The following is a 57,671-nucleotide window of genomic DNA, read 5'->3' as shown; positions in this document are numbered from 1 at the left end:
AGATACAAAGCCCTCGATTCGTCGAGGGCTTTTTCTATTGCTGGCCAGAACACTTATTTGTTTTTTATACCAATCACTGCACAACCTATAATTACTGGTGCACAAAGCTTTTCTTCCTATCGCCCCCCATACCTAATCGACATTGCTCGTGCTTGTTCTTACACCGATTGACCCACTCCCCAAAATGCATTGGCTCCAAAGCAGCACGGTCCCTGTTCAATTTATCGACATTATTTACGTTTTAGCTAAACTTTTTTGCTAGGAAATACGTAAAAGCTACTGCAATGCACAAACTCATTGACTGCTAAGGAATATATATGAAGGATTTCATCAATACATCACTGATAAAGTTTGGTTTAGCTGCGTTTCTGATTAGTTTTTCTTCATTCAGCTTTTCCGCCCCGAGTATTAAAGGCGTCGATCAAGATATGTCCGGAGGAACGGTGACCGCTGAAATGGCTCATGCTGATGACAATGGGTGGATGGTTGTCCACCGAACAGACGAATCAATGAAGCCTGGTCCTGTTATCGGCTACGCTCCGTTAAAAATGGGAAAGAATGAAAACGTAAATGCAATTTTGATGGAACCAGTAGAATCAGGCGATATGCTGATGTTAATGGTCCACGGAGAGAAAGGTGGCATGAAGACTGGTGTGTTTGAGTATACGCTCGGCGCTAAAGAGGACGGTCCTGTAAAAGTGGACGGAAAGCTAGTGATGGACATCGTACGCGCTAAGTAAGGTGGCGATGAATGAAAAAGTAAACTTCCTACTCCCGGTATTTAGATGACACAAAAGTACTTAACGGCATTGCTAACCGTTAAGTACTTTTTCATTTGCGATGGAAGCAGCAAACTAGCCAATCCTTTCTCTTCCATGAGGAGTATTTAGGTCTAAATCAGGCCCTTTTGGTACAACTTGCGTCGGATTAATCCCAGTGTGGCTGAAGTAGTAGTGGCGTTTAATGTGATAGAAATCCGTCGTTTCTTCGACGCCTTCGACTTGATATAACTCTTTTAAATAGCCTTGTATATTTTCGTAGTCTGCGATGCGCTGCTTGTTACACTTGAAATGCCCCACATACACCGCATCAAAACGAATAAGAGTCGTAAACAAACGCCAATCAGCCTCAGTAATTGTGTTCCCTGCTAAGTAACGATGCGTCGCTAAGTGAGCATCGATTTTATCTAACGCATTAAACAAAGAATCAAACGCTTCTTCATACGCCTCTTGTGTAGTCGCGAAGCCACAACGATACACTCCGTTGTTGACATTTGGATAAACAAAATCGTTCCACTCATCAATAACATGTTTTAGATGATCTGGATAGTAGTCGTCGTGATTCCCTGTTAACGCATTGAATTCCGAATTGAACATGCGAATGATCTCTGACGACTCGTTTGACACAATAGTATTGGTCTTTTTATCCCAAAGTACAGGCACGGTTACGCGGCCCGTGTAATCGGGTTTGGCCTGCGTGTAAATTTGATACATGCGCGTGTGACCAAACAATGGCTCAGGAAGCCCCATTTGCCAACCTTGGCTGAGCATATCAGGGCAAACGACCGTGACATCAATATGTGGTTCTAAACCTTTCAGCTTGCGGAAAATGAGGGTTCGATGTGCCCACGGACAAGCAAGAGAGACATACAAATGGTATCGACCGGACTCTGGTGTAAACTCCGCATCAGGGTCGTTTTTAACCCAGTTACGGAATCCGGCATCTTCGCGCACAAATTTGCCACCATTTGATTTTGTGTCATACCAGACATCTTGCCAAACACCTTCAACCAACTTACCCATGATTGCTCTCCTCTCGTTCTGTTTGTGTCTATATTAGCGTTTCCTATCAAACAGAGAATCATCGAACTTAGGACATCATGTTCAAGAAATTCGAATGTATAAATCAGACACATAAAAAAAGCGCGACCCGATGAAGGTGTCGCGCTTAAGCCCGTCACAGGCTGAATTTATACACTAACGTGTAAACAAGATACCGCGTGAACGTCATTACCTAAAATGGTTGGCTTTGTCTTCGCACACTCTTCGGTTGCTTGTGGGCAACGAGTGCGGAATACACAACCCGACGGTGGGTTGATAGGTGAAGGAAGATCACCCTCTAGCATTTGGATTTTCTTATTGCGCTCAATATCCGGGTCCGGGATCGGAACCGCAGACATCAGCGCACGCGTATATGGGTGCTTAGGCTCAGCAAACAGAGCCTCGGCCTCGCCAAGTTCCACGGCATTACCTAAATACATAACTAAAACGCGATCTGAAATGTGTTTAACGACAGACAAGTCATGCGCAATGAATACCAGAGAAAGCCCTAACTCTTTTTGAATCTCTTTAAGTAGGTTAACCACCTGAGCTTGAATAGATACATCAAGCGCCGATACTGGCTCGTCACAAATGATCATCTTAGGCTTAAGGATAAGCGCACGCGCTATCCCGATACGCTGACACTGACCACCCGAGAACTCGTGTGGGTAACGGTTAATCACGTTAGGTAATAGGCCAACTTTCGCCATCATCTCTTTAACGCGATCTTTCACTTCCTGCTTAGACAGTTCTGGATAGAATGTCTCAAGAGGTTCAGCAATGATATCACCAACAGTCATACGCGGATTCAGCGATGCCAATGGGTCTTGGAAAATCATCTGAATTTCTTTACGCGTCTCACGGCGCTGAACGCTTTTCATTTTAGTAAGGTCTTGACCCAACCAAACTACTTGGCCGTCAGTAGCTTCAACCAGACCAATGATGGCACGAGCAAACGTCGATTTACCACAACCTGATTCACCTACTACACCAAGCGTTTCCCCTTCGTATAGTCGAACGTTCACGCCATCTACCGCTTTCAGGCTCGAAGGCTTTGACCACGGCCATGCCGACTTTGAGGCAATGCTGAAGTGAACTTTCAGCTCAGAAATGTCCAGAATTAGTTTTTTGTCTACTGCGTTCATTTGTTCCAAGCCTCCCATTCAGAAAAACATGCACGCTGACGACCATCACCAAATGGTGTCAGAATTGGCGCCTCGCGCTTACAACGATCCATCACACGGTGACAGCGCTCTTGATAAGGGCAGCCCGGCGGTAGACGAAGCAAGTTTGGTGGATTACCAGGAATGGTCGGCAGAATTTCACCCTCAGTATCGAGGCGAGGAATCGCCTTCAGCAGCCCCTCCGCATAAGGATGGCTTGGATTGTAGAAAATTTCGTTTACGTTGCCGTACTCCATAGTACGGCCTGCATACATCACCAGCACCTTGTCACACGAACCTGCAACCACACCAAGGTCGTGCGTGATCATGATGATCGCTGTGTTGAACTCAGATTTCAGCTCATTCAACAAGTCCATGATCTGTGCTTGTACCGTCACATCAAGTGCTGTTGTTGGCTCATCGGCAATAAGCAGTTTAGGACGACATAACAACGCCATCGCGATCATTACACGCTGACGCATACCGCCTGAAAACTCATGCGGGTACATCGTGATACGCTTACGCGCTTCAGGGATTTTTACCGCTTCCAGCATGCGTACTGATTCTTCAAATGCTTCCGCTTTGCCCATGCCTTTGTGCAGCATAAGCACTTCCATCAACTGATCACTCACTTTCATGTAAGGGTTCAGTGATGTCATTGGGTCTTGGAAGATCATTGCGATCTGTTCCGCACGCACTTTGTTCAGTTCTTTTTCTGGTAAGTTTAGGATTTCTTTGCCTTCAAACTTTGCGCTACCAGAAATAATACCGTTCTTAGCCAAAAGGCCCATGATTGCGAATACGGTTTGAGATTTACCTGATCCCGACTCTCCAACGATACCTAAGGTTTCGCCTTGGTTGAGAGAGAAGTTCAAATCGTTTACTGCGGTTACGATACCATCTTGCGTGGTGAATTCGACGCGCAGATCTTTGACATCTAATAAGCTCATCATTGCTTCCTTAATCTTATCTTTTAATTATCTGTCTTTTGGATCCAGCGCATCGCGCAGGCCGTCACCAACGTAGTTGAAGCAGAATAGCGTCACAACCATGAACACTGCTGGGAATGCCAGCTGCCAGATTGCTACTTCCATTGTCTGTGCACCTTCTTGTAGAAGAGCGCCCCAACTTGTCATTGGTTCCTGAACACCAAGACCAAGGAATGATAGGAATGATTCCGTTAGAATCATACTTGGGATAAGCAGCGTAGAGTATACCGCTACAATACCCAGTACGTTCGGTACGATATGACGAGTAATGATTTTCCAGTTGCTTACACCACACACATGTGCCGCTTCGATAAACTCCTTGCTACGTAGACTAAGAGTCTGGCCACGTACGATACGCGCCATATCTAGCCATGCGATAGCACCAATCGCAACGAAGATCAGCATGATGTTACGACCGAAGAATGTTACCAGTACAATCACCAGGAACATAAACGGTACCGCGTATAAAATTTCTAGAATACGCATCATTACGCGGTCAACTTTACCGCCGATGAAACCAGATGCTGCGCCGTAGAGCGTACCAATCAGTACCGCTACAAATGCACCCATAACACCTACCATCAACGAAATACGACCTCCAATTAGCGTACGCACGTATAAATCACGGCCTAAGCTGTCAGTACCAAACCAATGGTCAGCATTCGGTGCAACGTGCATCGCGTACCAGTCAGTATCATCAAATGTGTACGGTGCGATCATTGGCAGGATAATAACCGCCAACGTCATTAGAACAAGAAGGAATAAGCTCACCATCGCCGCTTTGTTGCGCATGAAACGGATACGAGCATCTTGCCAAAGACTGCGACCTTCAATCTCCAAGTTTTCGGAGAATTTCTCAATCGCTTCTAGGTTTTCTTTTTTCGTTAACATAACCAAACGTCCCTGTTAGTAGCGAATTTTCGGGTCAATCATTGCAAGTAAAATATCTACAATCGCGTTGAATAGAATGAATAGGAAACCAATCAGAATGGTTACCCCCATTACTAGCGAGTAGTCACGGTTAAACGCAGCGTTAACGAATAGTTTACCAATACCAGGCAGACCAAAAATGGTTTCGATAACAACGGAACCGGTGATGATACCTACGAAAGCTGGGCCCATGTAAGAAACAACAGGGAGAAGTGCCGGCTTAAGAGCGTGTTTGATAATGATATAACGGTAACTTAGACCTTTAGCACGTGCCGTACGAATAAAGTTACTGTTTAGGGTTTCGATCATCGAACCACGTGTGATACGAGCAAAGGTAGCAACATACAGTAGCGACATACCAATAACAGGAAGCACTAAATACTGCCAGCTACCATCTTGCCAACCGCCCGCAGGGAAGATATTCCAATGAAGCGAGAATATGTAGATAAGCGCAGGCGCTAATACAAAGGATGGCATTACGACACCAAGCATCGCAGTCGACATAATGGTGTAATCAATCCAAGTATTTTGCTTGAGCGCAGCAATGGTACCGACGGTAACCCCCATTATCAAAGTAAAGATAAAGGCGATGAAGCCCACTTTAGCCGAAACAGGTAAGGCAACCGCGATCAGCTCGTTTACTGAGTAATCAAGGTATTTAAATGACGGTCCGAAATCACCTTGGATAACATTGGTCAAATACGTGGTGTATTGTTCAAATACAGGTTTATCCAAGCCATATTTAGCTTCGATATTTGCCATTACTTCGGGTGGCAATGGACGCTCTGTCGAGAAAGGGTTTCCCGGTGCAAAGCGCATAAGAAAGAAAGATACGGTGATCAAAACCAACATTGTTGGGATCGCCTCAAATATCCTTTTTGCGATGAATTTAAGCATAAACTCACTCTTTCAGTCTGTGACAGTTAAATTAAAGAAGTCGTCCAATTCTTTTGGACTAAAGATAGGCGCTACATGCAATTTCTCACATGTAGGGCCTCATTTTTATAGTTCTATCGAGTTACGAATTACTCTGTGATGTAGAGATCTTTAGAGTAAATCTTGTCTTCCGCGTTATTTACTGGGAAGCCACCAACTTTCGGTGATAGTAGACGTGATTTCACGTACTGGTAGATAGGTGCGATTGGCATATCTTTTGCCATCAACTTCTCTGCTTCTAGGTAAAGTGCTTGGCGCTCTTCGTCAGAAGTTGAAGCAAATGCTTTGTTCATGATCGCATCGTACTCTTTGCTGTCGTAGTGAATACCACCAGTAGTGTTATTACTCATCATCAGCGTTAGGAAAGATGAAGCTTCGTTGTAGTCGCCACACCAACCTGCACGAGCAACCTCAAAGTTGCCAGAATCTTTGGTAGATAGGTAAGTTTTCCACTCTTGGTTTTCTAGCGTAACGTCTAGACCAAGTGTCTTCTTCCACATTGAACCCAGTGCAACCGCAAGTTTCTTGTGGTTCTCTGATGTATTGTATAGAAGGTTAAATTCAAGAGGGTTGTCTGCGCCGTAACCCGCTTCTTCCAATAGACGCGCAGCTTCTGCGTTACGCTCTTCTTGCGTCATTTTGCCGTATGCAGGAATTTCTGGGTTGAAACCTGCCGTAATTTCAGGTGTTAGGAAGTAAGCTGGCTTTTGACCTTGACCTAAAATCGCATCGGTCACAATGTTACGGTCAATCGCATAAGAAATCGCTTTACGCACACGAACATCATCAAACGGCTTTTTCTTCGTATTGAAGATGTAGTAGTAAGTACATAAGTTACCGGTTACAGACACTTCTTGTGGGTGCTCTTTCTTCAGACGCTTGAAGTGCTCTGTAGGCAGCTCATTCGTGAAGTCGATTTCACCCGCTAGGAAGCGGTTCATTTCCGCTACTTGGTTCTCGATTGGTAAGAAAGTAACTTGGTCAAGCGTCGTGTTTTCGTTGTCCCAGTACTGTTCGTTACGTTTTAGAACCAAACGCTCGTTTACAACCCAGTTGTCAACAACATAAGCACCGTTACCTACAAAGTTCTCTGGCTTCGTCCATTGATCGCCGAACTTTTCAACAGTTGCTTGATGAACAGGTTTCACTGTCGTGTGGCCCATCATCATTACAAAATATGGTACTGCAGTATCTAACTCAACCACTAACGTGTGATCGTCAACCGCTTTAACACCTAACTCGCTCTTATCTTTTTTACCCGCAACAATGTCTTTTGCGTTCTTCATCTTGGTGTATTCCATGTACCAAGCATATGGAGAGGCGGTTGCTGGATCGACTGCGCGTTGGAAGCTGTAAACGAAATCACCTGCAGTGACAGGATCACCGTTTGACCATTTTGCGTCTTCACGTAAGTGGAAAGTGTATGTTTTGTTGTCTTCAGTTTCCCAAGATTCTGCAACACCAGGGATAGTGTTACCGTCCGCATCTTGGTTTACAAGGCCTTCAAGAAGATCGCGAATCACGTGGGATTCTGGAACACCTTGAGATTTATGAGGGTCTATTGTCGCAACTTCTGTACCGTTACCACGCACCAATTCTTGAACAGCAGCAAGTTTTGGCTCTTTAGAATCAGATTTAGCTTCAGGGGCTGGAGCCGGAGCAGGCTCAGCAGCTTGTTTCTCCGCAGGCTTTTCACCACAACCAGCTAGAGCGAGAGAAAGACCAGCACCAATAAATAAAGCGCGCGTGATTTTATTCTTATACATGCGTAAAACTCCAAATTTTTTCGTTAGCATCCATGACTTCTTTGTAAGGGCCTGGAACGGTCAGAGTTTTAGATTTTTTTAGTGCACTTTCTGAGCACAAAAGTCTAAAACCTTACAAAGACTGCGGCACACATTAGCAATCATTGAAGTAATTTGCCATAAAAATGTAGCAAAAAAACCAATAATGCTGACTAAACCACACATATCTAGCAGTAAACTCTAACCCCAAAGCATTCACCAGCCAAATAAAGACCAGAAGCGACATTTAACAGGCGAAACTTTCGATTAATCTGAGTTTAAACCATTTACTAGCATCTTATGCTAGATATTTACACATCATTTAACATTTATGACAAATCAAGTCTAACAAATAATTGTTTATATATTGGGCAAAAAACTTTTATTGTGAAGAATATCACCAGACAAAAGATAGGAAATATTGAAACAAAGTGAGCAATACAATGAAGATAAATACAAAAAAAGCTAAGTACCATTAGCACTTAGCTTTTTTCACTAGAATGCGGGTTAGTTCTATTTTTCCCAACGCTGTGCAGCTTGATGATCGGTGTCGCGCGACTCAACCCAACGATCTTCATTCGTCGTACGCTCTTTTTTCCAAAATGGAGCTTGGGTTTTCAGATAATCCATGATGAACTCGCACGCATCAAATGCCGCGCCGCGGTGCGCACTGGAAACGCCCACAAATACAATTTGATCACCGCTATCCATGTCTCCGACGCGATGAATCACGCGTACACCTAATAGTGGCCAGCGAGACTCAGCTTGATCGCAAATGTCGCTCAAGCTCTTCTCTGTCATCCCCGGATAGTGCTCTAGATGTAAACCAATCACATTATCCCCAAGGTTCATATCTCGAACTTTACCAACGAATGTAACGACAGCGCCGGCAGCCGTCCCTTCAGATAGACGTTGATATTCTTGCTCAACCGAAAAGTCTTCAATTTGTACAGAAACACGAGAATCCATCTTAACCCCCAGTTACCGGCGGGAAAAACGCAACTTCATCACCTGCTTTTACTTGTGTATCCAGAGGGACGATAGATTGGTTCACTGCAGCAAGTAGCTTTCCTGACTCGAGTGCTAAATCCCACTTGCCATCTTTCTCAGTGCCTTCTTCCACTAGATGTGCACGAATTGATTCAACCGTTTCAAACGGCCCGTCTAACTCAACACTGTCGATGCCAATCAGCTCGCGAGTTTGAGCAAAGAAAAGTACTTTAATCATGATTCCACCTTAAAGTGACCAGATTTACCACCCGTTTTCTCTAATAGACGAACTTGACCAATGACCATGTCTTTTTGTACTGCTTTACACATATCGTAAATCGTTAGAGCAGCAACGGAAGCTGCCGTGAGCGCTTCCATTTCCACACCAGTTTTACCCGCAAGTTTACATACTGATTCGATGCGAACTTTGTTTTCTGCTTCGATAGCTTCCAGTTGAACTTCAACTTTAGAGAGTAGTAGCGGATGACAAAGTGGAATCAAATCCCAGGTTTTCTTCGCAGCTTGAATACCAGCAATACGAGCCGTCGCAAATACATCACCTTTGTGGTGCTGGCCAGAGACAATCAGTTGAAGTGTTTCTGGGGCCATGTGAACAAATGCTTCAGCACGAGCTTCACGAACCGTCTCCGTTTTTGCTGACACGTCAACCATGTTTGCTTCGCCAGAAGCATTGATATGTGTAAATTGGGTCATTGTTTTTCCTTCGCTTTTAGGAAAGGTTATACAGATAGGTGTGGCATGAAGTTACAAGGGCGATGACTTGCATCCAACTGCTGTTTAATAATTTTTGTCCAGCCTGTACGACACGCACCCGTTGAACCTGGCATTGCGAAGATCACGGTGTGGTTAGCAAAACCTGCAATCGCACGAGACTGAATGGTAGACGTACCGATCTCTTCGTACGACACCATACGGAACAACTCACCAAAACCTTCAACTTCTTTATCAAATAGAGGCTTAAGTGCTTCTGGCGTGCTATCACGTGAGGTGAAACCTGTACCGCCAGTAATCATGATCGCTTGTACGCTTTCATCAGCAATCCATTGAGAAACAATCGCGCGGATCTTGTACATGTCATCAATAACAATTTGCTTGTCTACTACGTTGTGACCCGCTTCTTGAGCATGCTCAGCTAGGTAACGACCAGAGGTATCGTTTTCTTCAGTACGAGTGTCAGATACCGTTAGAACGGCAATATTTGCAGGTTGGAATTTGCTTTCAGCGTGACCCATTTGTTCACCTATTCTCTTAATTAGCTTTGATACGCTTGGTATCGATTCGGAAAAAGTTAGAGCCAGCTTATCAGTGAGCTCGCTCTAAAAATTGAATGAAGTTAGCCGCCGATAGACGCGAGGTGTGGCGTCATACCAGTATTGCCATCATGCAAGAAATGGCTTACCGACTTGGTTTGTAACTGCGCCTGGATACGTTCAATAAGCTCACTCTCTTGCTCATCACGTTCCAAAAGATCACGCAATTCTACACCATGGTCTCCAAACAGACATAGGTGCAGCTTACCCATCGCAGAAACGCGCAGTCGGTTGCAGCTTTCACAAAAGTCTTTTTCATAAGGCATGATAAGACCTATTTCACCCTTGTAATCAGGATGAACAAATACTTGCGCAGGACCATCATTATGCGAGCGCACTTTCAGCAACCAACCATTTGCAATTAGCTGGTTACGAATTGCCACTCCGGATACATGGTGCTTATTAAATAGCTCATCCATCTCACCCGTTTGCATCAACTCAATGAAACGCAGTTGGATTGGACGATCTTTTATCCAGTTAAGAAACGCTGGTAGCTCGTGATGGTTCAGATCTTTCATCAACACCACATTAACTTTTACTTGCTCATAACCGACCTCGAACGCACGTTCGATACCATTCATGACTTCAGTAAACTTATTTTCACCTGTGATTTGATGAAACATACGCGGGTCAAGGCTATCCACACTGACATTAATGTGGGTTAAACCCGCTTCACGCCAATCTGCGACTTGTTTTGCCATGCGATAGCCGTTGGTCGTCGTTGCAACTTTTTGAATGCCAGGCGTCGCCGCTACTGAATGGATAATGTCGGTAAAATCTTTGCGTAAGCTAGGCTCACCACCAGTGATGCGCACTTTTGATGTGCCACAATCAGCGAATGCTTTTACGACCCGTTTGATTTCAGGGAGAGATAAAAAAGACGAGTTTTTATTGCCCGAAGGCTTATAGCCATCAGGAAGGCAATAGGTACATTTGAAATTACATACGTCGGTCACAGACAGACGCAAGTAATAAAACTTACGATGAAATTTGTCTTCGAATTGTTGCGCCACGGAACACCTTTCCAAACACGGGAGGCATGGCCATTTCCAATCATGCCCTTGTGACAGTATGCCACTGGCTCAAAACGCCTATCCAAGGACTTAGCAATAGTGAGCTCGGAGTTATGGCAACCAGAGATATGAAATCTCTGATAGCTTTGCGGTGTAAAATACTTAATATTTGTAATGGAATCCAGACTTGAGTGATAAAAAACTCTCTAGAGACACAATTTACCGCTAAGTGAGTACCTTTAAGACACTCCTTAAGATAAATTGTAGCCGTTTTTTATTAGATTATTAGAAGAACATAATGAATATCTACACAGATAAAAAAGTGGTCGCTGTTGGCGGTGGTCATGGCTTAGGTCGAATGCTGGCCGCATTACGAGATTTTGGCAGCAATGCAACTGGGATTGTTGCCACGACTGACAATGGTGGTTCAACAGGAAGAATTCGTCACTGCCAAGGAGGAATCGCTTGGGGAGACACACGTAACTGTATTAATCAGCTCATTACAGAGCCTTCAATCAGTTCGATGATGTTTGAATATCGCTTCAAAGGCACTAGCGAACTTGATGGTCATAATCTTGGTAATTTGATGCTTACTGCACTCGATAACTTATCGGTCAGGCCTTTAGATGCCATTAATCTGATTCGCAATATGTTAAAAGTCGACGTTAACATCCTTCCTATGTCCGAACACCCTTCGGATCTTTCCGCGTTATCCGTAGATGGGAAGTGGGTTACGGGAGAAACAAATGTCGACGAAATGAAAGCAGACCTGCGACGTTTGGATCTTTCACCAGAAGTGCCTGCCACCAAAGAAGCCATCACAGCTTTGGCGGAAGCGGACGCGATTATTCTTGGCCCTGGCAGTTTTTTAACTAGTATCATGCCTCCTTTATTGCTGCCTGAACTCGGCAAAGCGATTGCAGCAAACACAAAAGCAAAAGTCATTTTTGTTGCTAACCTGAGTCCAGAATACGGCCCAGCAGGACGAATGACGATGGCTCAAAAATTAGAATGGTGTGAACGTGCCTGCCAAGGAAGAAAAATAGACGTGGTTCTAGCAGAGAAAACCGAGCAAGACGTCTTAAGTCAATGGAATGTAGTGACGGAGTCACTCGCCTCCTCTAACCGAGACTGGCGTCACGATAGAAACAAGCTCAAACTAGCGATTGAAAATCAGCTACAACTTTCTATTTAAGAGCACGTTACCTGGCTAGCGCCCTCTTTTAAGTTGTTTATTGATAATGAAAACCCTTCTGTCATCGAAGGGTTTTAGTTCAGGCATCCAGTAAAAACAGATGTTTACTAAGAAAAAATGGTTAATAGAAATAAATAGCTACTGTCGCCAAGAGCGATAAGCATCTCGAGTTTCGTGCAAAAGATCGAACATAACCTCTAACACCTCAGACTCAGCAGTTAACTCACCGGCTTTCGCTTTTTTGTCTATGGACATCGCCAGTTCACAAAGGCGATCTGCCCCAAAGCTCGCAGCACTACTTTTCAACGCGTGGCTGATTTCTTTTGAGTAAGCTAATCGCTCTGCCCCCTGCAATTGGGATAAGTTCTCGATATAGGTATCCATTTCTCCTAGGAAGATATCGAACAGTACAGGTACGTTGTCGCTGCCAATTTCCATCGACAGTTCATCTATTTTTTGCTGATTTAATACATTTACACTCATACTTTTTGCCGCTCTTCCTTGCCGTTCCATGCCTGTAACTTGCGGTAAATCGTCGACGGACTGACATCAAGGTATCCCGCCGCTCGAGGAATATTGCCATCACATGCTTCAATCGCTTGCTCGATTGCCATTTTTTCCGTCATCCATAATGGCATAATCTCAGATGCGGTCATCGCTTTCGGCTCAATTAATTTAGCCACAGACGACGGACGGTCAAGCGGTTGATTCAACGGTGGCGGTAACATGTCCAACGTAATCTCTTTACCGTTGTTTAGAACAACGATATTGCGTAGCACGTTTTGTAACTGACGAACGTTACCCGGCCACTCATAGCTGTTGAATCGCTCGATGACATCAGGCGCAAAACGTATGAAGCTTTTTCCTTCTTCGTGTGACATGTAACCTAGCAGTGAGTATGCAATTTCAATAACATCTTCGCCTCGTTCGCGTAAAGGCGGTAAATGCAAAGGAATGACATACAAACGATAGTACAAATCTTCACGGAATCGACCTTCTTGTACCTCTTTCCAGGGATCACGGTTAGTGGCACAAACAAAGCGCACATCCACGCTCTTCATTTTTGAGGAACCCACTTTTTGGAATGTGCCCGTTTGAATAAATCGTAGCAACTTGGTTTGTAAATCCAAGTCCATCTCACAAAGCTCATCTAGAAAAAGTGTGCCGCCATCCGCTAACTCAGCTGCCCCTTGACGATCATTCGCAGCGCCAGTAAAGGCCCCTTTTACGTGACCAAACAGTTCACTCTCAATCAAATCTTTTGGAATTGCAGCACAGTTAATTGCAATAAAAGGTTTGTCACCACGTTTACTTGCTGCGTGAATAGCCTCGGCACATACCTCTTTACCAGTTCCACTTTCACCTGTGATAAAAATACTCGCTTTACTGCTCGCCGCTGAATCTATCGTACGGTAAACCTGCTGCATGGTTTGGCTACTGCCGATAAACCCCTGATAGCTCTGATTACCTGGATTATCGGCTTCATTTTTTAGCTTGGTCGCTTTACGAATGGCATTGTTAACCGTGACACGTAAACGGTCTGCTTCACACGGTTTGATTAAAAAGTCTTGTGAGCCATGACGCATGGCCTCGACAGCGGTATCGATAGAACCGTGAGCGGTCATAAAGATTATAGGTACGTCGGGATGACTCTTTTTAACGGCATGTAAAACGTCCATCCCCGTCATATCTGGCAGACGGAGATCGAGTAAAATAAGATCTGGAATTCGATGATTTAGGCTCTCAATGGCATCCCTACCTGTGCCGACAATATTGATATCTATGCCAAGCGGTGTCAGGTATGAGCGGTACAGAGCCGCAACAGATGCGGTGTCCTCGACCATTAAAAGGTAACGAGACTTTGGGCCTTCGGGTTTTTGTTGCATAACCTAGCTATTATTTTGTTGTGTTTTAAACAATAATCGCATTACGCTTTGCATTTTGCAAATAACATTAACTAAATTATGGGCAAAGGAAAAAATTCAAAAATAATATCAATTATTTAAAAAATGGCACAAACCATGCTGTAACGATAATGACCCCTCGGGTCACCTAGCCAACTGACGTTGTTAGTGAACGATATGTTCACAAAACAAGCCAATAGACCCGACTGCCTATTGGCTTCTTTTTTTTACAAGCGACCTAAAATGCTTGGATAGCTAAATCGGTAAGTTTGTTCAACTATTTGCGATGAACTGCGCTCGTAGTTTTTCAATCTCGTCACGCTTTTGTGCCGCTAACTCAAATTCTAAATCTTGCGCATGCTGATACATAGCAGCCTCCAGTCGACTGATTTCTTTTTCTAGCTGCTGAGGGGACAGTGCCTCGTAAGTTTGCGAAGGCTCCGCCACTTTCGATAATGGTACCTGTTTAGTGTTACGCTGGCGTTTAGACTTAGTGATATCGCCAAGTTCCATGATGTCTTTGATATTTCGTTTGAGCGCTTGTGGCGAAATACCCATTTCTTCGTTGTACGCTTCCTGCTTCTCGCGACGACGGTTAGTTTCATCCATCGCCTTTTTCATTGAGTTGGTGATTCGGTCAGCGTATAAAATCGCCTTACCTTCGATGTTTCGTGCAGCACGACCAATGGTCTGAATGAGTGAGCGTTCAGACCGCAAGAAGCCCTCTTTATCCGCATCCAAAATTGCAACTAACGAGACCTCTGGCATATCCAGGCCCTCTCTCAATAAGTTGATTCCCACCAGCACGTCAAATTCTCCAAGGCGAAGGTCACGGATAATTTCCACACGCTCAACAGTATCAATGTCTGAGTGTAAATAACGTACCTTAACATCATGTTCGTGAAGGTATTCGGTGAGATCTTCAGCCATTCGTTTGGTCAGTGTTGTAACCAGAACTCGCTCATCTTTAGCAGCGCGAATACGGATCTCAGACAATAGGTCGTCGACTTGGGTCGCTACTGGGCGAACTTCCAACTCAGGGTCAAGCAAGCCTGTAGGACGAACGACTTGATCCGCTACATCACCCGCCGATTTTTCTAGTTCGTAATTTCCAGGCGTAGCAGAGACGAAAATCGTTTGTGGCGCTAGTGCTTCAAACTCCTCAAACTTCAGTGGACGATTATCCAAAGCTGAAGGTAACCGGAAACCAAACTCCACCAGCGTTTCTTTACGCGAACGGTCGCCTTTATACATGGCACCTATCTGCGGTACTGTCACGTGAGATTCATCGATGATCAACAAGCCATCATGAGGTAAGTAGTCAAACAGGGTTGGTGGCGGCTCACCTTCCGAGCGTCCACTGAGATAACGAGAATAGTTTTCGATACCGGAGCAAAAGCCCAACTCATTCATCATTTCGATATCGAATTGAGTGCGCTGGCTAATTCGCTGCTCTTCCAGTAGCTTGTTGTTATCTAGAAGCTGCTTTTTGCGCACTTCTAGTTCGACTTTAATATTTTCAATCGCTTCAAGAATGCGATCTCTTGGCGTCACATAGTGCGTCTTGGGATAGATGGTATAGCGCGGCAAGTCTCGTTGTTTGACCACGCCTGTCAATGGGTCGAACACACTGATGCAATCCACCTCATCGTCAAACATCTCAACGCGTACAGCGTCTTGGTCTGATTCAGCAGGGAATATATCAATCACCTCGCCACGGACACGGAACTGCCCTCGCTCAAAAGCAACATCATTGCGCGAGTATTGGAGCTCCGCTAGGCGACGAAGCATATCACGCTGATCAATCACATCTCCACGTCGCAAATGAAGCATCATTTGTAAGTAGGATTCCGGATCACCCAAACCATAGATAGCTGAAACCGAAGCAACGATAATAGCGTCTTTCCGTTCCAATAAAGCTTTAGTGGCAGACAGTCGCATTTGCTCAATGTGGGCGTTAACCGAAGCGTCCTTTTCAATGAAAGTATCTGTTGTGGGAACGTATGCTTCAGGTTGGTAGTAATCATAGTAAGAAACAAAATACTCAACCGCATTATTAGGAAAGAATGACTTCATCTCACCATATAACTGAGCAGCAAGCGTTTTGTTTGGCGCAAGTAATATTGCAGGTCGTTGGGCTTGAGCAATCACATTCGCTAGTGTGAAGGTTTTACCTGAGCCTGTGACCCCCAACAATGTTTGATGTGCTAGCCCAGCATCGAGCCCCTCAAGCAACTGATTGATCGCTCCTGGTTGATCGCCCGACGGCTGATAATCGGAGACCAATTCATAGACTTTACTCATACCCTTCCTCAATTTTACTGCGCTAAGGCTGTATATATATACACCTTAGCTAATGAAATCTACGTCTATCGAGAATTTAACCATCATTGTTAATAAATTTTCTTGTTTGTCTAGAATGCTATAGCCATACAAAAGTGACTCTGATATAGTACTTCGCCCTAGTTGAAGAGCCACACACATTCTTCACATTATAGTTTCCACAACTTTTCCCCAAAAATTAGCTTAAAACTTTCTTATCCCCAAAAGATTGATTTTTATCCACTTTGAATACCTTTTGATTAACATCGATAAATCTCTGTTTTATTTGCTTATTTTACGCATAACTCCGACTAAAAATTCATTAAATAAGAACTTAGTTGCATATCAATTTTCTTTACCCAGATCTCATCAACATACTTATCCACAAATTTAGTGGATAACTAACCTCGAGCCTTTACTGGCAAGCCATACAGAAAAGTAAAGCCCTTAAATCAATATTTTTTGCTAAAAATGTATTTTTTTACTGTTGACAGTAGTTTGAGTGCTCGGTAAGATTCTTCCCGCTTTCAAGCAAAGCAATTCCTCCTTAGCTCAGTTGGTAGAGCGACGGACTGTTAATCCGCAGGTCGCTGGTTCGAGCCCAGCAGGAGGAGCCAGATTATAGAAAAGCCGTGTCGCAAGACACGGCTTTTTTTGTATCTTAATCGCCATGAAATCTAAGCCAATCTAGGCGTCATAAAATCACACCGAAATAAGTTCAAATTACAGAACTCATAACATTGTCATAGATAGTGTTCTCACAGCACCACACATTTAATTCTGTCTCTTTTCTAGCAAAAAACAATCATAACCAATTGAATCTATTATTAATGCAATTTAATCATTGAAAAAATGAAAAGCATTCATTTTACTCATACCAAATAAATCCATACGATTAAAAGGGTTAAGAATGGTTCCGTCCTACTCGTCGCCTCCATTCTAATTATCAATAACTTAGGGATTTACTTATGACTATTCCGACAACTGACATGCTAGATGCATGGGCTGGATTTACTGCTGGTGAATGGCAAAACTCTGTCAACACTCGTGACTTCATCCAAAAAAACTATACACCCTATGAGGGAGACGAGTCTTTCTTAGCCGAGGTTAGCAAATCCACTTCAGCATTATGGAACCAAGTGCTTGAAGGCATAAAACAAGAAAGCCGCACACACGCCCCTATTGATTTTGACACAGACTTGCCCTCAACAATCACTTCCCACGATGCAGGCTACATCAACAAAGATCTGGAAAAGATCGTTGGCTTACAAACTGATCAACCGCTAAAACGTGCAATCATCGCCAATGGCGGGATTCGCATGGTCAAAAACTCTTGCGAAGTTTATGGCCGCGAGCTGGATCCAACGGTTGAAAAAATCTTCACTGAATACCGTAAAACTCACAACAAAGCGTGTTTCGACCTTTACACCAAAGAAATCCTAGCGTGTCGTAAATCCGGCATCATTACGGGTCTTCCTGATGCCTATGGCCGTGGTCGTATCATTGGTGACTATCGCCGTCTCGCCCTATACGGTATCGACTTCTTAAAAGCAGACAAAAAAGAACAATACAATTCAACACAAACGTTCTTAGAACAAGGCAACGATCTTGAGAAAACACTTCGTCTTCGCGAAGAAATAGCCGATCAAGTTCAAGCACTTGAAGACATTCGTCAAATGGGTCTGAAATACGGCATTGATATGTCGCTACCTGCAAAAACAGCACAAGAAGCGATCCAATTTACCTACTTTGGCTACCTAGCGGCGGTTAAATCGCAAAACGGCGCAGCAATGTCACTGGGCCGTACTTCGACTTTCCTAGACGTCTATCTAGAACGCGATATCGCAAACGGTTTGATTGATGAGTCACAAGCGCAAGAAATGATTGACCACTTCATCATGAAGCTACGCATGGTTCGCTTCCTACGCACACCAGAATACGATTCATTGTTCTCTGGCGACCCAATCTGGGCAACCGAAGCCATGGCTGGTATGGGCGTTGATGGCCGTACGCTAGTATCTAAAACGACATTCCGGTACTTACATACACTACATACTATGGGCCCTGCTCCTGAGCCAAACATGACGATTCTTTGGTCAGAGCAATTACCTGAAGCGTTCAAGCAATACGCTGCAAAAGTGTCGATTGATACCTCTTCGGTTCAATACGAAAACGACGATCTAATGCGCCCTGATTTCAACAATGACGACTACGCGATTGCCTGTTGTGTGAGCCCGCAGGTTGTTGGTCAGCACATGCAATTCTTTGGTGCACGTGCCAACCTTGCAAAAGCACTGCTTTACACCATCAATGGTGGTATCGATGAAAAATCGAAAGCGCAAGTGGGTCCGGTAGTGGACAAAGTTCAAGATGAAATTCTCGACTTTGACGCTTTGATGCCTCGTTTCGACAATACGTTGGAGTGGCTAGCAACGCAATACGTCACAGCGTTGAACATCATCCATTACTCACATGACCGTTACAGCTACGAAGCGTCACTGATGGCATTGATGGATCGCGACGTGCACCGCACCATGGCGTGTGGTATTGCAGGTCTGTCTGTTGTCGCTGACTCTTTGGCGGCAATTAAATACGCGACCGTGAAACCTGTTCGTGATGAAGATGGCATCGCCGTTGATTTTGAAATCGAAGGTGATTATCCAAAATTTGGTAACAATGATGCCCGTGTTGATGACATCGCTTGTGATCTGGTTGAGCGCTTCATGAAGAAAATTCAGAAGATGCACACCTACCGCGAAGCAGTGCCAACTCAATCGATCCTAACGATCACATCTAACGTGGTTTACGGCAAAAAAACGGGTAATACACCAGATGGCCGTCGCGCAGGTATGCCTTTTGGCCCGGGTGCAAACCCAATGCACGGTCGTGATGAAAAAGGGGCGGTTGCGTCTTTGGCATCGGTATCTAAACTGCCGTTTGCTTACGCGAAAGATGGTATTTCTTACACCTTCTCAATTGTGCCTAACGCACTGGGTAAAGATGAATTAAGTCAGAAGAAAAACCTAGCCGCGCTAATGGATGGTTACTTCCATCACGAAGCAAGCAACGAGGGCATTGCGATTGAAGGTGGTCAACACCTTAACGTCAACGTTCTAGACCGAGAGATGTTATTGGATGCGGTTGAACATCCAGAGAAATACCCTCAGTTGACGATTCGAGTATCTGGTTATGCGGTACGTTTTAACTCTCTAACGACAGAGCAACAGCAAGACGTCATCACTCGTACCTTCACGAGTAAGATATAAACACAGTCCATCAAGCACTCAGAAAGTTTAAATAATTAGCTTGTAAATATGCATTGCCCGCCTCTCTTTTCTACCTGGGAGAGGCGGGCTTTTTTTAAAATCACACATTAGATGAAAATTAATAGGTAGTATCCTCTCGCTAACAATACATTCAGCAAACGATTCAATTTCTTATTGATTCATCAAAATAGATCAAATAGACGACTATTTTTCCATCGTGTATGTAAAACCACATCGTTCACTGGTTGTTATTGGTGTCACAAAACACGATAATCTCAAGATCGGATTTTAAGAACGTAATAACTATGACCGAATATGTTTTGTTGTTGGTCGGCACTGTGCTGGTGAACAACTTTGTACTGGTGAAGTTTTTGGGCCTATGTCCTTTTATGGGTGTGTCCAAAAAACTGGAAACAGCAATAGGTATGGGCTTAGCGACAACTTTTGTGCTAACGCTCGCGTCAGTGTGTGCGTATTTAGTGGAAAGCTACATCCTTCGTCCACTGGGTATTGAGTACCTTCGAACCATGAGTTTTATTTTGGTGATAGCCGTTGTGGTGCAGTTCACTGAAATGGTTGTGCACAAAACCAGCCCGACGCTTTATCGCTTGCTTGGCATTTTCTTACCGCTGATCACAACAAACTGCGCAGTATTGGGCGTGGCACTTCTTAACATTAATGAAAACCATAACTTTATTGAATCGATCATCTACGGCTTCGGCGCCGCTGTTGGTTTCTCATTGGTGTTGATACTTTTTGCATCCATGCGAGAGCGCATAGCCGCCGCCGACGTTCCTGTGCCTTTTAAAGGTGCATCAATAGCAATGATTACAGCTGGTTTAATGTCACTCGCCTTTATGGGCTTTACAGGTTTGGTGAAGTAAGCGATGAGTACGATTTTAATTGCGATTATCGCGTTAGCGGTTCTGGCTGCGATTTTCGGCGCGATACTTGGTTTTGCTTCTATTCGCTTTAAAGTTGAAGCGGACCCTATTGTGGATCAAATCGACGCCATTTTACCGCAAACTCAATGCGGTCAATGTGGCTACCCTGGTTGTCGCCCTTATGCTGAAGCAATTGCAAATGGCGACCACATCAACAAATGTCCCCCTGGTGGTCAGGCAACAATCGAAAAGCTCGCCGACTTAATGGGTGTTGAGCCAGAAGAATCTGCGCACGATCTCGACAGCAAAATTCCAACCGTTGCGTTTATTCATGAAGACATGTGTATTGGCTGCACTAAGTGTATTCAGGCGTGTCCGGTGGATGCAATTGTAGGCGGAACAAAGGCGGTCCATACCGTAATCAAAGACGAATGTACGGGCTGTGACTTGTGTGTTGCCCCATGTCCGACTGATTGTATTGAAATGATTCCTGTGGCAACGACCACAGAAAGCTGGAAGTGGCAACTTCACTCCATTCCGGTACTTAACATTACGGATGCTGCCGACAATGCAGCGAACGTGAAAGATTCAATTAAGTAAGGTTTCACATGTTGTCTTTGATTGAACAAATTCGTACAGGCGCGCTTTGGGATTTCCCAGGTGGTGTGCATCCGGCAGAAAATAAAAAGCAGTCCAACAAAACTGAGCTCGCTCATGCGGCTATCCCATCAGAAATTGTATTGCCGCTAAAACAGCACATTGGTAAACCAGGTAACCTACTGGTTGCCGAAGGTGACTATGTATTAAAAGGTCAGCCATTAACGCAATCGGAGACCGGCTTTACGGTTCCGGTGCATGCTCCAACATCAGGTACGCTCACCGCGATTGAGCCACGAACTGTCGCGCACCCTTCTGGGTTAAGTGAGTTGTGCGCAATCATCACGCCTGATGGGAAAGATGCATGGTGTGAAAGAAACCCCGTCGCAGATTACCAACAAGAAACCCCTGACGCACTGATTGATATTATTCGTCTCGCTGGTATTTCTGGTATGGGTGGCGCAGGCTTCCCTACTGCAAAAAAAATCCAATCAGGTTTTGCTCGTACCGAGATTCTTATCGTTAATGCAGCAGAGTGCGAGCCATACATCACGTCTGATGACAAGCTCATGCAAGAACATGCCGAAGAGCTTATTCAAGGTATCGAAATTGTCGAACATATCCTGACACCAAAGCTCACGATTATTGGCATTGAAGACAACAAGCCAGAAGCAATCAAAGCGCTAGAAGCTGCGGCTATAAACAAAGATATCGTTATTCGCGTTATCCCGACTAAATACCCTTCTGGCGGTGAAAAACAGCTGATCAAAATTTTAACCAATAAAGAAGTACCAAGTGGCGCGATTCCAGCCGATATTGGTATTTTGGTTCAGAATGTTGGTTCTCTTTACGCTATAAAACGCGCAGTCATCGACGGTGAACCGATGATAAAGCGCATCGTGACTCTCACTGGTAAAACCTTCAAACAACCACGCAACGTTTGGGCATTGTTAGGGACACCAGTACAAGCACTGTTGGATGAGTTTGGCTATAAAGCAGATAAGAAGTTACAGCGTTTAATTATGGGTGGGCCAATGATGGGCTTTACCCTTCCTCACTCCCAAGTGCCGATTACCAAGACAGCAAACTGTATCCTTGCTCCGACTCGTCGTGAGATCTCTCCGCACCAGTATGAGATGGAATGTATTCGCTGTAGCCAATGTGCAGAAGCGTGCCCTGCTTCGCTGCTGCCTCAACAACTGCAATGGCATGCAAAAGCTGAAGAGTATGACAAACTCGAAGAGTTAAACTTAAAGGATTGTATCGAGTGCGGCGCTTGTGCGTTTGTGTGTCCAAGTGAAATTCCGCTCGTACAGTACTACCGCCAAGCGAAAGCAGAAATTCGAACTAGAACACAAGAAGCGGAAGCTGCAGAGCGAGCAAAACTGCGTTTCGAAGAGAAAAAAGCGCGTATGGAACGCGAAAAAGCAGAACGTGAAAATCGCTTCAAGAAAGCTGCCGATCAACGCCGAAAAGAGATGAAGTCTTCTGGCGGCGATGATGCGATAGCAGCAGCGATCGCACGAGTGAAAGCTCAAAAGACAGAAACTACAGAAAAAGCAGAGCCAGCAGTAAAACCCGCCGTAGCGGCAGCCATTGCCAAAGCGAAGGCGAAACAAGCTGCAGCAGCTAAAGCAGGCTCTAGTGAACCTGATAACTCAGAAATGGCAAAACTGCGCGAAGAACGCAAACGTCTTGCTCGCGAACGTAAAGCGCAAAAAGAACAAGGCGAAACGCCAGACAATAACGCTGATGATAAAAAATCGGCAGTTGCGGCCGCCATCGCCCGAGCTAAAGCGAAAAAAGCACAACAAGAAGATTCAACTGAATCTGTAGAATCGGAAACGTCTACACAGCAAGACAGCGATCCGAAGAAAGCCGCGGTTGCTGCTGCCATTGCACGTGCCAAAGCACGCAAAGCGAAGCAAGCAGACTCAACTGAAGCGGAAGAAGCTGAAGCACCTGCTGAGCAAACCGACGATCCGAAAAAAGCCGCCGTGGCTGCTGCGATTGCACGTGCCAAAGCACGTAAAGCGAAGCAAGCAGAGTCAATTGAAGCGGAAGAAGCTGAAGCACCTGCCGAGCAAACCGACGATCCGAAAAAAGCCGCAGTTGCCGCTGCAATTGCTCGAGCCAAAGCGCGCAAAGCGAAGCAAGCAGACTCAACCGAAGCGGAAGAAGCTAAAGCACCTGCTGAGCAAACCGACGATCCGAAGAAAGCCGCAGTGGCTGCTGCCATTGCACGTGCCAAAGCGCGTAAAGCGAAACAAGCAGACTCAACTGAAGCGGAAGAAGCTGACGCACCTGCCGAGCAAACCGAAGATCCGAAGAAAGCCGCCGTGGCAGCTGCCATTGCACGTGCCAAAGCGCGTAAAGCTAAGCAAGAAACGCAAACAGAGCCTGTTGAAGAAGCAACTTCCGAAGAACCAGAAGTGGATCCGAAGAAAGCCGCGGTTGCCGCAGCAATTGCGCGCGCGAAGGCTCGTAAAGCGAAACAAGCAGACTCAACTGAAGCGGAAGAAGCTGAAGCACCTGCCGAGCAAACCGACGATCCGAAAAAAGCCGCCGTGGCAGCTGCCATTGCACGTGCCAAAGCGCGTAAAGCTAAGCAAGAAACGCAAACAGAGCCTGTTGAAGAAGCAGCTTCCGAAGAACCAGAAGAGGATCCGAAGAAAGCCGCGGTTGCCGCAGCAATTGCGCGCGCGAAGGCACGCAAAGCGCAACAAGAAGCTAATAAAAATAATACTGAGGAGAACGAGTAGTGTCGTTTTTTATTGCCAGTTCACCGCATACCCACAGTCGTCGTAGTACGCCAGACTTAATGAAATGGGTGGCACTTTGCGCACTTCCAGGTTTAGTAGCTCAAACCTACTTCTTTGGCTGGGGTACGCTTATTCAGCTGATTTTTGCCATTGCAGTCGCTGTATCCCTTGAAGCCTTAGTCATGATCTGTCGTAAACGCTCACCAATGAGAGCGCTACGTGATAACAGTGCAATAGTTACCGCTTGGTTATTAGCCGTTGCTATACCACCATGGTCTCCGTGGTGGATTATGGTGATCGGGCTTATTTTTGCGATAGTAATCGCTAAACACCTCTATGGTGGCCTTGGACAAAACTTATTCAACCCTGCAATGGTCGCTTATGTGGTCTTGTTGATCTCTTTCCCAGTACAAATGACGAGTTGGAGTGCACCGACATCACTCATACCTGATCATGTAAATTTTGCAGATACACTCTCTTTAATTTTTACGGGCTATGATTACGACGGCTTATCACTTCAGCAAGTTCGCTCAGGTGTTGACGGTGTGACAATGGCGACACCACTTGATGCATTTAAGACTGGCATTCTTACAGGTGCCACTCCAAGCGAAGTAATGTCGCAGCCGATATTTGATGGCTTAGGTGGTATTGGTTGGCAATGGGTAAACCTTGCTTACCTTCTTGGCGGCATAGTCATGATCAAAAAGCGTATCATCCAATGGTATATTCCAGCAGGTTTCCTTGCGAGTCTGACTCTGTTTAGCCTAGTGTTCACGTTGCTGACGCCAGGGGAAACTGCGTCGCCAATTTTACACTTGTTATCTGGTGCAACCATGCTTGGCGCATTCTTTATTGCAACCGATCCCGTTTCGGCGTCTACCACCGTCAAAGGACGTTTAATCTTCGGTGCGCTTATTGGTGCTTTGGTCTTTATCATTCGCAGTTGGGGCGGTTTCCCAGATGGTGTTGCATTTGCAGTGTTGCTTGCAAATATGTGTGTGCCACTGATCGATTACTACACCAAACCTAGAACTTACGGTCACTGAGGTAAACATGTTAACCGCTATTAGAAAAAATGGTCTGACACTCGCGATATTTGCCTGTGCAACAACCGGATTAGTCGCCCTTACTCAGTACCTAACAAAAGACCAAATTAAGGTACAAGAGCAAAAACAATTACTTTCTGTTTTGAATCAAGTCATTCCAGAAAACATGCATGACAACGCACTCACGCAAGCTTGTACAATGGTCACGTCTCCAGATCTGGGGACATTACGTGCGATGCCAGCCTACCTCGCCACGAAGAATGGTGAACCAACAGCAATCGCAATAGAATCTATCGCGCCAGATGGCTACAATGGTGAGATAAAAGTGATTACTGGGATTGATAATCAGGGCAATATTTTGGGGACACGCGTCCTAAACCACCAAGAAACCCCTGGTCTGGGCGATAAAATCGATCTTCGTGTCACCGACTGGATCCTGAGCTTTACGGGCAAACAAGTCACGGAAAGTAACTGGAACTCATGGAAAGTTCGTAAAGATGGTGGTGATTTCGATCAATTTACTGGTGCAACGATCACGCCTAGAGCCGTCGTAAAAGTGGTGCGAAATACCGTTAACTACGTAAACCAATCTCGTGAAGACATTCTTAGCCAGCCTTTGGGCTGTGAAGGAGAGCAGTAATGAGTGAAAATAAATTGCTGATGAAAAACGGTATGTGGAGCAATAACCCTGCTCTCGTACAGCTGCTGGGTCTGTGTCCACTACTAGCGGTTTCTTCCACGATAACCAATGCCTTAGGTCTTGGTATTGCAACCTTATTAGTGCTGGTCGGCTCCAACGTCACGGTTTCTCTTATTCGTAATTACGTACCAAAAGAGATCCGCATTCCTGTGTTCGTGATGATCATTGCCTCTCTCGTTACCTGTGTTCAGTTATTGATGAATGCCTATGCGTATGGTTTATACCTATCTCTTGGTATCTTTATTCCTCTGATTGTAACGAACTGCATTATTATTGGCCGAGCAGAAGCTTACGCGTCAAAAAATGATGTTGCACCCGCTGCGCTAGATGGTTTGTGGATGGGCCTTGGTATGACGAGCGTCTTGGTTGTTTTAGGTGCCATGCGCGAATTAATTGGTAATGGCACACTATTCGACGGAGCAGACCTTCTCCTAGGAGACTGGGCTTCAGCTCTACGGATCCAAGTTTTCCAATTTGACAATAGCTTCCTGTTAGCGCTTCTCCCACCTGGTGCATTTATCGGTGTTGGGCTGTTGATAGCGCTCAAAAATGTCATAGATAATTCAATTCAGGCACGTCAACCAAAAGAAGAAAAACCAACCATAGAACGTGCTCGCGTCACTAACGCATAACAAGATAAGGCTCTGTCATAGGAGCCTTTTTCATAAACCGCAGAGACGGTATTGGAAGTCAGCAATGAACAAAATAAAAAGAATCGAAATTCTTGAGCGATTACGAGAAAACAATCCGAATCCTCAAACTGAGCTTAACTGGAGCTCCCCTTTTGAGCTGCTAATCGCTGTATTACTATCAGCTCAAGCAACCGATGTAAGCGTCAATAAAGCCACCGACAAGCTTTTCCCTGTAGCGAATACACCTCAAAGCATTCTTGATTTGGGAGTCGATGGCTTAAAAGAACACATAAAGACCATCGGTTTGTTTAACTCAAAGGCAGAAAACACAATCAAGACTTGTAAGATCTTGTTGGAAAAACACAATGGTGAAGTTCCTGAAGATCGTGCAGCGTTAGAAGCGCTGCCAGGCGTAGGTCGCAAGACCGCAAACGTCGTGCTCAACACCGCTTTTGGTTGGCCAACTATTGCCGTCGATACGCACATTTATCGCGTGTCGAATCGCACTAAATTTGCGATGGGAAAAACGGTTGATGATGTCGAGCAGAAGCTATTAAAAGTTGTGCCAAAAGAGTTCAAACTCGATGTGCACCACTGGCTCATTCTTCATGGTCGTTATACGTGCGTAGCAAGAAAGCCTCGCTGCGGTAGCTGTATTATCGAAGATTTGTGCGAATATAAAGAGAAAGTATACCCAGATAGCTAATGCTATTTGTAAATCAAAGCTAGGAGCAAAAAATGTCAAACGGTCGAATTCTCCACACTATGCTTCGCGTAGGTGATCTAGACAAATCCATCAAGTTTTACACTGAAGTTATGGGCATGCAGCTGCTTCGTACTAACGAAAATAAAGAGTACGAATACACGCTAGCGTTTCTTGGTTATGGTGACGAATCCCAAGGTGCAGTGATCGAACTGACTTACAACTGGGGTAAAACTGAGTATGACCTAGGTACTGCTTTTGGTCATATCGCCATTGGTGTTGATGATATCTACACAACTTGCGACGCTATCAAAGCGGCGGGCGGTAATGTGACGCGTGAGCCAGGTCCAGTAAAAGGCGGAAGCACGCACATTGCATTCGTAAAAGACCCAGATGGTTATATGATTGAGCTTATTCAAAACAAGCAAGCTTCATCAGGTCTTGAAGGCTAAGCGGCACTTCTAATAATCACTTGTACTGCAAGTTGAACTCCGATTACAGGCAGGTCTGCGATCTGCCTGTCCTTTTATAAACAAAACCCTTTACTTGATAATAGTTATCGTTTAGATTTATCCGCAACTTCGATATGCGGGATTACGATAATGATCAGTGAATGGGAAAAACACACACTTCTAGCCGATACGGCACTTCAACTAGATGACCCTGTTCGCAGCATTCTTCATTACCAGCAAGCCCTAAGCCTGAGTGAAGATATCAGCGAATGTGTGGAAATTGAGGCGGACGAGCGATTATTAATTTCTGTGATTTCTTGTCATAACTTAGCTCAGTTCTGGCGTTGGGCTGGAGATACTGACTATGAACTCAAATACCTTCAACTGGCCTCTGAGAAGGTCTTAACACTTATCCCACAATGCCCAAATAAAGAGTGTGCAAGCTTTATCGACTCGATAGGATGCTGTACTAAGGCGTTGATAGACTTTATGAAGCGTCACCCTAATCCGGCTATTGCCAAACAGGTTGAAAAAATCGATACCGCCACCAATTGCGAAGTCATTGCCAAATTCCGCTTAAACTAACATTCAAATTATACAGCAGGAATCACCGAAACGTGCTTGGCAAAATACCACTAAAATATTATTAACAACGTCAGTAAATCAAAAATGCCGAAGCTTTCAGCTTCGGCGTTTTTATATGCATCACACTTGGGTTCGCCCTAGAGATATCACGACTCGGCGGTTTTTGTCTTTTCCTATTGGCGAACCGTTATCTGCAATAGGACGACGCTTGCCGTACCCTTGCACTTGAATTCGATCTTCCGGTAGCCCTAGAGACTGAAAATAGTCACGAAGTGACTCTGCACGTCGCTCTGATAAACTTTGACTCGCACTTTTACCATCGGTTGAATCTGTGTAAGTCGCCACCAGCACGAGATCGATATCTTGATTATGTCGGATATAATCTGCAATTTGTGATAAACGCTTTTTAGAGGCCTTGGTTAACTGATCACCTTGTCTTTCGTAGTGCAAAATCGTAAAAGCAATGTCCTCAAAACTGTATTTCAATAAGTTGGAAATACAGTCGCTAAACGCGTTGTACTTGTTTTGAAATAGTACTGATGACAATGCGACTTCAATTCTCTGATCTCGGCTCTGCCAATCTTGGTAACTAAAAGTCGGATAACGGCCTTTTTCCAGCTCAGACAAAATGCCCCATGCTGTTTGCCCTCCGACATAACCATCAAACTGTTTAAAAAACTTTAGGTTTGTAATTCGATCGGCGTGTTCACCTGGTCGCCAAGGTGGCGGCATAGAAATGAGACTGACGTTACGTGTTTCTCCCATCGGGCGACGCATTTTTAACTCAAAGTCTAAATTGATTTTTTTGTTCGCACGAGATGAAAATACCGCATCTCCAAAGCTTGGAATGGGGTGTACAAGCTGACATTCTAATGGTGTATTGACCACCATTTCCCATTGAGATTGCTGTGGAGTTGCAGCATAACGTTTGCCCATCAAAGCGAAGCTGCTTGTGCTAAACAACGAAAATACAACACCACTGGTAATCAGCCATTTCTTCATCTAATACTGTCTCTTAAACGGCAGTCTGTTGCCGTCAATTTGCATCAATAAAACCACTTCAACCGGCATGCAAAAATCTCGCCAATATAGGGTTATATGTCACACTGCCATTAATGTGAGCCACCGTGTTCCAATCACCTTAACCGCCACTTAGCGTTTTACTTCCTCATGTTTTATCGGTTTACATGATGCAAAGTATGGCGAATAAACGTCTACATAATATGCAATACAAACTTATTGATTGGATGCAAAATAGAATTCCGGTTTTCTCTTAAATTGCGGTTTTTCTCATCGGTATAATCTGCAATAATGCAGCCTTCGTCACACAAAAATAAGCCAACATGACACTAGAAAATGAAGCTCTAACCTTGAAAAAACGCTTTCGTGGTTATTTCCCTGTGGTAGTAGACGTTGAGACCGCTGGTTTCAATGCTCAAACTGATGCACTTTTAGAAATCTGTGCCGTTACGTTGAAAATGGACGAACATGGCGTGTTGCATCCGGCCTCCACCATTCATTTTCATGTGGAACCATTTGAAGGCGCTAACTTAGAAAAAGAAGCGCTTGAATTCAATGGTATTCGTGACCCTTTCAGCCCTCTTCGTGGTGCTGTTTCTGAGCAAGAGGCGCTAAAGGAAATTTATAAGCTTATTCGCAAAGAACAAAAAGCCGCAGATTGCTCACGTGCAATTATGGTTGCTCATAACGCAGCATTCGACTTGGGTTTTGTAAATGCAGCAAATGAACGCTGTAAACTAAAAAGAGTCCCTTTTCATCCCTTTGCTACTTTTGATACGGCTACATTAAGTGGCCTTGCTTATGGCCAAACAGTTCTCGCTAAAGCTTGCAAAACAGCCGGGATGGAATTTGATAACCGTGAAGCACACTCTGCGCTTTACGATACACAAAAAACAGCAGAATTATTCTGCGGTATTGTCAACAAATGGAAGGCCCTCGGCGGTTGGCCGCTTGTCGACGAAGAATAATAAGTAAACACAACATATTAGGAAAAGTATGAATCCTGTCGTTATATCAGTGTGCGTCATGCTCGTGTTAGCATTGATGCGCGTAAACGTGGTGGTTGCCCTCACGTTTAGTGCCATCGTAGGCGGCCTAGTCGCAGGCATGAGCCTTGGGGATACGGTTGCCGCATTTGAAAGTGGTCTAGGTGGCGGTGCAACTATCGCGCTAAGCTACGCCATGTTAGGTACTTTCGCTGTTGCCATCTCGAAATCAGGCATCACGGATCTACTGGCCAAAAGTGTTATCAAGCGCTTAAATGGCAAAGAAAACTCCGCCTCCACTACTGGCTTAAAGTACGCCGTGTTGGTGGCATTAGTGCTTGTTACGATGTCGTCTCAGAACGTAATTCCGGTCCATATCGCCTTTATTCCAATTTTGATTCCACCTCTTTTGGGCGTATTTGCGAAACTTAAGCTCGATCGACGTTTGGTCGCGTGTGTTCTTACCTTCGGTTTGATCACACCTTACATGATCTTGCCTGTTGGTTTCGGCGGTATTTTCTTAAACAACATTCTGTTAAAGAACCTACATGACAACGGTTTGGAGAATGTGGTTGCAAGCCAAGTCCCAACCGCCATGTTACTGCCTGGTGCAGGTATGCTGTTTGGTCTATTACTGGCTATCTTTGTTAGCTATCGTAAACCGCGTGTCTACAAAGAAACTGAGTTGACTGTCGTTGACGAAACCGATCATGTCATCAATAAAAAGCACATCTTGGTTGCGGCACTTGGTATTGTCGCTGCATTGGGTGTTCAGCTTTACACGGGTTCAATGATTATCGGTGCTCTAGCTGGCTTTATGGTGTTTACTTTCGGCGGCGTTATTGCATGGAAAGAGACGCACGACGTGTTCACTAAAGGTGTACACATGATGGCAATGATTGGCTTCATCATGATTGCAGCAGCAGGTTTTGCAGCAGTAATGAAGCAAACTGGCGGTGTTGAAACACTAGTACAATCGCTATCAACCAGCATCGGTGACAATAAGCCTTTAGCTGCACTACTGATGCTGATCGTTGGTCTGTTGGTAACAATGGGCATTGGTTCATCGTTCTCTACGATTCCAATCCTTGCAACTATCTATGTGCCTCTTGCGCTAGCATTTGGCTTCTCGCCGATGGCAACGATTGCACTGGTAGGTACTGCGGCGGCGTTAGGTGATGCAGGCTCTCCAGCTTCTGACTCTACATTAGGCCCTACATCTGGTCTAAATGCCGACGGTCAACATGAGCACATTTGGGAAACAGTCGTTCCAACCTTTATCCATTACAATATCCCTCTAATCATCTTTGGTTGGATTGCAGCAATGGTGCTTTAATACTATTGTTTGGATGGATATACATTTAGTTACGAAAAAGCCGCTCAATGAGCGGCTTTTTGTTATTCATAACTGTGGTTATTGCGCTGGCATATTGTCAATAATACGCTCACGAATCAGCTTCAAGGTTGGTTCTGTCGACAGGTAATCGATGGCAATCGGAAAATAAGCGTCGTTAATTTTAAGAACCAAGCTAGGGTAAGAGCTCACACCTAGGCTCTTTGCAAGGCTCAATTGATCTTCGAACACACCTTCTAAGAAAGAGCCATCCATGTCATTCTTGAATTGCTGAACATTCAAGCCAATTTCTCTCGCTAGTTGCAAGTGAGTGGCTTCTTCATGAGGAGGCATCGCACGTAAGTAATACGCATGCTGAATCGCTTCTAGCATCTGCTCATAAGAGTCTTGAAAGCCCGCTGCAATAACCGCACGACAAGATTGGTAAGTGCTTCTAACTGGCGTACAAAGCTTCCAGAAATCGTAGTTAAACTTAGTGCCTAACTGGCGCTCAATCTGCTTCCAAATACCTTCGAGTTTTTGTTGCATCTCGGGCGGCATCGGTAAATTAGTATCTGGCGCAAGACCACCAACCACATACTCAAACTGAATCACACCTGGCAGTTGCTGTTTTAGTTTATCCAGCGTTGGTTTGTAACCCCAACACCAACTGCACATTGGGTCATGCACGTAGTAAAGCTTTATATCCACTTTAATAATTAAACCTTTAAAATCATCTCAAAATCTCAGAGTAATTATACAGTCTCATAAGTTGAAAAACTGCTTTATCTTAATAATTCGCTCTAAAGCCAGTCTATACGAGGCGTGTTAAGTTTCATTGTAGATCTTAGGTTAGATAAACAAGTCTGTCAGCTGAGAACTCTAGCCCACCTAGCTCATTTTGTTCGCACAAACTCTTAAAATGTTCAGTACAATACAGAAAGCTCGCTCCTAGCATCTTTGACTTGAAAACAACCTTTTCTGCAACGTCGCTTTCATTAAATACTAACACCTCTACACCTGCTAAGCTGCCATATTCAATTTTTTGGACGCACTTATCTTCATCTTCTTGCCCAAACTCCAACGGTGTATACAGGTACCATTCCTCTTCTTTATAGCGAATCGATAAGAACTCGCCTACTTTGCTCAATGGCTCTTTTAAAGATGCATAAGCTTTAGGGCAAAGCACTAAGAAAACCCGTAACCATAAACTGATATCAGGAAGTAATGAGTCTTTCTTGAGAACATCTTCAAACTCAATATCTACCTCACCCCATATACTTTTGAAAGAAAAGTTTTCTAATGGCTGCACAAAGATTTTTTCTATTAAATCCATGTCACCTAACTGCCTAGCTACAGAACTAGGCGTAGTGCTCACGATTTTATATTCATTGTGACAGTCGAAAATTTTATAAACCGTCATTAATCTATCAACTCCTCATGTTTTACTACCAAGTGCTACCTATGGGTAAGTTACTTTTCAAATCATTTTTCATGAAGGAAACAGGCCTAAAAAAGCTGCGTTTTAGAGGAGAAAGCTAATTTTCTCGTCGACCATTACAGTGCTTACAAACCTCAAAATCAGAGAAATAGTATTTTCATATTAATAAAAATCACTAATTAAATGGATCTGTCAAATTAGAAGAAAACATGATGCCATTGAGCTGATTTTGTTCACACAAAGCCTTAAACTTATCTGTACAGTACAAGGTGCCCGCTCCTTCTAACCGAGACTTGAAAACCATTTTGTCTTTAACATCATCGTCAATAAAAACAAGGGTATCTAACCCATCTCGGCTCCCATATGCGATTTTTTCTACACACTTTCTCTTGTTTTCCTGTCCAAAAGTCAGTGATGCATATAAATACCATTGCCCACCTTGGTAGTTAGCAGGTAAAAACTCCCCGTGTTCACTTAGATAAGCATTCAATATTTCATATGCCCTCGGAGATAAAACAAGGTATGTTCGCGCCCATAAACTAATATCAGGCAATAGAGAATTGTACTTAAATACATCTTGAAACTTTACCTCCACAGGCTTCCAAATATCTTGCAGAGATTGGTTTTTAATAGCCTGTAATAAGATCCTCTCAAAATAGTCGAAGTCACCTAACTGGCTAGCGATTTCATCGGGACCAGAGCAGACCGTTTGAAATTCTCTTAAATTATCTATTATCTTGTAAACTGTCATAATTCTCCCAAAACTTGGTTCTTAGCGTCCAATGCTGATTTATGATGGGGCTTACTCTTCGAGTGCATTTTGTGCCGAAATAAGTTGGCCTAAAAATTCTGGGGAGTTAAATTGCCTTTAGTGTAATTCCTTAACCAAATACCATTTGTAGCAACTCCCTTATCAAAGACGTGTAAGCAATGATGTTTGAAAACGACTTTACGAAATAGATGGCAGCATACATCGTAATTACACGCCAATATACATCAAAATTCATACTGGAATTTTTGTATACACTAGGCGGGATTAACATGGCTTCGCGAGGTTTACGAGATAGGCAGTTAGAACAAAGCTTTATGTTCATTCCACTAACCTAAAAAGAAAAAGGAGCCAGTACGGCTCCTTCGTATTCTATCGCTAAATGTGAGTATTTACGAATTACTCAGCTTGATCTTCAGCGCGCGCTGCTGCTTCTTTGATTAGAGGCTGCAGTTCACCTTTTTGGAACATTTCTAGAATAATGTCACAACCGCCGATAAGCTCACCTTCAACCCATAGTTGAGGGAAAGTTGGCCATTGCGCGTACTTTGGTAACTCAGCACGGATATCTGGGTTTTGCAGAATGTCTACGTAAGCGAACTTCTCACCACATGCCATTAGTGCCTGTGACGCTTGAGAAGAGAAACCACAGCTAGGTAGTTTCGGTGATCCTTTCATGTACAGCAGGATTGAGTTTTCAGAGATCTGCTGTTTGATTTTGTCGATAGTTTCCATCGCTTCCTCATTCATGGGTTTGAACTTTATTTATTTGCCACATTCTACTCAATAACGACAGAATAAAAACCATATAATTAATAAGGCTTAATTTTAGGTTGCTCATTGGCGAGCAATGCAGCACTTCACCACTGCTAACCTCTTAAAATATTTTCATATCGGGGTTTTAATAAAGTAAAAACTTGCTAAAATACTTAGCAAGTCAGCCTTAAAGGCGACATAGCTATAAAAAAACACTAGAAGCAATCGAAAGGTCATCCTTTCAAATCAATGGAGAATCGAGTAATGGCATTTGAACTACCAGCTCTTCCTTACGCGAAAGACGCACTAGAACCACACATCTCAGCAGAGACTCTAGACTACCACCACGGTAAGCACCACAACACTTACGTTGTTAAGCTTAACGGTCTTATCCCTGGTACTGAGTTCGAAGGCAAAACTCTAGAAGAGATCATCAAGACTTCTACTGGTGGCGTATTCAACAACGCAGCGCAAATCTGGAACCACACGTTCTACTGGCACTGTCTTGCTCCAAATGCGGGCGGCGAGCCAACTGGCGCAGTTGCAGACGCAATCAACGCAGCATTCGGTTCTTTTGAAGAATTCAAAGCGAAGTTTACTGATTCAGCAATCAACAACTTCGGTTCTTCATGGACTTGGCTTGTTAAGAAAGCTGATGGCTCTCTAGAGATCGTTAACACTTCTAACGCTGCTACTCCTCTAACAGAAGAAGGTACAACACCACTTCTAACTGTTGACCTATGGGAACACGCGTACTACATCGATTACCGCAACGTACGTCCTGATTACATGAACGGCTTCTGGGCTCTAGTAAACTGGGACTTCGTAGCTGAGAACCTAGCGAAGTAATATACTTCCCCCTAATTTCAATTTAGTCTTATTCAAAAGCTCGCTATTTAGCGGGCTTTTTTGTTTCGCCTTCCCTAGCACCTTTAAATAATTCCCTCTTTTACTAAAGTTCTTCTTATTCACGCCGTTAAAAGAGCATCGAGCGAGGAACATCATGCAAATTCATACGTTAGACAAAGCTGCAATTATCAACGAACTTCAGTTCGGTAATGGTATTAACCATGCCGTACACGAAGGTCGTCGTGCGGATTTCTCGCTGATTCTGTCTATGTTCTCTAATGATGTTCGCGATGTGGTCCCAGTTGAAGAGGTCCAGGAAGTCATCACCAGTGACAGTATTCTTCGCCAACAATTGGGTTTATCGCAACCTCAAGCTCTTCGTTCTGATAGCAGCAGCTATGAACTCGCAGCTGAACAAGCGAAACAGTTTCACGATGCAGGATTGCCTTCCGCAAAGCTGAGCCATTACCTAAAACCAGATGCGCTGACTTACCTGCCTGAAGACACATTCAACCTACCAGAGGAGGTTTATCACAACCTATCTGGTCATGAGCGACGCAGATTGGGCGAACGCAACAAACAACTGATCCCAGATGCTGGGCTATATAATCAGCTAGTGACGGCTCAACGTCAGCATCAAATTCAAGCTAAAGCATAGAGATCCGCTTTTTATCCAATAGCTTGCAATACCTACACGTCAGAAATGTGACATCTTACAAATTACCGCACAATAGTCCTCACTCGAAAGCGTTAGTTTGAAGCCTTTCACACTGAACCCAACGAATTTCAACCATGCTATTAGCACAAACCACTGGTGTATTGTTTTTCACATATGGATACAGTGAAGGTGCTATGGATATCAAAGAATCAATTATTCTCGTCACGTCTGCAGGTTCGGTTATAGGAAGAACCTGTGCAAATCACTTTGCTCACCTTGGAGCAACGTTGATTCTTTGTGACCAAAATTCTAGCGCTTTGAGAGCGAGCTATGAGCAAATCAGCGCTTTCACTGACAAAGTGTATGCTATGAATGTGTGTAGTGATAACACAACGTCCATTAACTTATTGTTTGACCAGATAGAATCACAGCTACGTGCGACACCAGATGTGATTGTTAATTGCTGGACCAGCTCCCCTATGCCTGGCTTAATGGCGCCAGAACCAATGAGTACTTACATTGATCACTTGTCGTCTGCGGCACGCTTCCTTTATACCTACGGCCAAGTAGGAGCAGAGCGCTTTCGAGCCAGAAACAAGAAAGGCGTCATTGTTAACGTCATTTCTCATGACAACCATGAAGACTTTACGGGAGTTGAAAGCATGGCGGCGTTGGTGTCAGGTTTTACTCACAGCTGGGCAAAAGAACTCACACCATTCAACATTCGAGTGGGCGGCGTTATTCCCTCGGTAAATCATACAAAAGAAGAGCTCAACGAGAGGCACTGGGCTGAGATCCAAGACGAACTAGTCCGCAACACAGCATACATCGTCGCGAATGAATACTTCAGTGGCCGAGTAGTTGCGACCGAAGTGTAAGCATACACAGCAACTCTGTTTTCCCAAGCCAGATGTAACTCCTGCACCAAAATAAAAAAAGCCCCAGTCATTTGACTGGGGCTTTAACCTTTTCCCGATTAAGGTTTCGTGCTAGCGAAAACCTTGCTCACTCGATTTTTTAATTACGCGTCAGCTTTTTCTTTCTTTGCTTTAGGTGCTGCTTTTGCTGCTTCTTGGTCTGCTTTCTTCTTGATAACAGTTGTACCTTCGAAAGTTTCGCCTTCAACAAATGCTTTACCGTAGTAAGAAGCCATCAACACATCTTTAAGTTCGCTGATTAGAGGGTAACGTGGGTTCGCACCAGTACATTGGTCATCGAACGCTTCTACCGCTAGCTCATCCAGTTTCGCTACGAAATCTGATTCAGCAACACCTGCCGCTTGGATAGACATTGGGATGTCTAGGTTAACTTTTAGTTCATCCAACCATGCTAGTAGACGTTCAATCTTCTGAGCAGTACGGTCACCTTCTTGGCTTAGGCCTAGGTGGTCAGCAACTTCAGCGTAACGACGACGTGCTTGTGGACGGTCGTATTGAGAGAACGCAGTTTGTTTAGTTGGATTGTCGTTCGCGTTGTAACGTACCACGTTAGAGATAAGTAGTGCGTTAGCTAGGCCATGTGGCAAGTGGAACTCAGCACCCAGTTTGTGAGCCATTGAGTGACAAACACCTAGGAATGCGTTCGCAAATGCAACACCAGCGATAGTAGCTGCGTTGTGTACTTTCTCACGAGCGATTGGGTCATTTGCACCGTTCGCATAGCTTGATGGTAGGTACTCTTTTAGCATCTTAAGTGCTTGAAGAGCTTGGCCATCTGAGTATTCGTTAGCAAGAACAGAAACGTAAGCTTCTAGAGCGTGAGTTACTGCATCGTAACCACCAAATGCTGTTAGAGACTTAGGCATGTTCATTACTAGGTTCGCATCAACGATTGCCATGTTTGGCGTGATTTCGTAGTCAGCTAGTGGGTATTTCGCACCAGTCTTGTCGTCAGTAACAACCGCGAATGGAGTAACTTCTGAACCAGTACCTGAAGTTGTAGTGATACATACAAGCTCAGCTTTTTTACCCATTTTAGGGAACTTGTAGATACGTTTACGGATGTCCATAAAGCGCATTGCTAGTTCTTCAAAGTGAGTTTCTGGGTGCTCGTACATTACCCACATGATTTTCGCTGCATCCATTGGTGAACCACCGCCTAGCGCTAGGATAACGTCAGGTTGGTAGCTAGCCATTTGAGCCGCACCTTTTTCTACTACAGACAGTGTTGGGTCAGCTTCAACATCGAAGAATGTTTGAACTTCCATGCCTTGAGCTTTTAGTAGGCTTACTACGTCATCTGCGTAACCGTTGTTGAATAGGAAACGGTCAGTTACTAGGAATGCACGTTTCTTACCTTCTAGGTCGCCCAGTGCGATTGGAAGGCTACCACGACGGAAGTAGATTGACTTAGGTAGTTTATGCCACAACATGTTTTCAGCTCGCTTCGCTACAGTTTTCTTGTTGATTAGGTGTTTAGGACCTACGTTCTCAGAGATAGAGTTACCACCCCAAGAACCACAACCTAGCGTTAGAGATGGCGCAACGTTGAAGTTGTACAAGTCACCGATACCGCCGTGAGTAGTCGGGATGTTGATTAGGATACGAGCTGTCTTCATCTTGTCACCGAAGTAACGGATACGGTCAGCGTTAGTATCTTGGTTAGTGTAAAGACCAGATGTGTGGCCGATACCACCAATCTCAACCATAGTTACCGCTTGAGCAACCGCGTCTTCGAAGTTGTCAGCACGGAATAGACCTAGAGTTGGAGATAGTTTCTCGTGAGCGAATGCGTCATCGTGAGATACTTTGCCCAGACCTTCACCAACAAGAACTTTAGTGTCTGCTGGAACTTTAACGCCTGCCATTTCAGCGATTGCTGCTGCTGGCTGACCTACGATTTTCGCGTTTAGCGCGCCATCGATAAGAAGCACTTTACGAACTTTATCAGCTTCTGCTTTGCTTAGGACATAAGCTTTGTGAGAAGCAAAACGCTCTTTCACTTCGTCGTATACTTCATCAACTACGATTGCCGCCTGCTCAGAAGCACATACTACACCGTTGTCGAAAGTCTTAGACATAAGGATAGAAGCAACAGCACGTTTGATGTCTGCTGTTTCATCGATAACAACAGGAACGTTACCTGCACCTACACCGATTGCTGGCTTACCAGAAGAGTATGCTGCTTTAACCATGCCAGGACCACCAGTTGCAAGGATAAGCGCGATGTCATCGTGTTTCATTAGAGCGTTTGAAAGCTCAACAGAAGGCTGGTCGATCCAACCGATGATGTCTTTTGGTGCGCCTGCTGCTACTGCTGCATCTAGAACGAGTTTAGCTGCATCGTTAGTTGAGTTTTTCGCACGTGGGTGTGGTGAGAAGATGATACCGTTACGAGTCTTCAAAGAGATTAGAGATTTGAAGATCGCTGTAGAAGTTGGGTTAGTCGTTGGTACGATACCGCAGATGATGCCTACAGGCTCAGCGATAGTCATAGTACCTAGGTTGTCATCCTCTTCTAAGATGCCACACGTTTGTTCGTCTTTGTATTTGTTGTAGATAAACTCAGAAGCGAAGTGGTTCTTGATTACTTTATCTTCAACAATACCCATACCAGATTCTTCTACCGCTTGTTGAGCTAGCGGGATACGGGCCTGGTTAGCTGCAAGCGATGCTGCACGAAAGATTTTATCTACTTGCTCTTGAGAGTAAGTAGCGAACTCTTCTTGCGCTTTCTTAACGCGAGCAACCATTGCATCTAGTTCAGCCATATTAGTTACAGGCATAGGGAATCTCCTAAAATTAACAAATATTAAAAACTTTTTACTAAGGCTATTACTTATCGTTTTTACTGTTTATCAGTCACTTAGAAAACAAACGTCTTAGTAAATTGCTTTCAGGACTGAGTATAATATTTCATAGTGTGAAAAAAATTGACTTGGATCAGTTCTCACCACCTAAATACTACCAAAGTGGTGCCTCATCACACCAAAATGACATAAATCACTGATAAACAAATAAATTAACTCTCATTTTTTATTGAGTAAAAAAGAAGCAAATGGACAAATAAATAAAAGAAACTACAACAACCTGTAAAAAAGTTTCATTTTTGACCAACAAAATTACATGTAGGCCCAATTCTTTGTGCTACTGAGAGTATATCGAACCGAATACATCTCTCTACAAACCACCTTGGTTTTTATCAAAAATGTGCGAATGTTAACGTTTATGTAAAACAGTGCAATTTATCAGCTACTTTATACGTAACATTTCCTTTCCAGATTAGATACAGTTTATTAAAGAATTAGTTTTTCTCACTTAAATGGCAGGGAATGCGTTAGTTTTTTTCATTTCTTACAACCTAACTTTTGCCTTACATTACGCCCAAATTACCCCTTCTCCTTTTCACTAATGTGAACTTTGATGAGTACGCAACATGCAAACTTTTGAACTTGCTATCTTCTTGCAGTTTTTTCTCGGTTTGGTCGCCGCAGTAAACCCTGTTGGTATCATGCCTGTGTTTGTGTCACTAACCGGGCATATGACACCAGACGAAAAGCGCAATACGGCAACAACAGCAAATGTGGCTGTTGCGATCATCCTGATCATTTCGCTTTTTGCTGGTCAGTTACTGTTAGACATGTTCAGTATTTCTCTGGATTCGTTTCGTGTCGCTGGCGGGTTGCTATTACTTAGCATCGCATTCTCGATGATGAGCGGTAAACTGGGGGAAGATAAGCAGAACAAACAAGAGAAAACGGAATACGTCAGTCGTGAACAGATTGGTGTGGTCCCTCTTGCAATGCCTTTAATGGCAGGTCCTGGTGCAATCAGTTCGACTATTGTTTATGGTGCACGCTACCCAAGCATGTTCGATACCGTGGGCATTAGTATTACGATTGGTTTGTTCTGCCTTTGTTCATGGCTATTATTCCGTTCTGCCCCATTGATCGTACGATTTTTAGGTCAAACTGGAATCAACGTCATTACTCGTATCATGGGTTTGATATTGGGCGCGCTTGGCATAGAGTTCATTGCGAATGGCTTACGCAACTTATTTCCAGGATTAGCCTGAGTTTCTATAAAATTGTATGATAGAGCGATTCAACAATGGATCGCTTTGTCATGACGACTGACTCTCTTAAACATACTCTATATGTCACCATTTTTGGTACTCATACCAAAGCTGGTAAAACGTTCGATATTGCTCTCATTATCGCGATCATCAGTTCGTTAATCGTACTGGTGTTAGATTCGATACCCTCCGTTCGGGCCGAGTGGGAAAAAGAGCTGAAGTTTATTGAATACACATTTACTGGCCTATTCACGATTGAATACCTTCTAAGGCTTTATTGCTCTCCTAAACCTGCCGCCTACGCAAAGAGTTTTTATGGTGTCGTCGATTTACTTGCGATTTTGCCCACCTATTTAGCACTCTTCTTCCCATCCGCTTCGTTTATGGGTGTGATCAGGGCGCTGCGAGTGATGCGAATATTCCGCATACTCAAGTTAGTCCGATACCTCCAAGAGTCCAATATCCTCTTACGTTCACTGCTTATGGCGCGCAGAAAGATTTTTATCTTCTTTAGTTCCGTCGCCATTATGGTAACGATTTTCGGCTCATTGATTTTTATCATTGAAGGACCTGAAAACGGATTTACTAGCATTCCTAAAAGTATTTATTGGGCGATCGTGACCATCACAACGGTTGGTTATGGTGACTTGGTCCCTCAAACAGACCTAGGTAAAGGGCTTGCATCACTCACCATGTTACTGGGTTATTCCATTTTGGCGGTACCTACAGGTATTTTCACTGCCGAACTGCACCAAGAGATGCAATCGCACAAAGTATTGGTGAAATGCCCAAACTGCTCCCACGCAGGGCACGACTCTGACGCAATTTACTGTAAACATTGTGGTAGTGAACTGGCCGATCCAGACAAAAGAGTCGTTCGAACGGAAGACGACGCATGAAAAAAGAGCTCCCTAAGGAGCTCTTTTATTTTGTCATCAAATAAAGGATTGATGTGATTATGCTTTCTCAGACAAAATAATTCGCAGAGTACGACGCAATGGCTCCGCAGCACCCCAAAGCAGTTGGTCACCAACAGTGAAAGCATTTAGGAAATCATCACCCATTGCCATCTTACGTAGACGACCCACTGGTACAGACATTGTGCCCGTAACTTTTGCCGGCGTTAGCTCTTGAGCAGTGATGTCACGGTCGTTAGGAATCACTTTCACCCAATCGTTATGAGTGGCGATGATTTCTTCGATTTCGTCCATTGGTACATTTTGTTTAAGCTTGATAGTAAGTGCTTGAGAGTGACAACGCATCGCGCCAATACGCACACAAGTACCGTCAATTGGAACAGGTGAACTTTGAGAACCCAAAATTTTATTCGCCTCAGCGCCCGCTTTCCACTCTTCTTTACTCTGACCATTATCGCGCTTCACATCGATCCATGGGATCAACGAACCAGCTAGTGGCACACCGAATTTATCTGTAGGGAAAGAGCCGCTGCGCATTGTATCCGCAACTTTCTTATCAATATCTAGGATAGAGCTTGATGGGTTTGCAAGTTCAGAGCTCACAGAGTCATTGATAACGCCCATTTGCGAGATCAACTCACGCATATTTTGCGCACCAGCACCAGATGCGGCTTGATAAGTCATTGCGCTTGTCCACTCAACAAGGCCTTTCTCAAATAGACCACCTAGCCCCATTAGCATTAAACTAACCGTACAGTTACCACCGACAAATGTGTTCGTGCCACCGTGGATGCCTTGTTGGATTTGCTTTAAGTTCACTGGATCAAGTGTGATGATCGAATCTTCAGCCATACGTAGCGTAGAGGCCGCATCAATCCAGTAGCCTTTCCAACCAGCCTGACGAAGTGCAGGGAAAACTTTTTCTGTGTAGCTACCACCTTGACAGGTGATTACCGCATCAAGCTGTTTTAAGCTTTCAATATCATACGCGTCTTGCAGTAAGCCTGCGTCTTTTCCTAAGTTAGGAGCAGGAATACCAACTTGAGAAGTACTGTAGAATACTGGTTCGATTAGGTCGAAGTCTTTCTCTTCAACCATACGCTGCATAAGGACTGAACCAACCATACCGCGCCAACCAACTAAACCAACTCTCATCGTATTAACTCTCCATGTATTAAAAAACCTACCCCATAGTTAATTTTTCACAGCAAAATCTCAACCCCTATTTTGTAAATAAGCGCGTTTTTTAACCTTTTCCTCTGAAAAACCGGGTTACACGAGATTTTTTAGTGTTTGGTTTGCGGTTTTAACCATTTTTCAAGTAGGGAAAGCACTTTAGCCCCCTAATTGGTCTTACCACTCAATGAGAAAATAACACATGAAGCACAATAATTTCACATTACACAACATTTAAAACCAAAAAAGTTAAAACAAACTAACAGTTAATTTCACAAGCAAACGTTTTTACCGACGAACATCAAGATAAAACACCAAATGTTCGAAATATAATTTTTGTTAATGTATGTTATGCGCGATTACAACAAGGAGCGCCTTCCTCTATTGCTCCAAGATTGACAGAGGCACATATGAAGCAAGTTACACCACGCCTACCAAGCTTGATACAGGTATTTATCTCGCTCGGTTTATTTCTCCTGCTGGCATTTTCGTTCACAGCCAAGCTAGACCTACCGATTCAGCTAGCGCTATACATCGGTTGGTTCATTGTCATGATATTGGGCATAAAGCTTGGCCATCAGTATAAAGATCTGGAAAAAGCAGCACTAAATGGCATTTCCAATGGACTTGGAGCCGTTTTAATCCTTTTGGCCGTTGGCGCGCTTGTAGGTACTTGGATCTCTGGTGGTATTGTTCCAACCATTATTTACTACGGCCTTAAAGCAATCCACCCTTCCATCTTTTTGCTGGCGACCATGATCATCTGTTCATTGACTGCGCTAGCGACTGGCACATCTTGGGGTGCGGCTGGCACGGCAGGTATTGCAATGATGGGTATCGGTCAAGGTCTTGGTGTTCCTGCGCCAATCACTGCAGGTGCCGTACTTTCAGGCTGTTACTTTGGTGACAAAATGTCGCCTCTATCGGATTCAGTAATCCTTGCTTCATCTATGTCTAACGTTGAAGTGATGGAACATATTAAAGGTATGTTGCCGATAGCACTCATTAGCTACATTATTACAGGCATTATGTTTACTGCATTTGGCTTCCACTACGCAGGTCAAGTTGACATGAGCCAGGTAGACTCTGTCATTAAAGCGATGGAACAGCAGTTCTACATCACCCCTTACTCATTTGTTCCTGTGATCATCGTATTGTCACTTCTAGCGATGCGTATGCCTTCATTCCCAGTGATCAGTTTTGGTTCTCTGCTAGGTATTATTTGGGCAGTGATGATCCAAGATGTCGATTTCCTAACCGCGTTCAACACGGCTTGGGCTCCGTTTGCAATCTCATCTGGCGTAGATTTCATTGACTCAATCCTTAACCGTGGCGGCATGTCTTCAATGCTTGGGTCGGTAGCGGTTATCGTATTCGGCCTTGGTTTTGGCGGTCTACTAGATAAAGTAGGCGTGCTAGAGACTATCGCGAAGCTGTTTGAAAAACGCGTTCAAAGTGCAGGTTCATTGGCAACAAGCACAATTGGTACGGCCTTTATGGGCAACGTATTTGGTTCAGCGATGTACGTTTCACTTATTCTGACCCCAAAAATCTGTGCGAAGAACTATGACCGTCTAGGCTACAAACGTAAGAATTTGTCTCGTAACGCAGAATTTGGCGGCACGCTAACCTCAGGTATGGTCCCTTGGAGTGACAACGGTATCTACATGGCCAGTATTTTGGGTGTTGCTACACTGTCTTATGCCCCGTTCATGTGGCTGAGTTTTGTATGTATCATCGTAACGATCTTCACTTCTTACATGGGTTGGTTTGTTGATAAGTGCGAACCAACAGCAGAAGCAGTTGAAGAAGCTGAAGGCGAATTAAAGCAGCAAACCGCTTAACTTCGCAGAGATAGGAAGAACCTCCCTTCCGAATTCAATACTAAAAAAGAGCACTTTAAAGCGCTCTTTTTTTATTTCCAAAACAAATCGTTAGCTTTGTTTGACTGGCGTTTTCACGGCTGCACGCTTCCCAAACCAATAGCCCAAGCCAAGCGGTGCAAAGAATATAACGGCAATGAACAGAATAAAGTAGATGATGGTACTTTTGACAAGTTCAATCAGCTTAGTCATGGCGAGATTCACAACCTCTTGCGACACTCGATCCATATCTTGAGCAAACTTCTCGCGCTCATGGGTAATGATCTGTGCGATTTCTTGGCGCTCTCTGGCAACCATCAGCTCTATAGCTTGGCGTTCTTCACCCAACTGAGATAAACGCGCCTCCGTCCTTTGATCGATATCGTCAACCAAAGGTTGTAACTCCAGCGCCATTTGTTCTGCCAAATAGCGCATGTACTCTGGGTTGTTATCGATAAAATCCCTCATCGAATCAGCGGTAACTTGCAAACTATTGAGCGCCGCATTGACTTTTTCGATACTGGCAGAGCTATTCAAGGCCAACAACTGCGCTTTCCACGTCATAATTTTTGGTGTCTGCTCTGATACCAGACTTAGACGATCAGAGACATCCCCGAGTGCTTCTGGCATCGTGCCTAGCGTTGTAACGGCTTCCTCTTCGCTAATTTGGTTTGCATCTAACCACCTACGGTAAGCCGGAGTCCTAATCATGCTTAAATCAGCGAATGGATGCTGCTTGGCGAACTCTGCAACAAACGTTTTTGTCTTGATGTATGCTTCTTTCTTCAATAAAGATTGAGCCAGTTTATCTACCTCTTTCGCTAAATAAACGGAAACTAACTTGGCCTCATCAGACGCAAAGAGCTCATTACCAGAAGCGGTAATAAAAAACTGTTCCATTTGTAGCGTGAAAGTCCATGTATCAATCAGTGCAGCCATTGGGGACACTTGGTATGCAGAAGCTTGGATGCCTTCTTCAGCATTTATCTTCCAAAGTAAAATATAAGATTGATGAACTTTATCATGAGGCTCATATTGTTCGTGTAGTGCATCTGCTGCTTGCTCAACCTGAGCAAAAAACTGCTGCGCATACTCACGAGTCAAAAGACGCATATTGAGCTCTTGTTTGGTAAGAGGGACGGTTTGACTCTCGATCTTGACTTCGAGCAGGGAGCACCCTGAAAGCATCATAACCAGCCCTATCAACATCATTGAAGACATTCGGCGAACGGACATGAAAACACCTTTAACAAATTGTATAGAACAGGAATAAAGCGAACTAAGTCATATAGTTCGAGCCTTTATTACCTCAACTCTTATGACATTAAGTCAGAGCAATATCAATCTGTTAGCGCTTCTGTTATCTTTTCACTATTGAGAGCATTATTAGCAAAAAGTATGGTTTGTTTTAGGACATCATCTAAACATGCCAACTTCTCTTCCGGCACTTTTTGCCCTTGTTTAATCAACAGTTCAATATCACCCGAAATACAGTGCAATGGCATTGCACCTAAACTCCCTGAGACCCCTTTAAGACTGTGTGCGGCTCTTTGCGCTTGCTCTTTATCCTCTTCTAACAGCTGATACATTTTAGTGCCATCGCCAGAGTGGTCCTGAATAAAGACCTCCAGTAACATCCGCACAGCGCCCTCGTCACCAGACAGAGAATCTAACATTTTATTGATATCTATGTACGGCTCACGTTCCACTACTTCCACTTGTGATGAATTCACCTCATTACAACTTTTTTCGTTCATTTGGACGTTTTGAAAATTTTCTGACTGAGCTGAGGGAACAGTGTTAGCTCCATTTTCATCATCGCCAACTTGCTCTGACTTTTTATCATCGGTTCTGGGTAGTGGTATCGGTTGAATCGTTTTTGGGGAGAAGGCTCCCCATGAAATGAGGAAAAGGAGCAAACCACTGATTACAGACAGCCAAACAATAAAAGTCATTAGCTTCTGTTCCAACTGCTCATTTATCGAAGTTAACTGGTTCGGGAAATCTGGATTAAGCAGTTGATTAGATAAATAACTGCCCTGTGCCTGAGCAGATAGTGCGCTTGAGGTTTGAGCAAGCTGGCGCTGAAGAGCGCTTCGCTCTTCGGGAGAGAGCGTCTCTGATTCAATAAAAAGTCGGTCTAAGTCACGGTAAGTATCGCTATTCGTTGCAGAGTCACTAGAGACAGACTCAAAAACAAGCGCACCTAAGCGATAGTACATTGCCTGAATTTGCTCAGAGTTTTCTGTTCGAGCACGGCTGCTTCGTAACTGTTCTGCTAACGAAACCAATTCACTGTCACTTCTTACAAAAGCTCGAGCACTTTCTAAAAATCGGTCGGTCGTATAAAGTAATTGAGTGATGTCTGGTGTGATTTTCCCTTCAGAAAACTCACTTTCAAGCTGTAAGCGAACTGCATAAGCCAACTGAAGTTTCAGTGAAATTTGGTCGACGTGTTTAACACGGTAAGGCAGATCGAAGTTAAAAAAGTGCCTGACTTCTTCAACTTTACTTCCTAACTCATTTACAGTCGAAATCGTTTGAATCGTTTGTTTGGCTTGCAGCCAAATGCCAAGTGCTAAAACACACCACAAAACGAACCAGAACCAAACAAACCGCCGTATTCCTTCTTTTAGCTTCAGCAACACTTGCCCCTCGCATATCTCCATTAATTACAAGCATATACTATGGATGTTTCTTATTCACATAAAAAAAGAGAGCCGTTTGCTCTCTTTATTTAACGATATGATTTTAATTGCGACTTAACTGATCTTTTAGATTTGGAGGCGTCCCTTTAATCGTTAAGGTATCCGTCTCTGGATCATAAAAAATACGCTCGCCAAGTAAGAGACTATCGAAGCTAATATTCAAACCACCACCAGCTCCAACAAATTTAGTCAGTTTGCGAACCGTCGCACGATCACCTGGGAAAGACTCTTCAAGCTCGTACCCTTGCTCTTTGGTGAAATCCATAAAGCTCGTGCCATCTTGGCTTTGAGGAAGCTCTCCGGAAAGCTCTGAGATTTGAACCTCATCACCGGATTTAATTTGCTCATTGCAGTAGTCGTAAACTTGTTTCTTGTACTCGTTCACTTCTTGCTTTTCTAGCTTCGAGTCAGCACAAAAATCATCCACCGCCTGCATCAACACTAAGTTTTGTTGTTTAGTATCTAAGCCAATATCCGCTTGCAGAAAATCTAGGAAGAAGTCCGCCACTTTACGGCCAACGCGTCCTTTAATGTATTGCAGATAACGATTGGATTCCTTGTCGGTCTCGTAGCTCGACAGGTCGATGCGTGCGGCAATATCCATTTTGGTGATATCTAAGTAATCTGTCGCACTGATGTCCAAACCTTCGGTCACTTTTAAACTCTGATTCATTGGTAAGATACCGATGAACAAGTAGTCCGTTGCTAAACTCTGATACTCAGCGAAAACCAAGATACCTTCATCCGCAAATGGGTACTTAATCAACTCTTCTTTCAAGCGATTTGCACTAATTTGTGAGAAGTCGTAAAAATCTCGCTCTCCTTTGCGCATTTCTTGAAGCCAAAATTGAAATTCGCTGTCTGACTGGAAAGCGCCAAAACCTTTACCAGCTTTAGAATGGAATACTCGGTGAAGCTCAGCGACTAAGTTTTCTGTAGATGCATCGTTCTCTAATGATGCTGGACGAAAGTTTACAACCAGCTCGTCCTGATCGTTTTTGCACAGTTGATGCAGAATAACGTTTGAAAGATGAAGACTCATAGTGATTTTATCTTGCTACAAGGTTTTAGTTGATGGGCATTGTAGGTTATCATAAGCCGCTTTTACTATCATTATTAGAGTCTTTATGCCGATTACATCTAAATATACTGACGAGCAAGTAGAAAAAATTCTTGCTGAAGTAGCAACAGTTCTTGAAAAACACGCTGCTTCTCCTGAGTTGACGCTAATGATTGCCGGAAATATCGCAACCAATGTCTTAAATCAACGTGTTGCTGCTTCACAACGCAAAGCGATTGCTGAAAAATTTGCTCAGGCGCTGATGTCTTCTTTAGAAACACCAAAAACACACTAATCACGGACAATAGAACACATACATGGTAGACAGCGGAAACTCATACAGCGAACGTGTATCTCGACTAGTTGGTTGGGGTCACTGGTTTGCATTCTTCAATATCGTTGCATCGATGTTGATAGGCACACGCTACATTGTTCAGTCTCCTTGGCCCGAGACGTTACTTGGTCAGTTTTATCTGGCGGTTTCTTGGGTTGGTCACTTTGGCTTTCTAGTTTTCGCACTTTACTTGCTTGTTCTATTCCCGTTGACGTTTATCCTGCCATCGCGGAAATTGTTCCGTTTGGTGGCAGTGATTTTCGCAACCGTTGGGCAAACCATATTATTAATTGATACCCAAGCGTATCAGTCGATCAATTTGCACTTAACTCCCGTTGTCTGGGAGTTACTATTCAGCGAAGACAAAAGTGCACTCAGCACTGACCTACAACATTTATTTGTTGTGATGCCGCTGATCTTCCTTATTCAACTCGCACTATCCGAATGGGTATGGCGAAAACAGCGCAAACTATCTCATAAGCACGTAGGACGCCCTCTCGCGGCCGTCTTTTTCCTCAGCTTTATGACCAGCCATTTGGTTTACATTTGGGCAGATGCGTATTTTTACAACCCAATTACTAGCCAGCGTTCAAACTTCCCGTTGTCTTACCCGATGACGGCGAAGAGTTTTATGGAAAAACATGGTCTACTTGACCGTGAGGAATACCTAAAACGTTTAGCAGAAAACGAAGGCAACGTAGAGTTAGTCAACTATCCTCTTGAAAAGCTTGAGTTTAACCGCCGAGTTAATAAGCTCAATGTGTTGATGATCAGCATAAACAATTTACGAGCGGATGCGCTTAACCAAGAAGAGATGCCTAACCTCTATGAGTTTGCTGAAAACAATCAGAACTTCCGTAATCATTACAGCTCAAGTAATGATACATACGGGGCCTTTGGTTTGTTCTATGGCTTACCGACCAGTTATGCATCAAGCATCAAGGCGCAAGGTGCTTCCCCAGTATTGCTCGATGTACTGAAAGATCAGGGCTACAACTTTGGTTTATTCAGTGGCAGTGGGTTTGAAGATGATCTCTACTCAGAAATTATTTTCCGCGACTTGAACTTAGCGGAAGACCTAGATGGCACGCAAGCTCATACCGATAAACAATCTATCGCAAACTGGAATACATGGTTAGCAGAGAAAGCAAGTCAGCCATGGTTTAGTTACATCGAAGTCACCACCGTTGATAATTTTGAATCGATTCCTTCAAATAATGACGAAGAAATGCCCGCAAGTGAGCGATTCAAAAAAGCTTATGAATATGCAGTGAAGTCGGCGGATAGAACTATCGCCGGTATTATTGATGAACTAGAAACGACGGGACAACTGACAAACACCATCGTAATCATCACTTCTAATCACGGTAGTGAATTTAACGAAACCAATACGAACAGCTGGGGAGCAAACAGCAACTACAGCCGTTATCAATTACAAGTTCCGATGGTGATCCATTGGCCTGGAATGCTGGCTGGCGAGTTTAATCACAGCACAAGCCACTTGGACCTCTCGGTTACACTGTTGCAAGATATGCTCGGCGTATCTTCCAACCCATATGATTACAGTAGTGGTCGCAACCTATTCGATGAAAGCCGTCGTCGCTGGATCTTGGCGGGCGATACTCGCGAGCTTGCCTTAATTACTAGCTCACAAACCACAGTGATCGATAAGTTTGGCAACTACAAGCTGTATGACAAAAACTACAAACGACTTCGAGATGATGCACCGAAGTTGCCAGTTTTGATGCAAGGTTTAACTGAGTTACAGCGTTTTTATTCTAAAAACGATTAATACCTAGCAATCCATATACTATTCAAACTCCCCTTTTTGGGGGAGTTTTTGTTTATTTAAACAACACAAACCACAAATTTGCGCAGTAAACATCCAATCAGTTCAACTAGGGGTTTACAACATTTTCAAAGCCTTATATTATGCGCCTCAACAACGGAGAGATGGCTGAGTGGTTGAAAGCACCGGTCTTGAAAACCGGCATACGTTAATAGCGTATCTAGGGTTCAAATCCCTATCTCTCCGCCACTTTTAGAAAAATCCCGCTAAGAAATTAGCGGGATTTTTCGCATCTCCAGACTTAAAAGATTTGTACAAATCACTTATCACTTCTTGAACGCAACTAAGCACTCCGCCACACTCCGAAAGAACCCACAAAAAATTAATGCCCTTTTCGTTCGTTCCAGTGTTGAATCAATTTGATATTTACATCTAGTTGTATCTACTCATCAATAAAGACTTCTTTAGCGGCATTGATAAGCTGCAAATGGATTGGGACGAGGTCAGCATGATTCGTTCGATATCCACCTCCAACGACAGCTGCGACAGGGATACCTCGAGATTTCACTGTTTGCATTAAAAATCTATCACGTTCTAAAATCCCTTGAGTCGACACATCAAAATATCCAAGCTCATCGTCTTGATGTATATCGACACCAGCATCGTAGATAACTAAATCAGGGCGATGAAGATTAAGTGCCATATCGACCACTTCTTTAAACGCCATTAAAAAATCCTCATCACCTGTCCCTCGCACCAAAGGCACATCGAGGTCAGACTGAGGCTTCCTCGCTGGGAAGTTTTTATCACAGTGGAAAGAAAGCGTGATGATATCTGGCTCATCGTCACATAAAGTTGCTGTTCCATCCCCATGGTGAACATCACTATCAATGATCAATACTTTATCGACATGCTCGACTTCGAGCGCTTGCCTGGCCGCGATCACTAAGTCATTAAATAAACAAAAACCACTGCCAAACTCTTTGTGTGCGTGGTGATACCCACCACTCAAATGAATGGCCACACCGTACTCAAGTGCCTTTTTTGCGGTCAGAGCCGTGCCCGCTGCTGAAGTTAGCGTTCTGGTAATGAGAGACTCACTCCAAGGAAAACCTATTCGGCGCATCTTCGCAGCTGGCATGTTTCCACTAACAAGTAACTCGACGTATTCCTCGTCATGAACACGTTTTACTTCCCCAACAGTTAATGCTTCGGGCTGGAAAAACTGCGTGTGCTCTTTCCAGTTATCTTTCTCCATATGCACCAATACCGATTCATAGAGGTACTGGTATTTCATAATTGGGTAACGATGCCCCTCTGGCAACTCAAGTTGAGAATAAATCGGGTGGTAGATAAATGGCAGCATGAGAAATTCTTAATAACAATGGTAACGAAATAGTATCAACTTAAAGGGTTGAATAAAACGCAATTTAATTGATAATGATTTTCAATATCAATTAAATTTAATATACATATGAATTCTACTTTCTTTGCTATTCTCGGCGCACTGTTTGGCTCTCTTTGTGCCCTGTCCCTATTTTCATCTCTTGTTGTTGGTGCGTGGTGGTTGGTTGATTTTATTGTGCTTAACTAACACAATGACTTTCAACTGAAATCAAAAAAACATAGGTGTTTGTATGAGTCAAACCGTCTTTATTACCGGAGCAAATCGCGGCATTGGCCTTAGCTTAACTGAGCTGTACCTGAAGCAAGGCCACCAAGTACATGCTACTAGCCGTTCCTTAGAGAACAGTTCAGAACTACAAACTCTAGCCTCACAATTCAGTAATTTGGTTTTGCACGAACTGGATGTCACTCACTACGAACAAGTCGCTAAGCTTGCCGATAAACTCCCTGCCATCGACTTACTCATCAATAATGCAGGATATTACGGCCCCAAGGGATATGGCTTTGGAAACACTGACGTAGAAGAATGGCGTAAAGCCTTCGAAGTAAACACCATTGCACCGTTAAAACTGGTTGAGCACTGTTACCCTCGCTTACAACAAGGCAAGATAAAAAAGATTGCTTGTATCTCATCAAAAGTGGGGAGCATGACCGAAAATACGTCCGGTGGCGGTTATATTTATCGCTCATCGAAAGCGGCGCTTAACTCGGTTGTGAAAAGCTTAAGTAATGATTTAACACCTGAAGGATTTACCGTTTTAGCGCTTCACCCTGGTTGGGTAAAAACGGCGATGGGCGGGCCAAATGCTTTGATAGATACGCAAACCTCCGCGCAAGGCCTAGCGAACGTGATAGAGCTGAGCACACCGCAGCTTTCAGGTCGATTTATTAACTACGATGGTACTGAGTTACCTTGGTAGCAGCATTAAGACACAACCATCACTAAACCAAATACCATCAAAGCCAGGCTTCATAATCGTGACTTGGTTGGCAAACATAATGTTCATCAGTGATCCACCAGCATAATTCACGCAATCTAACTTGAATTTATCTACATCCAATCCAGACTTAGGAAAAAGTAGAACAAATAAGGAGAAAGCACGATGGCAGCAGATAGGGATTTGGTTAATTTTAGCGAAGAGCACGAACTAAATTACTGCTTGAGAAGTGCTGGTAAACGCCAAACTCAAGCGAATCGAGATACATTAGTTGACTTGGGCAACCAGGTGAAAGAGGTACTGGACAAACGCGTGTTAACTCAAGGTGAAGTAAGAGGCGCGATCCAAAACCACGGTGACCTGTTCGAGTAATCTATTTTCAAGCATGCGCGGTGTTTAATTACACCGCGCTTGTCCTATGCCTGCTTACCTTTGGTTGCACGAGATTTAGTCGCGCCACCATTCTTTGAATAACTGCGCTTTTTACGTTTAAACGCAGGACGTTCCACCTTGGGTAAATGACGTAATGAATCAGGGATAGGGCCTGCTTTTACTTGTGCCATCAAGCTATCAATGCGTTGTTCCAGTGCTTGCATGAACGGCTGATATGCTTGATTTCTCTCTGCCATACCTTGTAACTGGTGCTCCCAATGAGCCGTCATATCAGGGTATGTTGAATCTTCTGGCAAGGCATGAATGAGACCTCTTCCCGCAGGAGAACTGAGAATTGACTTACCTTGACGCGTAAGCAGTTGGCGTTTGAACAGCGTGTCCAAAATACCAGCGCGAGTCGCTTCCGTGCCTAGCCCATCAGTGTCACGAAGGATTTTTTTCAGTTCTTTATCCGCAACGTAACGGGCGATCCCGGTCATCGCTTGCAACAGCGATGCTTCGGTAAAATGCTTTGGTGGCTCGGTTTTTCGGTCTTTTATTTCCCCTTCACGACAAGTTAACACGGTGCCTTCGGGTAGCGGTGGCACGGCATCAATACCTTCATCTTCCTTGTCAGTTTTGCCCATTAGCGCTTTCCAACCCGGCGAAACTAACTGACGACCTTTCGCGACAAACGTACCACCAGCGATATCGAAAACCAATTTCGCTTCTGCGTAAACCGCCGCCGGATAGAACTGCATGAGGTACTGGCGCGCAATCAATTGATACACTTTCATCTCATTGCCGGAAAGCGCATTCACATTAGCTTGCTTCGGTGTAGGGATAATCGCATGGTGCGCATCCACTTTTTTATCGTTCCAGGCTTTGGACTTTAATGTTAAGTCTGCTCCCTGAACGGCAACTTGCAACTCTTTTGCGTTATTCGCAATAGCAGTTGTCACCGTCCCTGCTTGTGAGTAGTGTTCCATCGGTAAATAGCGACAATCTGAACGCGGGTAAGTGATCAGCTTGTGCTTTTCATACAATGCCTGACAAGTATCTAGTACTTGTTGCGCACTCATACCATAGCGCTTCGCGGCATCGATCTGTAAAGCAGATAACGAATAAGGTAATGGTGCTGATTGCTTGGTTTGCTTTTGTTCCGACTCTGTCACTTTTGCGGGTTGATTTGCAATACGGTTTGCAACATTTTCTACCAACTTACGGTTTAATACTCGACCTTCTTCGTCCTGCCAAGGCTTACATGCCTCACTTGGCTTCCAACGAGCACGAATATCAAAAGTACCATTGGCATCTTGATATGGGATCAGAGCATGTAGGGTAAAATAGTCCTTCGGGACAAAGTTTTCGATTTCTTCATCACGACGCACCACTAAGCCAAGAACTGGCGTTTGCACTCGCCCTACCGAGAGAACACCTTGATACCCTGCTTTTTGACCAAGCAAGGTATAAGCACGAGACATGTTCATACCATACAGCCAATCAGCCCGAGAGCGGGCCAATGCTGAAACTGAAAGTGGGATAAACTCGCGATTACTGCGCATAGAACTGAGAGCACGTTTAACCGCAGGTAAGTTCAAGTCGGAAATCAACAAACGCTGTGTAGATTCCTTCTTGGTTTTAGATAACTTGCAATAGTCCAGAACTTCATCAACTAACAGCTGACCCTCTCGATCTGGGTCTCCTGCATGAATGACTTCGTTAGCTTCTTTGAGCAATTTACGAATCACTGTTAATTGCTTACTTGCGCTTTTCCTCGGTCTGAGCTGCCATTGCTGCGGAACAATTGGTAAATCTGCCATATTCCACTTTTTATAACGCTCATCGTAAGCGTCAGGTTCGACTTGTTCGAGCAAATGGCCGATACACCAAGTAACGATATCCCCGTTCCCACAGCGGATGAATCCTTGATCTTTCTTTTGAGGGTTTGCCAGTGCAGCGGCAATCGCACGGCCTAAGCTTGGTTTTTCAGCAATAAACAGACGAGACATAACGTTTTGGAAATAAATATAATTAGGGCCACATTAACGAATGTAGCCCTAATAAATCAAGAAAAACTGTATAAATAAACAGTCAGTTTATTTAAGTTTTTAGTTATAGGAATTCAACAAACTGAGAAAGGTCACGCTCAGGAACTTTCATCGGTGTACAACCAGGCGTGCCTAAGTACAAGAAACCAACAATCTCATCGTCACCCTCTAAACCAAATGCTTGATGAACTTCTGGATGGAACATCCACTTACCTGAGCGCCAAAACCCTTGAAAGCCTTGCGCTACAGCTGCCATTTGCATCGCTTGTACAGCGCATCCCGCAGATAAGTGTTGCTCTAGTGCTGGTACTTTCTCATGTTCTGTTACTTTAGCAATCACCGTGATCACCATTGGTGCGCGAAATGGGGCATTCTTTACCTTTTCGACCACCGCTTCATCACTATTTTCAGCTTCTGCCGCTTTTACCAATATATCTGACAGTTTTTTCAAACCATCGCCCTGTGCGATAACGAAACGCCAAGGGGTTAATCCCGCATGGTCAGGCGCACGAAGGCCAGCACGAATGATGTTCTCAAGTGCTTTACCTTCTGGAGCAGGCGCGGATAACTTCGCGATAGATCGGCGATTGAGCAAAAGATCGAGAGCGTCCATGAAAGAATCCTTATTGAATATCGTTGTTATTTTGTTTACGCCACTTTAGCACAATCTGCTCCTGCGAATAACAACCGGTTTTCTGTGGGCTTGATAACGTGCTTCACTTAACATCAATCTGGGTTTAATGTTAATTTATTCGCGAAATGAATAAGTTGAACATAGGCAGGTTGATGAACAAGGACAAACAAAACAGCATTTACGAAAAGATCGTTAATGACGAAGATGCCCGTGCCTGTAAGGCGATTCCTGAATCAGCTTGTCATCAAGTTCCCGGCAACTTTCTTAAAATAATTCTCGCTCAGTTTTTAACGAAAGTCGGCGATGCGTTAATCAATCCTAAAGTCACGTTGCCGTGGATACTACAAAGTCTCGGGGCACCGGTTTACTTAATTGGTTGGCTCGTTCCTATTCGTGAATCAGGTTCCCTTATCCCACAACTTAGCATCGCGCACTACATCCGACGCATTCCAGTAAGAAAATGGGTCTGGGTAATTGGCAGCATCTTGCAGGCTCTTTCCATATTTGCAATCGGAGTGGTCGCATTAACTCTGACAGGAGCTGCTGCGGGTTATGGTGTAATTGCATGTCTTGTGATCTTCAGCCTCTCACGCGGTTTAAATTCCGTCGCATCAAAAGATGTATTGGGCAAAACCATCCCTAAAAACCAACGAGGTCAAGTCAACGGCTGGTCTTCAAGTGCTGCTGGCCTGGTTACGCTGCTTTTCGCGAGCCTTCTGGCACTAGCCTGGTTATGGGACGTAGAGCCGACAGAGCGCTTTTACGGTCTGAGTTTAGGCTTAGCGGGCGTCATATGGCTCATCGCGGCATTCGTCTATGCGCGAATTAATGAGTATGCCGGTGAGGTAGACGGTGGTCGAAATGGCGTCCTCGAAGCATTTAAACAACTCGCGTTACTTAAGACAGACGTGACCTTTCGTCGATTCGTTATCACGCGGACACTATTTTTATGTTCTGCGCTGAGTGCACCGTACTACGTTGTGCTGGCACAGCAATCTCTGGGTGGACAGCTCTGGGTGCTAGCTCTCTTTATGTTTGCGAGTGGCTTAGCCTCCTTTGTGTCAGGTCCTTTCTGGGGAAGAATGTCCGATCGCTCTAGCCGCAGTGTGATGGTCATAGGCGCAATGATGAGCGCGCTACTTGGTGTTGTGTTATTTGTTTACGATACATGGGTCACCGCTAGCCAAAGCTTCCTATTCGTGATTCCTCTGCTTTACTTTTGTGTTTGTATTGCCCACGACGGAATACGAGTCGGACGAAAAACCTATTTAGTTGATATCGCAGAAGGTGACAAACGGACGAGCTATGTAGCCGTGAGTAACACAGTGGTTGGGATAATGCTGCTTCTAATGAGCTCTCTTGGTGTTATGTCGAACTTCTTGAGCCTTTCAGCTGTGGTGTTAGTGTTCTCTTTTATTACTTTTGCTGGCGTGGTAATGGCCAAACAACTGCCAGATATCAGTGACTAGTTCTATACAAAAAAGCTGCGCTCAAAGCGCAGCTTTTATGGTAAACACTGTGCCGTCCTAAATAAGGTTGACACTTTCTACCCCCAAAATTGGAGAGTGTTATGAAATCAACAACTAAAAGAACT

At 44.1% G+C, this 57,671-nt stretch carries 52 protein-coding genes, 2 tRNA genes and 1 riboswitch; of the genes, 27 read left to right on the top strand and 27 right to left on the bottom strand.

The features are described from left to right. The first annotated feature begins 317 nt into the window (after positions 1–317). Positions 318–740: a hypothetical protein gene (locus R7127_RS05140; RefSeq protein ID WP_005380804.1), complete on the top strand. Its 423-nt coding sequence runs from the start codon at positions 318–320 to the stop codon at positions 738–740. Between the two features lie 114 nt (positions 741–854). Here the strand turns inward: R7127_RS05140 and R7127_RS05135 are convergent, their stop codons facing one another. From R7127_RS05135 to moaA, 11 genes are all read right to left on the bottom strand, one after another. After that, complete coding sequence (locus R7127_RS05135) at positions 855–1,802, bottom strand: glutathione S-transferase family protein (RefSeq protein ID WP_005387267.1); 948 nt, start codon at positions 1,800–1,802, stop codon at positions 855–857. 167 nt (positions 1,803–1,969) lie between these two features. After that, positions 1,970–2,983 (bottom strand): murein tripeptide/oligopeptide ABC transporter ATP binding protein OppF, encoded by a 1,014-nt coding sequence (oppF, locus tag R7127_RS05130; protein WP_275124873.1) that lies wholly within the window; start codon positions 2,981–2,983, stop codon positions 1,970–1,972. Beyond that, positions 2,962–3,933, bottom strand: coding sequence for an ABC transporter ATP-binding protein (locus R7127_RS05125; RefSeq protein WP_005380792.1), 972 nt, complete (start codon positions 3,931–3,933; stop codon positions 2,962–2,964). Before R7127_RS05125 ends, oppF begins: the two co-directional genes overlap by 22 nt. Before the next feature lie 27 nt (positions 3,934–3,960). Beyond that, on the bottom strand, positions 3,961–4,863 hold the full coding sequence (oppC, locus tag R7127_RS05120; protein WP_017633861.1) for an oligopeptide ABC transporter permease OppC: 903 nt from the start codon (positions 4,861–4,863) through the stop codon (positions 3,961–3,963). 15 nt (positions 4,864–4,878) lie between these two features. Next, positions 4,879–5,799, bottom strand: coding sequence for an oligopeptide ABC transporter permease OppB (gene oppB, locus R7127_RS05115; RefSeq protein ID WP_005380786.1), 921 nt, complete (start codon positions 5,797–5,799; stop codon positions 4,879–4,881). A gap of 128 nt (positions 5,800–5,927) precedes the next feature. Next, positions 5,928–7,604: an ABC transporter substrate-binding protein gene (locus R7127_RS05110; RefSeq protein ID WP_017633862.1), complete on the bottom strand. Its 1,677-nt coding sequence runs from the start codon at positions 7,602–7,604 to the stop codon at positions 5,928–5,930. Positions 7,605–8,135: 531 nt separating this feature from the next. Further along, positions 8,136–8,591 (bottom strand): molybdopterin synthase catalytic subunit MoaE, encoded by a 456-nt coding sequence (gene moaE, locus R7127_RS05105; protein WP_017821374.1) that lies wholly within the window; start codon positions 8,589–8,591, stop codon positions 8,136–8,138. A gap of 1 nt (position 8,592) precedes the next feature. Then, positions 8,593–8,850 carry a molybdopterin synthase sulfur carrier subunit gene (gene moaD, locus R7127_RS05100; protein ID WP_005380780.1) on the bottom strand — a complete coding sequence of 86 codons (258 nt, stop codon included), beginning with the start codon at positions 8,848–8,850 and terminating at the stop codon, positions 8,593–8,595. After that, positions 8,847–9,326, bottom strand: coding sequence for a cyclic pyranopterin monophosphate synthase MoaC (moaC, locus tag R7127_RS05095; protein WP_005380779.1), 480 nt, complete (start codon positions 9,324–9,326; stop codon positions 8,847–8,849). The genes moaD and moaC overlap by 4 nt, the downstream gene beginning before the upstream one ends. Before the next feature lie 26 nt (positions 9,327–9,352). Then, complete coding sequence (gene moaB / locus R7127_RS05090; RefSeq protein ID WP_005388935.1) at positions 9,353–9,865, bottom strand: molybdenum cofactor biosynthesis protein B; 513 nt, start codon at positions 9,863–9,865, stop codon at positions 9,353–9,355. A 101-nt stretch (positions 9,866–9,966) separates the two neighbouring features. Further along, positions 9,967–10,956, bottom strand: coding sequence for a GTP 3',8-cyclase MoaA (gene moaA, locus R7127_RS05085; RefSeq protein WP_017636052.1), 990 nt, complete (start codon positions 10,954–10,956; stop codon positions 9,967–9,969). After that, a riboswitch (molybdenum cofactor riboswitch) is annotated at positions 10,945–11,079 on the bottom strand. It overlaps the preceding gene by 12 nt. A 175-nt stretch (positions 11,080–11,254) precedes the next feature. On the opposite strand from moaA, the gene R7127_RS05080 reads away from it, so the two are divergent. Then, the gene (locus R7127_RS05080) at positions 11,255–12,151 is read left to right on the top strand and encodes a YvcK family protein (RefSeq protein ID WP_318148300.1); all 897 of its coding nucleotides are present in this window, start codon (positions 11,255–11,257) and stop codon (positions 12,149–12,151) included. A gap of 138 nt (positions 12,152–12,289) precedes the next feature. Here the strand turns inward: R7127_RS05080 and luxU are convergent, their stop codons facing one another. The 3 genes from luxU to uvrB form a co-directional block, all read right to left on the bottom strand. Beyond that, a complete protein-coding gene (gene luxU, locus R7127_RS05075; RefSeq protein WP_005380770.1) occupies positions 12,290–12,634 on the bottom strand; it encodes a quorum-sensing phosphorelay protein LuxU in 345 nt (114 codons plus the stop codon). After that, positions 12,631–14,037, bottom strand: a complete 1,407-nt coding sequence (gene luxO, locus R7127_RS05070; protein WP_005380768.1) for a quorum-sensing sigma-54 dependent transcriptional regulator LuxO — start codon at positions 14,035–14,037, stop codon at positions 12,631–12,633. The genes luxU and luxO overlap by 4 nt, the downstream gene beginning before the upstream one ends. Before the next feature lie 291 nt (positions 14,038–14,328). Then, positions 14,329–16,359 carry an excinuclease ABC subunit UvrB gene (gene uvrB, locus R7127_RS05065; protein WP_017636056.1) on the bottom strand — a complete coding sequence of 677 codons (2,031 nt, stop codon included), beginning with the start codon at positions 16,357–16,359 and terminating at the stop codon, positions 14,329–14,331. A gap of 559 nt (positions 16,360–16,918) precedes the next feature. On the opposite strand from uvrB, the gene R7127_RS05060 reads away from it, so the two are divergent. The 11 genes from R7127_RS05060 (at position 16,919) to R7127_RS05010 (ending at position 28,004) form a co-directional block, all read left to right on the top strand. Continuing rightward, positions 16,919–16,994, top strand: a tRNA-Asn gene (locus tag R7127_RS05060). Between the two features lie 351 nt (positions 16,995–17,345). Then, positions 17,346–19,643: a formate C-acetyltransferase gene (gene pflB, locus R7127_RS05055; RefSeq protein WP_318141835.1), complete on the top strand. Its 2,298-nt coding sequence runs from the start codon at positions 17,346–17,348 to the stop codon at positions 19,641–19,643. A 305-nt stretch (positions 19,644–19,948) separates the two neighbouring features. Further along, the gene (gene rsxA / locus R7127_RS05050) at positions 19,949–20,527 is read left to right on the top strand and encodes an electron transport complex subunit RsxA (protein ID WP_005380762.1); all 579 of its coding nucleotides are present in this window, start codon (positions 19,949–19,951) and stop codon (positions 20,525–20,527) included. A 3-nt stretch (positions 20,528–20,530) separates the two neighbouring features. Continuing rightward, on the top strand, positions 20,531–21,127 hold the full coding sequence (rsxB, locus tag R7127_RS05045; protein WP_005380760.1) for an electron transport complex subunit RsxB: 597 nt from the start codon (positions 20,531–20,533) through the stop codon (positions 21,125–21,127). An 8-nt stretch (positions 21,128–21,135) separates the two neighbouring features. Continuing rightward, positions 21,136–23,886, top strand: a complete 2,751-nt coding sequence (gene rsxC / locus R7127_RS05040; RefSeq protein WP_318148299.1) for an electron transport complex subunit RsxC — start codon at positions 21,136–21,138, stop codon at positions 23,884–23,886. After that, the gene (gene rsxD / locus R7127_RS05035) at positions 23,886–24,932 is read left to right on the top strand and encodes an electron transport complex subunit RsxD (protein ID WP_005380749.1); all 1,047 of its coding nucleotides are present in this window, start codon (positions 23,886–23,888) and stop codon (positions 24,930–24,932) included. The genes rsxC and rsxD overlap by 1 nt, the downstream gene beginning before the upstream one ends. 7 nt (positions 24,933–24,939) lie before the next feature. Further along, complete coding sequence (rsxG, locus tag R7127_RS05030) at positions 24,940–25,572, top strand: electron transport complex subunit RsxG (protein ID WP_033907338.1); 633 nt, start codon at positions 24,940–24,942, stop codon at positions 25,570–25,572. Continuing rightward, entirely contained in the window at positions 25,572–26,264 is a 693-nt protein-coding gene (locus R7127_RS05025) for an electron transport complex subunit E (RefSeq protein ID WP_005384881.1), read from the top strand. The genes rsxG and R7127_RS05025 overlap by 1 nt, the downstream gene beginning before the upstream one ends. Before the next feature lie 64 nt (positions 26,265–26,328). Next, positions 26,329–26,970 (top strand): endonuclease III, encoded by a 642-nt coding sequence (gene nth / locus R7127_RS05020; protein ID WP_033907339.1) that lies wholly within the window; start codon positions 26,329–26,331, stop codon positions 26,968–26,970. A gap of 32 nt (positions 26,971–27,002) precedes the next feature. Continuing rightward, positions 27,003–27,419 (top strand): lactoylglutathione lyase, encoded by a 417-nt coding sequence (gene gloA, locus R7127_RS05015; protein WP_017635317.1) that lies wholly within the window; start codon positions 27,003–27,005, stop codon positions 27,417–27,419. 150 nt (positions 27,420–27,569) lie between these two features. Next, complete coding sequence (locus R7127_RS05010) at positions 27,570–28,004, top strand: DUF2753 domain-containing protein (protein ID WP_005384886.1); 435 nt, start codon at positions 27,570–27,572, stop codon at positions 28,002–28,004. Between the two features lie 120 nt (positions 28,005–28,124). On the opposite strand, the gene motY is transcribed toward R7127_RS05010, so the two are convergent. After that, positions 28,125–29,006, bottom strand: a complete 882-nt coding sequence (gene motY / locus R7127_RS05005) for a flagellar protein MotY (protein WP_005384887.1) — start codon at positions 29,004–29,006, stop codon at positions 28,125–28,127. Positions 29,007–29,347: 341 nt separating this feature from the next. On the opposite strand from motY, the gene rnt reads away from it, so the two are divergent. Together rnt and R7127_RS04995 are read left to right on the top strand one after the other, a co-directional pair. After that, complete coding sequence (gene rnt / locus R7127_RS05000; protein WP_005384888.1) at positions 29,348–29,992, top strand: ribonuclease T; 645 nt, start codon at positions 29,348–29,350, stop codon at positions 29,990–29,992. A 28-nt stretch (positions 29,993–30,020) separates the two neighbouring features. Continuing rightward, positions 30,021–31,346 (top strand): Na+/H+ antiporter family protein, encoded by a 1,326-nt coding sequence (locus R7127_RS04995; protein ID WP_017821192.1) that lies wholly within the window; start codon positions 30,021–30,023, stop codon positions 31,344–31,346. Between the two features lie 78 nt (positions 31,347–31,424). On the opposite strand, the gene R7127_RS04990 is transcribed toward R7127_RS04995, so the two are convergent. From R7127_RS04990 to R7127_RS04975, 4 genes are all read right to left on the bottom strand, one after another. After that, the gene (locus tag R7127_RS04990) at positions 31,425–32,054 is read right to left on the bottom strand and encodes a DsbA family protein (RefSeq protein ID WP_017821191.1); all 630 of its coding nucleotides are present in this window, start codon (positions 32,052–32,054) and stop codon (positions 31,425–31,427) included. 136 nt (positions 32,055–32,190) lie between these two features. Next, positions 32,191–32,766 carry a hypothetical protein gene (locus tag R7127_RS04985; RefSeq protein WP_017821150.1) on the bottom strand — a complete coding sequence of 192 codons (576 nt, stop codon included), beginning with the start codon at positions 32,764–32,766 and terminating at the stop codon, positions 32,191–32,193. Positions 32,767–32,959: 193 nt separating this feature from the next. Next, complete coding sequence (locus R7127_RS04980) at positions 32,960–33,535, bottom strand: hypothetical protein (RefSeq protein WP_033907341.1); 576 nt, start codon at positions 33,533–33,535, stop codon at positions 32,960–32,962. Positions 33,536–33,952: 417 nt separating this feature from the next. Continuing rightward, positions 33,953–34,288 (bottom strand): Grx4 family monothiol glutaredoxin, encoded by a 336-nt coding sequence (locus R7127_RS04975; RefSeq protein WP_017635833.1) that lies wholly within the window; start codon positions 34,286–34,288, stop codon positions 33,953–33,955. Positions 34,289–34,573: 285 nt separating this feature from the next. Between R7127_RS04975 and sodB the strand changes: the two genes are divergently transcribed. The 3 genes from sodB (at position 34,574) to R7127_RS04960 (ending at position 36,694) form a co-directional block, all read left to right on the top strand. After that, entirely contained in the window at positions 34,574–35,158 is a 585-nt protein-coding gene (gene sodB / locus R7127_RS04970) for a superoxide dismutase [Fe] (protein WP_005396533.1), read from the top strand. Between the two features lie 154 nt (positions 35,159–35,312). Continuing rightward, on the top strand, positions 35,313–35,816 hold the full coding sequence (locus R7127_RS04965) for a VC2046/SO_2500 family protein (RefSeq protein WP_033907342.1): 504 nt from the start codon (positions 35,313–35,315) through the stop codon (positions 35,814–35,816). 134 nt (positions 35,817–35,950) lie between these two features. After that, positions 35,951–36,694, top strand: a complete 744-nt coding sequence (locus R7127_RS04960; RefSeq protein ID WP_005380732.1) for an SDR family oxidoreductase — start codon at positions 35,951–35,953, stop codon at positions 36,692–36,694. 143 nt (positions 36,695–36,837) lie between these two features. On the opposite strand, the gene adhE is transcribed toward R7127_RS04960, so the two are convergent. After that, complete coding sequence (gene adhE / locus R7127_RS04955; protein WP_005380731.1) at positions 36,838–39,540, bottom strand: bifunctional acetaldehyde-CoA/alcohol dehydrogenase; 2,703 nt, start codon at positions 39,538–39,540, stop codon at positions 36,838–36,840. Between the two features lie 650 nt (positions 39,541–40,190). Between adhE and R7127_RS04950 the strand changes: the two genes are divergently transcribed. Then, positions 40,191–40,829 (top strand): YchE family NAAT transporter, encoded by a 639-nt coding sequence (locus tag R7127_RS04950; RefSeq protein ID WP_005380729.1) that lies wholly within the window; start codon positions 40,191–40,193, stop codon positions 40,827–40,829. Between the two features lie 35 nt (positions 40,830–40,864). Next, a complete protein-coding gene (locus R7127_RS04945) occupies positions 40,865–41,728 on the top strand; it encodes an ion transporter (RefSeq protein ID WP_005380728.1) in 864 nt (287 codons plus the stop codon). A 57-nt stretch (positions 41,729–41,785) separates the two neighbouring features. Here the strand turns inward: R7127_RS04945 and asd are convergent, their stop codons facing one another. Then, on the bottom strand, positions 41,786–42,901 hold the full coding sequence (gene asd / locus R7127_RS04940) for an aspartate-semialdehyde dehydrogenase (RefSeq protein WP_005380727.1): 1,116 nt from the start codon (positions 42,899–42,901) through the stop codon (positions 41,786–41,788). Positions 42,902–43,332: 431 nt separating this feature from the next. Between asd and nhaC the strand changes: the two genes are divergently transcribed. After that, positions 43,333–44,766 carry a Na+/H+ antiporter NhaC gene (gene nhaC / locus R7127_RS04935; protein WP_005380726.1) on the top strand — a complete coding sequence of 478 codons (1,434 nt, stop codon included), beginning with the start codon at positions 43,333–43,335 and terminating at the stop codon, positions 44,764–44,766. 90 nt (positions 44,767–44,856) lie between these two features. On the opposite strand, the gene R7127_RS04930 is transcribed toward nhaC, so the two are convergent. From R7127_RS04930 to yejK, 3 genes are all read right to left on the bottom strand, one after another. Continuing rightward, positions 44,857–46,020, bottom strand: a complete 1,164-nt coding sequence (locus R7127_RS04930) for a hypothetical protein (protein WP_017821147.1) — start codon at positions 46,018–46,020, stop codon at positions 44,857–44,859. A gap of 104 nt (positions 46,021–46,124) precedes the next feature. After that, complete coding sequence (locus R7127_RS04925; RefSeq protein ID WP_172563533.1) at positions 46,125–47,453, bottom strand: Hpt domain-containing protein; 1,329 nt, start codon at positions 47,451–47,453, stop codon at positions 46,125–46,127. A gap of 82 nt (positions 47,454–47,535) precedes the next feature. Then, positions 47,536–48,534, bottom strand: a complete 999-nt coding sequence (yejK, locus tag R7127_RS04920) for a nucleoid-associated protein YejK (RefSeq protein ID WP_005380723.1) — start codon at positions 48,532–48,534, stop codon at positions 47,536–47,538. Between the two features lie 85 nt (positions 48,535–48,619). On the opposite strand from yejK, the gene R7127_RS04915 reads away from it, so the two are divergent. The 3 genes from R7127_RS04915 to R7127_RS04905 all read left to right on the top strand — a co-directional run bounded on the left by R7127_RS04915 (position 48,620) and on the right by R7127_RS04905 (position 50,924). Further along, positions 48,620–48,847: a YejL family protein gene (locus R7127_RS04915; RefSeq protein ID WP_005380722.1), complete on the top strand. Its 228-nt coding sequence runs from the start codon at positions 48,620–48,622 to the stop codon at positions 48,845–48,847. A 22-nt stretch (positions 48,848–48,869) separates the two neighbouring features. Next, a complete protein-coding gene (locus tag R7127_RS04910) occupies positions 48,870–50,678 on the top strand; it encodes a DUF3413 domain-containing protein (RefSeq protein ID WP_064376889.1) in 1,809 nt (602 codons plus the stop codon). A gap of 155 nt (positions 50,679–50,833) precedes the next feature. After that, positions 50,834–50,924: transfer RNA gene (locus R7127_RS04905), tRNA-Ser, on the top strand. A gap of 193 nt (positions 50,925–51,117) precedes the next feature. Here R7127_RS04905 and R7127_RS04900 read toward each other — a convergent pair. Beyond that, positions 51,118–52,041 (bottom strand): histone deacetylase, encoded by a 924-nt coding sequence (locus R7127_RS04900; RefSeq protein ID WP_005384909.1) that lies wholly within the window; start codon positions 52,039–52,041, stop codon positions 51,118–51,120. A 271-nt stretch (positions 52,042–52,312) separates the two neighbouring features. Here R7127_RS04900 and R7127_RS04895 point away from each other — a divergent pair, with 271 nt between their 5' ends. Together R7127_RS04895 and R7127_RS04890 are read left to right on the top strand one after the other, a co-directional pair. Further along, a complete protein-coding gene (locus R7127_RS04895; RefSeq protein ID WP_017635826.1) occupies positions 52,313–53,002 on the top strand; it encodes an SDR family oxidoreductase in 690 nt (229 codons plus the stop codon). 183 nt (positions 53,003–53,185) lie between these two features. After that, positions 53,186–53,392 (top strand): hypothetical protein, encoded by a 207-nt coding sequence (locus tag R7127_RS04890; protein ID WP_005380717.1) that lies wholly within the window; start codon positions 53,186–53,188, stop codon positions 53,390–53,392. A 44-nt stretch (positions 53,393–53,436) separates the two neighbouring features. Here R7127_RS04890 and R7127_RS04885 read toward each other — a convergent pair whose 3' ends face one another. Together R7127_RS04885 and R7127_RS04880 are read right to left on the bottom strand one after the other, a co-directional pair. Further along, on the bottom strand, positions 53,437–55,404 hold the full coding sequence (locus R7127_RS04885; RefSeq protein ID WP_033907348.1) for a DNA topoisomerase III: 1,968 nt from the start codon (positions 55,402–55,404) through the stop codon (positions 53,437–53,439). A 103-nt stretch (positions 55,405–55,507) separates the two neighbouring features. Then, positions 55,508–56,056 carry an NAD(P)H nitroreductase gene (locus R7127_RS04880; RefSeq protein WP_005380711.1) on the bottom strand — a complete coding sequence of 183 codons (549 nt, stop codon included), beginning with the start codon at positions 56,054–56,056 and terminating at the stop codon, positions 55,508–55,510. 173 nt (positions 56,057–56,229) lie between these two features. Here R7127_RS04880 and R7127_RS04875 point away from each other — a divergent pair, with 173 nt between their 5' ends. Continuing rightward, positions 56,230–57,546, top strand: coding sequence for an MFS transporter (locus tag R7127_RS04875; RefSeq protein ID WP_064376890.1), 1,317 nt, complete (start codon positions 56,230–56,232; stop codon positions 57,544–57,546). Positions 57,547–57,671: the final 125 nt, after the last annotated feature.

It is taken from the genome of Vibrio sp. 1159 (assembly GCF_033340395.1).
Taxonomy (GTDB): domain Bacteria; phylum Pseudomonadota; class Gammaproteobacteria; order Enterobacterales; family Vibrionaceae; genus Vibrio; species Vibrio alginolyticus.
The sequence above is the reverse complement of the archived record's forward strand: the minus strand, read 5'-3'. Positions and strand labels throughout refer to the sequence as shown.

Coding starts and splice junctions, on each gene's coding strand:
- moaE (WP_017821374.1), bottom strand. CDS start 8,591: ATGGATTCTCGTGTTTCTGTACAAATTGAAGACTTTTCGGTTGAGCAA.
- yejK (WP_005380723.1), bottom strand. CDS start 48,534: ATGAGTCTTCATCTTTCAAACGTTATTCTGCATCAACTGTGCAAAAAC.
- moaC (WP_005380779.1), bottom strand. CDS start 9,326: ATGACCCAATTTACACATATCAATGCTTCTGGCGAAGCAAACATGGTT.
- asd (WP_005380727.1), bottom strand. CDS start 42,901: ATGAGAGTTGGTTTAGTTGGTTGGCGCGGTATGGTTGGTTCAGTCCTT.
- rsxC (WP_318148299.1), top strand. CDS start 21,136: ATGTTGTCTTTGATTGAACAAATTCGTACAGGCGCGCTTTGGGATTTC.
- R7127_RS04915 (WP_005380722.1), top strand. CDS start 48,620: ATGCCGATTACATCTAAATATACTGACGAGCAAGTAGAAAAAATTCTT.
- R7127_RS04985 (WP_017821150.1), bottom strand. CDS start 32,766: ATGACGGTTTATAAAATTTTCGACTGTCACAATGAATATAAAATCGTG.
- R7127_RS04890 (WP_005380717.1), top strand. CDS start 53,186: ATGGCAGCAGATAGGGATTTGGTTAATTTTAGCGAAGAGCACGAACTA.
- R7127_RS04880 (WP_005380711.1), bottom strand. CDS start 56,056: ATGGACGCTCTCGATCTTTTGCTCAATCGCCGATCTATCGCGAAGTTA.
- R7127_RS04895 (WP_017635826.1), top strand. CDS start 52,313: ATGAGTCAAACCGTCTTTATTACCGGAGCAAATCGCGGCATTGGCCTT.
- R7127_RS04875 (WP_064376890.1), top strand. CDS start 56,230: ATGAACAAGGACAAACAAAACAGCATTTACGAAAAGATCGTTAATGAC.
- R7127_RS04930 (WP_017821147.1), bottom strand. CDS start 46,020: ATGTCCGTTCGCCGAATGTCTTCAATGATGTTGATAGGGCTGGTTATG.
- R7127_RS04980 (WP_033907341.1), bottom strand. CDS start 33,535: ATGACAGTTTACAAGATAATAGATAATTTAAGAGAATTTCAAACGGTC.
- pflB (WP_318141835.1), top strand. CDS start 17,346: ATGACTATTCCGACAACTGACATGCTAGATGCATGGGCTGGATTTACT.
- oppC (WP_017633861.1), bottom strand. CDS start 4,863: ATGTTAACGAAAAAAGAAAACCTAGAAGCGATTGAGAAATTCTCCGAA.
- luxU (WP_005380770.1), bottom strand. CDS start 12,634: ATGAGTGTAAATGTATTAAATCAGCAAAAAATAGATGAACTGTCGATG.
- R7127_RS04945 (WP_005380728.1), top strand. CDS start 40,865: ATGGATCGCTTTGTCATGACGACTGACTCTCTTAAACATACTCTATAT.
- motY (WP_005384887.1), bottom strand. CDS start 29,006: ATGAAGAAATGGCTGATTACCAGTGGTGTTGTATTTTCGTTGTTTAGC.
- rnt (WP_005384888.1), top strand. CDS start 29,348: ATGACACTAGAAAATGAAGCTCTAACCTTGAAAAAACGCTTTCGTGGT.
- R7127_RS04950 (WP_005380729.1), top strand. CDS start 40,191: ATGCAAACTTTTGAACTTGCTATCTTCTTGCAGTTTTTTCTCGGTTTG.
- R7127_RS04925 (WP_172563533.1), bottom strand. CDS start 47,453: ATGGAGATATGCGAGGGGCAAGTGTTGCTGAAGCTAAAAGAAGGAATA.
- R7127_RS05080 (WP_318148300.1), top strand. CDS start 11,255: ATGAATATCTACACAGATAAAAAAGTGGTCGCTGTTGGCGGTGGTCAT.
- moaB (WP_005388935.1), bottom strand. CDS start 9,865: ATGGGTCACGCTGAAAGCAAATTCCAACCTGCAAATATTGCCGTTCTA.
- R7127_RS04995 (WP_017821192.1), top strand. CDS start 30,021: ATGAATCCTGTCGTTATATCAGTGTGCGTCATGCTCGTGTTAGCATTG.
- R7127_RS05125 (WP_005380792.1), bottom strand. CDS start 3,933: ATGAGCTTATTAGATGTCAAAGATCTGCGCGTCGAATTCACCACGCAA.
- nth (WP_033907339.1), top strand. CDS start 26,329: ATGAACAAAATAAAAAGAATCGAAATTCTTGAGCGATTACGAGAAAAC.
- R7127_RS04960 (WP_005380732.1), top strand. CDS start 35,951: ATGCTATTAGCACAAACCACTGGTGTATTGTTTTTCACATATGGATAC.
- R7127_RS05135 (WP_005387267.1), bottom strand. CDS start 1,802: ATGGGTAAGTTGGTTGAAGGTGTTTGGCAAGATGTCTGGTATGACACA.
- R7127_RS05010 (WP_005384886.1), top strand. CDS start 27,570: ATGATCAGTGAATGGGAAAAACACACACTTCTAGCCGATACGGCACTT.
- adhE (WP_005380731.1), bottom strand. CDS start 39,540: ATGCCTGTAACTAATATGGCTGAACTAGATGCAATGGTTGCTCGCGTT.
- gloA (WP_017635317.1), top strand. CDS start 27,003: ATGTCAAACGGTCGAATTCTCCACACTATGCTTCGCGTAGGTGATCTA.
- moaD (WP_005380780.1), bottom strand. CDS start 8,850: ATGATTAAAGTACTTTTCTTTGCTCAAACTCGCGAGCTGATTGGCATC.
- rsxA (WP_005380762.1), top strand. CDS start 19,949: ATGACCGAATATGTTTTGTTGTTGGTCGGCACTGTGCTGGTGAACAAC.
- R7127_RS05110 (WP_017633862.1), bottom strand. CDS start 7,604: ATGTATAAGAATAAAATCACGCGCGCTTTATTTATTGGTGCTGGTCTT.
- R7127_RS05140 (WP_005380804.1), top strand. CDS start 318: ATGAAGGATTTCATCAATACATCACTGATAAAGTTTGGTTTAGCTGCG.
- R7127_RS04885 (WP_033907348.1), bottom strand. CDS start 55,404: ATGTCTCGTCTGTTTATTGCTGAAAAACCAAGCTTAGGCCGTGCGATT.
- oppF (WP_275124873.1), bottom strand. CDS start 2,983: ATGGGAGGCTTGGAACAAATGAACGCAGTAGACAAAAAACTAATTCTG.
- R7127_RS04900 (WP_005384909.1), bottom strand. CDS start 52,041: ATGCTGCCATTTATCTACCACCCGATTTATTCTCAACTTGAGTTGCCA.
- R7127_RS04965 (WP_033907342.1), top strand. CDS start 35,313: ATGCAAATTCATACGTTAGACAAAGCTGCAATTATCAACGAACTTCAG.
- rsxG (WP_033907338.1), top strand. CDS start 24,940: ATGTTAACCGCTATTAGAAAAAATGGTCTGACACTCGCGATATTTGCC.
- uvrB (WP_017636056.1), bottom strand. CDS start 16,359: ATGAGTAAAGTCTATGAATTGGTCTCCGATTATCAGCCGTCGGGCGAT.
- sodB (WP_005396533.1), top strand. CDS start 34,574: ATGGCATTTGAACTACCAGCTCTTCCTTACGCGAAAGACGCACTAGAA.
- nhaC (WP_005380726.1), top strand. CDS start 43,333: ATGAAGCAAGTTACACCACGCCTACCAAGCTTGATACAGGTATTTATC.
- luxO (WP_005380768.1), bottom strand. CDS start 14,037: ATGCAACAAAAACCCGAAGGCCCAAAGTCTCGTTACCTTTTAATGGTC.
- rsxB (WP_005380760.1), top strand. CDS start 20,531: ATGAGTACGATTTTAATTGCGATTATCGCGTTAGCGGTTCTGGCTGCG.
- R7127_RS05025 (WP_005384881.1), top strand. CDS start 25,572: ATGAGTGAAAATAAATTGCTGATGAAAAACGGTATGTGGAGCAATAAC.
- R7127_RS04910 (WP_064376889.1), top strand. CDS start 48,870: ATGGTAGACAGCGGAAACTCATACAGCGAACGTGTATCTCGACTAGTT.
- oppB (WP_005380786.1), bottom strand. CDS start 5,799: ATGCTTAAATTCATCGCAAAAAGGATATTTGAGGCGATCCCAACAATG.
- R7127_RS04975 (WP_017635833.1), bottom strand. CDS start 34,288: ATGGAAACTATCGACAAAATCAAACAGCAGATCTCTGAAAACTCAATC.